Annotated in this window: 48 protein-coding genes (2 of these 48 only partly in view); 21 read left to right on the forward strand and 27 right to left on the reverse strand. The window is 61.0% G+C overall.

Going from position 1 to position 57,671, the window contains the following annotated elements:
- Together ACM6J5_RS00820 and ACM6J5_RS00825 are read left to right on the forward strand one after the other, a co-directional pair.
- Window positions 1–79 carry the 3' portion of an ATP-binding protein gene (locus ACM6J5_RS00820; protein ID WP_414927584.1) on the forward strand. It extends 1,103 nt beyond the left edge of the window, so only the last 79 of its 1,182 coding nucleotides appear in the window; its start codon lies off the left edge, out of view; the stop codon is at window positions 77–79.
- A gap of 77 nt (window positions 80–156) precedes the next feature.
- A complete protein-coding gene (locus ACM6J5_RS00825) occupies window positions 157–534 on the forward strand; it encodes a response regulator (RefSeq protein ID WP_095942212.1) in 378 nt (125 codons plus the stop codon).
- Between the two features lie 28 nt (window positions 535–562).
- On the opposite strand, the gene ACM6J5_RS00830 is transcribed toward ACM6J5_RS00825, so the two are convergent.
- Entirely contained in the window at window positions 563–1,618 is a 1,056-nt protein-coding gene (locus ACM6J5_RS00830; RefSeq protein ID WP_095942211.1) for a tetratricopeptide repeat protein, read from the reverse strand.
- Window positions 1,619–1,834: 216 nt separating this feature from the next.
- Here ACM6J5_RS00830 and ACM6J5_RS00835 point away from each other — a divergent pair, with 216 nt between their 5' ends.
- Genes ACM6J5_RS00835 through ACM6J5_RS00845 form a run of 3 tightly spaced genes read left to right on the forward strand, consistent with a single transcriptional unit; the run spans window position 1,835 to window position 5,112 of the window.
- Window positions 1,835–3,970: an FUSC family protein gene (locus ACM6J5_RS00835; protein WP_414927585.1), complete on the forward strand. Its 2,136-nt coding sequence runs from the start codon at window positions 1,835–1,837 to the stop codon at window positions 3,968–3,970.
- Entirely contained in the window at window positions 3,960–4,160 is a 201-nt protein-coding gene (locus tag ACM6J5_RS00840) for a DUF1656 domain-containing protein (protein WP_008001544.1), read from the forward strand. Before ACM6J5_RS00835 ends, ACM6J5_RS00840 begins: the two co-directional genes overlap by 11 nt.
- Window positions 4,161–4,164: 4 nt before the next feature.
- The gene (locus ACM6J5_RS00845; protein WP_095942209.1) at window positions 4,165–5,112 is read left to right on the forward strand and encodes an HlyD family secretion protein; all 948 of its coding nucleotides are present in this window, start codon (window positions 4,165–4,167) and stop codon (window positions 5,110–5,112) included.
- A gap of 212 nt (window positions 5,113–5,324) precedes the next feature.
- Here the strand turns inward: ACM6J5_RS00845 and ACM6J5_RS00850 are convergent, their stop codons facing one another.
- Genes ACM6J5_RS00850 through mexE form a run of 3 tightly spaced genes read right to left on the reverse strand, consistent with a single transcriptional unit; the run spans window position 5,325 to window position 11,191 of the window.
- On the reverse strand, window positions 5,325–6,746 hold the full coding sequence (locus ACM6J5_RS00850) for an efflux transporter outer membrane subunit (protein WP_095942208.1): 1,422 nt from the start codon (window positions 6,744–6,746) through the stop codon (window positions 5,325–5,327).
- Window positions 6,746–9,925 (reverse strand): efflux RND transporter permease subunit, encoded by a 3,180-nt coding sequence (locus ACM6J5_RS00855; RefSeq protein WP_095942207.1) that lies wholly within the window; start codon window positions 9,923–9,925, stop codon window positions 6,746–6,748. The genes ACM6J5_RS00850 and ACM6J5_RS00855 overlap by 1 nt, the downstream gene beginning before the upstream one ends.
- Window positions 9,926–9,937: 12 nt before the next feature.
- Entirely contained in the window at window positions 9,938–11,191 is a 1,254-nt protein-coding gene (gene mexE / locus ACM6J5_RS00860) for a multidrug efflux RND transporter periplasmic adaptor subunit MexE (RefSeq protein WP_095942206.1), read from the reverse strand.
- A 376-nt stretch (window positions 11,192–11,567) separates the two neighbouring features.
- On the opposite strand from mexE, the gene ACM6J5_RS00865 reads away from it, so the two are divergent.
- Entirely contained in the window at window positions 11,568–12,575 is a 1,008-nt protein-coding gene (locus ACM6J5_RS00865; RefSeq protein WP_414927586.1) for an Ldh family oxidoreductase, read from the forward strand.
- A gap of 258 nt (window positions 12,576–12,833) precedes the next feature.
- Here ACM6J5_RS00865 and ACM6J5_RS00870 read toward each other — a convergent pair whose 3' ends face one another.
- From ACM6J5_RS00870 to ACM6J5_RS00940, 15 genes are all read right to left on the reverse strand, one after another.
- Window positions 12,834–14,414: an aldehyde dehydrogenase (NADP(+)) gene (locus ACM6J5_RS00870; protein ID WP_414927587.1), complete on the reverse strand. Its 1,581-nt coding sequence runs from the start codon at window positions 14,412–14,414 to the stop codon at window positions 12,834–12,836.
- A 153-nt stretch (window positions 14,415–14,567) separates the two neighbouring features.
- Entirely contained in the window at window positions 14,568–15,962 is a 1,395-nt protein-coding gene (gene abaF / locus ACM6J5_RS00875) for a fosfomycin efflux MFS transporter AbaF (protein ID WP_150672475.1), read from the reverse strand.
- A gap of 72 nt (window positions 15,963–16,034) precedes the next feature.
- Window positions 16,035–16,952: a dihydrodipicolinate synthase family protein gene (locus tag ACM6J5_RS00880; RefSeq protein ID WP_095942202.1), complete on the reverse strand. Its 918-nt coding sequence runs from the start codon at window positions 16,950–16,952 to the stop codon at window positions 16,035–16,037.
- Between the two features lie 126 nt (window positions 16,953–17,078).
- Window positions 17,079–18,107: a trans-3-hydroxy-L-proline dehydratase gene (locus ACM6J5_RS00885; RefSeq protein ID WP_414927588.1), complete on the reverse strand. Its 1,029-nt coding sequence runs from the start codon at window positions 18,105–18,107 to the stop codon at window positions 17,079–17,081.
- A 115-nt stretch (window positions 18,108–18,222) separates the two neighbouring features.
- Window positions 18,223–18,945, reverse strand: a complete 723-nt coding sequence (locus tag ACM6J5_RS00890) for an amino acid ABC transporter ATP-binding protein (protein WP_095942200.1) — start codon at window positions 18,943–18,945, stop codon at window positions 18,223–18,225.
- Complete coding sequence (locus ACM6J5_RS00895; protein ID WP_150672477.1) at window positions 18,938–19,588, reverse strand: amino acid ABC transporter permease; 651 nt, start codon at window positions 19,586–19,588, stop codon at window positions 18,938–18,940. The genes ACM6J5_RS00890 and ACM6J5_RS00895 overlap by 8 nt, the downstream gene beginning before the upstream one ends.
- A 10-nt stretch (window positions 19,589–19,598) precedes the next feature.
- Entirely contained in the window at window positions 19,599–20,264 is a 666-nt protein-coding gene (locus tag ACM6J5_RS00900; RefSeq protein ID WP_095942198.1) for an amino acid ABC transporter permease, read from the reverse strand.
- The gene (locus tag ACM6J5_RS00905) at window positions 20,257–22,035 is read right to left on the reverse strand and encodes an aconitase X (RefSeq protein WP_414927589.1); all 1,779 of its coding nucleotides are present in this window, start codon (window positions 22,033–22,035) and stop codon (window positions 20,257–20,259) included. Before ACM6J5_RS00905 ends, ACM6J5_RS00900 begins: the two co-directional genes overlap by 8 nt.
- A 10-nt stretch (window positions 22,036–22,045) precedes the next feature.
- Entirely contained in the window at window positions 22,046–22,864 is an 819-nt protein-coding gene (locus tag ACM6J5_RS00910) for a transporter substrate-binding domain-containing protein (protein ID WP_414927590.1), read from the reverse strand.
- Between the two features lie 318 nt (window positions 22,865–23,182).
- Window positions 23,183–23,932, reverse strand: a complete 750-nt coding sequence (locus ACM6J5_RS00915; protein WP_095942197.1) for an AraC family transcriptional regulator — start codon at window positions 23,930–23,932, stop codon at window positions 23,183–23,185.
- Between the two features lie 74 nt (window positions 23,933–24,006).
- Complete coding sequence (locus tag ACM6J5_RS00920) at window positions 24,007–25,263, reverse strand: FAD-dependent oxidoreductase (RefSeq protein WP_414927591.1); 1,257 nt, start codon at window positions 25,261–25,263, stop codon at window positions 24,007–24,009.
- Complete coding sequence (locus ACM6J5_RS00925) at window positions 25,260–25,496, reverse strand: 2Fe-2S iron-sulfur cluster-binding protein (protein WP_007994312.1); 237 nt, start codon at window positions 25,494–25,496, stop codon at window positions 25,260–25,262. Before ACM6J5_RS00925 ends, ACM6J5_RS00920 begins: the two co-directional genes overlap by 4 nt.
- Window positions 25,489–26,604: an NAD(P)/FAD-dependent oxidoreductase gene (locus tag ACM6J5_RS00930; RefSeq protein ID WP_414927592.1), complete on the reverse strand. Its 1,116-nt coding sequence runs from the start codon at window positions 26,602–26,604 to the stop codon at window positions 25,489–25,491. Before ACM6J5_RS00930 ends, ACM6J5_RS00925 begins: the two co-directional genes overlap by 8 nt.
- Complete coding sequence (locus tag ACM6J5_RS00935) at window positions 26,601–27,533, reverse strand: 4-hydroxyproline epimerase (protein ID WP_414927593.1); 933 nt, start codon at window positions 27,531–27,533, stop codon at window positions 26,601–26,603. Before ACM6J5_RS00935 ends, ACM6J5_RS00930 begins: the two co-directional genes overlap by 4 nt.
- A gap of 114 nt (window positions 27,534–27,647) precedes the next feature.
- Complete coding sequence (locus tag ACM6J5_RS00940; protein ID WP_224789992.1) at window positions 27,648–28,319, reverse strand: GntR family transcriptional regulator; 672 nt, start codon at window positions 28,317–28,319, stop codon at window positions 27,648–27,650.
- A gap of 322 nt (window positions 28,320–28,641) precedes the next feature.
- Between ACM6J5_RS00940 and ACM6J5_RS00945 the strand changes: the two genes are divergently transcribed.
- A complete protein-coding gene (locus tag ACM6J5_RS00945) occupies window positions 28,642–28,959 on the forward strand; it encodes a helix-turn-helix domain-containing protein (protein WP_095942191.1) in 318 nt (105 codons plus the stop codon).
- A complete protein-coding gene (locus tag ACM6J5_RS00950; RefSeq protein WP_414927594.1) occupies window positions 28,952–30,238 on the forward strand; it encodes a type II toxin-antitoxin system HipA family toxin in 1,287 nt (428 codons plus the stop codon). The genes ACM6J5_RS00945 and ACM6J5_RS00950 overlap by 8 nt, the downstream gene beginning before the upstream one ends.
- Before the next feature lie 127 nt (window positions 30,239–30,365).
- On the opposite strand, the gene ACM6J5_RS00955 is transcribed toward ACM6J5_RS00950, so the two are convergent.
- Complete coding sequence (locus ACM6J5_RS00955; protein WP_095942189.1) at window positions 30,366–31,280, reverse strand: LysR family transcriptional regulator; 915 nt, start codon at window positions 31,278–31,280, stop codon at window positions 30,366–30,368.
- Between the two features lie 270 nt (window positions 31,281–31,550).
- Between ACM6J5_RS00955 and ACM6J5_RS00960 the strand changes: the two genes are divergently transcribed.
- The 4 genes from ACM6J5_RS00960 to pgm all read left to right on the forward strand — a co-directional run bounded on the left by ACM6J5_RS00960 (window position 31,551) and on the right by pgm (window position 37,827).
- On the forward strand, window positions 31,551–32,573 hold the full coding sequence (locus ACM6J5_RS00960) for a zinc-dependent alcohol dehydrogenase family protein (RefSeq protein ID WP_095942188.1): 1,023 nt from the start codon (window positions 31,551–31,553) through the stop codon (window positions 32,571–32,573).
- Between the two features lie 565 nt (window positions 32,574–33,138).
- Window positions 33,139–34,629: a hypothetical protein gene (locus ACM6J5_RS00965; protein ID WP_414927595.1), complete on the forward strand. Its 1,491-nt coding sequence runs from the start codon at window positions 33,139–33,141 to the stop codon at window positions 34,627–34,629.
- Window positions 34,630–34,669: 40 nt separating this feature from the next.
- Window positions 34,670–36,070 carry a PLP-dependent aminotransferase family protein gene (locus ACM6J5_RS00970; RefSeq protein ID WP_095942186.1) on the forward strand — a complete coding sequence of 467 codons (1,401 nt, stop codon included), beginning with the start codon at window positions 34,670–34,672 and terminating at the stop codon, window positions 36,068–36,070.
- A gap of 113 nt (window positions 36,071–36,183) precedes the next feature.
- Window positions 36,184–37,827, forward strand: a complete 1,644-nt coding sequence (pgm, locus tag ACM6J5_RS00975) for a phosphoglucomutase (alpha-D-glucose-1,6-bisphosphate-dependent) (protein ID WP_414927596.1) — start codon at window positions 36,184–36,186, stop codon at window positions 37,825–37,827.
- A gap of 201 nt (window positions 37,828–38,028) precedes the next feature.
- Here the strand turns inward: pgm and ACM6J5_RS00980 are convergent, their stop codons facing one another.
- Window positions 38,029–38,724, reverse strand: coding sequence for a pirin family protein (locus ACM6J5_RS00980; protein ID WP_414927597.1), 696 nt, complete (start codon window positions 38,722–38,724; stop codon window positions 38,029–38,031).
- 279 nt (window positions 38,725–39,003) lie between these two features.
- Between ACM6J5_RS00980 and ACM6J5_RS00985 the strand changes: the two genes are divergently transcribed.
- Window positions 39,004–41,478, forward strand: a complete 2,475-nt coding sequence (locus ACM6J5_RS00985; RefSeq protein WP_414927598.1) for a UvrD-helicase domain-containing protein — start codon at window positions 39,004–39,006, stop codon at window positions 41,476–41,478.
- Between the two features lie 167 nt (window positions 41,479–41,645).
- On the opposite strand, the gene ACM6J5_RS00990 is transcribed toward ACM6J5_RS00985, so the two are convergent.
- Window positions 41,646–41,918, reverse strand: a complete 273-nt coding sequence (locus ACM6J5_RS00990) for a DUF1652 domain-containing protein (protein ID WP_095942234.1) — start codon at window positions 41,916–41,918, stop codon at window positions 41,646–41,648.
- 266 nt (window positions 41,919–42,184) lie between these two features.
- Here ACM6J5_RS00990 and ACM6J5_RS00995 point away from each other — a divergent pair, with 266 nt between their 5' ends.
- The 4 genes from ACM6J5_RS00995 to ACM6J5_RS01010 all read left to right on the forward strand — a co-directional run bounded on the left by ACM6J5_RS00995 (window position 42,185) and on the right by ACM6J5_RS01010 (window position 45,988).
- Entirely contained in the window at window positions 42,185–43,000 is an 816-nt protein-coding gene (locus tag ACM6J5_RS00995; protein ID WP_414927599.1) for a helix-turn-helix domain-containing protein, read from the forward strand.
- A gap of 50 nt (window positions 43,001–43,050) precedes the next feature.
- On the forward strand, window positions 43,051–44,457 hold the full coding sequence (locus tag ACM6J5_RS01000) for an NAD(P)/FAD-dependent oxidoreductase (RefSeq protein ID WP_414927600.1): 1,407 nt from the start codon (window positions 43,051–43,053) through the stop codon (window positions 44,455–44,457).
- Between the two features lie 28 nt (window positions 44,458–44,485).
- Complete coding sequence (locus tag ACM6J5_RS01005; RefSeq protein ID WP_095942179.1) at window positions 44,486–44,827, forward strand: cupin domain-containing protein; 342 nt, start codon at window positions 44,486–44,488, stop codon at window positions 44,825–44,827.
- A gap of 75 nt (window positions 44,828–44,902) precedes the next feature.
- Entirely contained in the window at window positions 44,903–45,988 is a 1,086-nt protein-coding gene (locus tag ACM6J5_RS01010) for a polyamine ABC transporter substrate-binding protein (RefSeq protein ID WP_414927601.1), read from the forward strand.
- Window positions 45,989–46,034: 46 nt separating this feature from the next.
- On the opposite strand, the gene ACM6J5_RS01015 is transcribed toward ACM6J5_RS01010, so the two are convergent.
- Both ACM6J5_RS01015 and ACM6J5_RS01020 read right to left on the reverse strand, forming a co-directional pair.
- Window positions 46,035–46,706, reverse strand: a complete 672-nt coding sequence (locus ACM6J5_RS01015; protein ID WP_095942177.1) for an MliC family protein — start codon at window positions 46,704–46,706, stop codon at window positions 46,035–46,037.
- A gap of 137 nt (window positions 46,707–46,843) precedes the next feature.
- A complete protein-coding gene (locus tag ACM6J5_RS01020; protein ID WP_095942176.1) occupies window positions 46,844–47,071 on the reverse strand; it encodes a YgdI/YgdR family lipoprotein in 228 nt (75 codons plus the stop codon).
- 195 nt (window positions 47,072–47,266) lie between these two features.
- Here ACM6J5_RS01020 and ACM6J5_RS01025 point away from each other — a divergent pair, with 195 nt between their 5' ends.
- Both ACM6J5_RS01025 and ACM6J5_RS01030 read left to right on the forward strand, forming a co-directional pair.
- Complete coding sequence (locus tag ACM6J5_RS01025) at window positions 47,267–48,934, forward strand: VRR-NUC domain-containing protein (protein WP_414927602.1); 1,668 nt, start codon at window positions 47,267–47,269, stop codon at window positions 48,932–48,934.
- Window positions 48,931–51,360 carry an ATP-dependent DNA helicase gene (locus ACM6J5_RS01030; RefSeq protein ID WP_414927603.1) on the forward strand — a complete coding sequence of 810 codons (2,430 nt, stop codon included), beginning with the start codon at window positions 48,931–48,933 and terminating at the stop codon, window positions 51,358–51,360. The genes ACM6J5_RS01025 and ACM6J5_RS01030 overlap by 4 nt, the downstream gene beginning before the upstream one ends.
- A 54-nt stretch (window positions 51,361–51,414) precedes the next feature.
- Here ACM6J5_RS01030 and ACM6J5_RS01035 read toward each other — a convergent pair whose 3' ends face one another.
- The 3 genes from ACM6J5_RS01035 to ACM6J5_RS01045 form a co-directional block, all read right to left on the reverse strand.
- Complete coding sequence (locus ACM6J5_RS01035) at window positions 51,415–52,026, reverse strand: Yip1 family protein (RefSeq protein ID WP_414927604.1); 612 nt, start codon at window positions 52,024–52,026, stop codon at window positions 51,415–51,417.
- A 74-nt stretch (window positions 52,027–52,100) separates the two neighbouring features.
- Window positions 52,101–52,958 carry a glucose 1-dehydrogenase gene (locus ACM6J5_RS01040; protein WP_414927605.1) on the reverse strand — a complete coding sequence of 286 codons (858 nt, stop codon included), beginning with the start codon at window positions 52,956–52,958 and terminating at the stop codon, window positions 52,101–52,103.
- A gap of 142 nt (window positions 52,959–53,100) precedes the next feature.
- Window positions 53,101–54,255, reverse strand: a complete 1,155-nt coding sequence (locus tag ACM6J5_RS01045; RefSeq protein ID WP_095942172.1) for a MalY/PatB family protein — start codon at window positions 54,253–54,255, stop codon at window positions 53,101–53,103.
- Window positions 54,256–54,553: 298 nt separating this feature from the next.
- Between ACM6J5_RS01045 and fdnG the strand changes: the two genes are divergently transcribed.
- Together fdnG and fdxH are read left to right on the forward strand one after the other, a co-directional pair.
- Window positions 54,554–57,619: a formate dehydrogenase-N subunit alpha gene (gene fdnG / locus ACM6J5_RS01050; protein WP_414927606.1), complete on the forward strand. Its 3,066-nt coding sequence runs from the start codon at window positions 54,554–54,556 to the stop codon at window positions 57,617–57,619.
- Window positions 57,620–57,671, forward strand: partial view of a formate dehydrogenase subunit beta gene (gene fdxH / locus ACM6J5_RS01055; protein ID WP_414927607.1) — the beginning only. 884 nt of this gene lie beyond the right edge of the window; only the first 52 of its 936 coding nucleotides appear in the window; the start codon lies at window positions 57,620–57,622; its stop codon lies beyond the right edge, outside the window.

A 57,671-nucleotide genomic window follows, 5' to 3' on the forward strand; every position in this document is an offset into this window, starting at 1 on the left:
GGCCGCCCATGGCGGTACTATTACCGTCCAGAGCAGGATTGGCGAAGGCGCCTTGTTTCGCGTTTGTCTGCCGCTGTAGGAAAACAGCCAGGTACACGCAACCTCTGATCGGCCCCACGGTCGTATCAGCAGCAATTGACCGAACAAAGGCTTCCCATGAGCGAAGATGCACAAGATGTAGTACTCGTCGTCGAGGACGATCCCTCGATTCTGATGGTGCTGTCCGCTTATCTGTCGGGCGAGGGTTACCGCGTGTTGCAGGCCGAAAACGGCGAACAGGCTTTCGAAATCCTGGCGAGCAAACCGCACCTGGACATGATGATCACTGACTTCCGCCTACCCGGAGGAATCTCCGGCGTGCAGATCGCCGAGCCCGCCGTGAAGCTGCGACCGGAACTCAAGGTGATTTTCATCAGCGGCTATGCCCAGGAAATCCGTGAGACCGACAGCCCGATCACCCGCACGGCGCCGATCCTGGAAAAACCCTTCGATCTGGATAAATTGCAGGAACTGATGCAGGACATGCTTTCGTAAGCATTCAGACGCGGATTTCAGTCGGGGGTCAAAGCCCTTGTTGCAACGCCGGATCATCGGGGTTCATCTGTTCGAGTTGGGCCAACAGGATCTGCACATTTTGCAGCTGCCCGCTTTCCTTCCAGTAATTGATCAGCAGCACCCGTGCCTTGCGATCGTTCGGATGGCGCTGAACGACTTCCTGCAACTGTTTCTGCGCCGCTTCGAGCTCATGTTCACCGTGCAGCGTGGTGGCCAGGTCGTAGCGGTAATCCCGGTTGTTTGGCTCAAGTTCAACGGCCTTGGACAGGCCGAGCAGGGCGAATTCGCTTTGCTCGTGATGCAGCAGCCAGAGCCCCAGCGCGTGTTGCAGGTAGGCCGAATTGGGTTGTGCCTGCAGTTGCCTGGCCAACAGTTGCCGGGCAGCGTCGTTCTGGCCCTGTTTATCCAGCACCTCGATTTGCAGCACCAGCGCCGGCAGGTTGTCCGGCGCCAGGCGCAGGGTGTTGTCCAGCGCCTGTTGCGCCTCCTTGAGCTCGGCGTTGTGCAGGTGCAGCCGGGCCAGTTGGTATTGGTTTTCAGTGCTCTGCGGCTCGCTCTCGAGCACTTGCTCCCAGGCATCGATGGCTTGCTCCAGCGGCCCGAAATACAGACCCAGGTCATCCGGGGACAACCCCAGCAGCGCGTTGATCGCCGCCAGCCGCACGCTTTGTTCGCTGTCATCGAGCAGTGGCCCCAGCAGCAGGCTGCGCTGGCCGTTCGGTACCAGACTGCTAATGCTCCTGATCGCTGCGATACGCACGTCGGGCGACTCGTTCTGCAAGTCGGCATCCGCCAGCTTCAGGGCCACCGAGCTTGGATAGTTGGGCAGCTCGGCATGCAACCAGATACGACGTTTGGGGGACAGGTCCGGACGGGCCAGCTGCTGATAGAGCACCCGCGCGGCACCCGGTTGACCGGCCCGGGCAGCCGCCAGCGCTTCGCTGTAGCCATGCTGGATGGCTTCGGGAACCACCGGGGTGGTATCGCGCAGGGAGAACCACGCAAGGCCGATGACGAGCAGGGCGAAGGCGCTGATAAACAGAATGCGGCGGGACTTGGGCATGCAGGAATCCGGAAGCTGACAAGCTTTTGCAAAAGCTGCCAGCTTCGGTCAGGCCGGGCCTTGAGTCAAACCTTGACGACGTTCTCGCGCGATTCAAACCGTTGAACAGCCCTTCAGTCGACAATCAATGGACCGGCAAGCTGCGCCGACAGCAAAACCTGTCGAGGCACCGTGGCAGTGACTACGCTTGCTGGAGGTGTTTCGACGAGTGTTCCCATGCAAGGGTTGTTGCAGTACTTCAAGGCCATGCTCAACCCCGGGCCCGGGGTGTTGCTGTTTGCCCTGCGAACCATCACGGCCGGGTTGTTGACCCTGTACCTGGCGTTTTTGTTCGATCTGGACCAGCCCAAGTGGTCGATCATGGCCGTGGTCATCATCAGCCAGCCACTGGGCGGCATGGTGCTGGCCCGTAGCTTTGGTCAAGTCATCGGCACCACCATGGGGGCGGTCGTAGCGGTGGCAATCATGGCGATATTTCCCCAGGCACCGTTGCCGTTCATCACCACCCTGGCCCTGTGGCTGGCGCTGTGCACCGCTGGTGGCACGCTGTTGCGCTACACCAGTTCCGGGGCATTCGTGCTCAGTGGCTACACCGCCGTGGTCATCGCGTTGTTGGCAGTTCCCGATCAGGACGGCACCTTTTTGCTGGCGGTGACCCGCCTCACCGAAACCTTGCTGGCGGTTGCCTGCGTGTGCGTGGTCAGCCTGCTCACCGCCAGGCCGGAGGCCGTGGCCCGGGATTACTTCGCCAGGATCGATCAAATCACCCGGTTGCTGGCCACCCACGCCAGCGCCGTCATCCGCACTGAAGAGAGCGAAGCCGACTTCCAGCAGCGGCAAATGCAACTGTTGGGTCAGATCAGCGGCCTGGAGGGTGTGCGCCGACACATGTACTTCGATGCACCACGGTTACGCAGCGCCAACGGTCTGGTGCAACTGCTGGGCAACCAATTGGTGCTCTTGACCGCGCGGCTGACCGCCTTGCGCCACCAGCGGCTGCTGTTGACCGAGCGCTGGGAAGGTGAATTACCTGAAGAAATTCAACGGCTGCGCGCCGAAGAGCTGGCCTTTCTCGATGAACTGGCGCGGGAGGGGCGTTCGCTGTCCAGTGAAAAGCGCCACCATTTCACGTCGCTGCAACAACGCTTTGATGAGCTGGCCTACAGGGCCGAACAATTGACCGAGCCGCTGCCGGCCACCTTGCGTTCCCTGGCCTGGTCGCTGCGCTGGGAGCAGGCGCGCCTGTTGCAGCAGCTTGAGCAGATTCTGGAATTGAGCGATGCCATCCAGAACGGGCGGCCGGCCAGCAGCGTGTATCGCGGGCGGGAAAACCCGCTGCACCTGGACTTCACCCTGGCGACCATGAACGCTGTCCGGGCCTTTTGCGCGCTGTTGATCGCCGGCCTGATCTGGATCGAAACCGGTTGGGACGGTGCCCGAGGCGGGATGGTGCTGTTGGGCATCCTGTGCTCGCTGATGTCAACGTTTCCCCGGCCACTGATTGCGGTCCAAAGCTATGCCAGGGGATTCGGGCTGGCACTGGTGGCCTCGGCGCTCCTTCAGTTCATGTTTGTGCCGATGATCAGCAATTTCGAGATGCTTGCCTTGCTGCTGGCGCCCTTGCTCTACGCCGTCGCGGTGGGGCTGGCCAGCCCGCCCACCACGGGTACCGGCATTGGCCTGGGGCTCACGACGTTTTTGTTGCTTGGCCCGTTGAACGTGGGGATTGGGCAAAACACTGCCATCCAGTGGTTCGAGTTTGCCGGAGCCTATACCTGCGCGACCGTGCTGGCGTTGAGCGTCTACGCGCTGATCTTTCCGTTCATGCCGGACTTGCGCATGCGCCGGCTCCACAAAGAGAACGGCGAGCAGGTGTACGCCTTGCTGAAAACCTCGGCGACCGATGAACAGCAGTTTGCCTTCGAGAGCCGCATGGTTGATCGCCTGACCATGATGCTGGGGTTGCTGCCTGCGACCCGGGAGCCACAATCGCGTGAGCTGTTTCAAGTCAGCCTGGCCTGCATGGCACTGGGTATTGCCTTGAACCAGCTCAGGCAGCAGGGGCAGAACAACGCACTGCTGAGCCCGGATCTGCAAAGTCGCCTGTTTTCGACGGTCCGGGAAACGGGGAGGCTGGTCGCCGGCCGGCCCGGGGTCGAAGTGGCGCAGGTGCTTGATAGCCTGCACACTCTGGGTGACGATCTGGATGCTCTGCATACCGATGTCCATGAGCACTTGTGGTCGGTGTTCCGCATGCGTGTGGCGCTGTTGATCGTTGTGTCGTTCGTCGAGCGTTATCGCGGCTACTTTCAACCCTCAGGCGATGAAGGAGTCCCCGTCCTTGCCCATTGATCTGGAAGTGGGTGGCGCCTATCTGCCCCCGATTGCCCAGGCGCTGCTGCTGGGCCTGCCGATTTTCCTGCTGCTGGACTGGACGTTGCGGCGCCTCGGCGTGCTGCAGTTCGTCTGGCACGAGGCGTTGTTCGAAGGCGCGCTGTACGTCTGCGTCTGTGCCACGTTGATTCTGGTCATGGGAGCCTGATGTCATGAAGAACATCCTTTCCCGACTCACGACGCTGGCGGTGGTACTGCTGGCCTTCGTCCTGGGCTGGTTCGCGTGGGAGCATTACACCCGCGCGCCCTGGACCCGGGATGCCCGGGTGCGTGCCGATGTGGTGACCTTGTCCGCCGACGTTTCGGGGCGAATCGTCAGCCTGGCCGTGCAGGACAACCAGCATGTGAACAAAGGCCAGGCGCTGCTGGAGATCGATCCGGCGCGTTACACCCTGGCGGTGGAGCATGCCAGGCGCGCGGTGGAGGTGGCGAAAGCCTCGCTCGGTCAGGCCCAGGCGGCCATCATCGCCAGCGAAGCATTACTCAAACAACGTCAGAGCGAGGAGCAACGCCGGCGCACGCTCAAGGATCGTTCGGCGATTTCCGGCGAAGAGTGGGAAAAGGCCGCCACTGATGTGTCGGTGGCCCAGGCCGACTTGCTGCGTAATCAGGCCAATCTGGTGTTGGCCCAGGCCAACGTGCAACTGGCTATTGCGGCCTTGACCCAGTCCGAGCTCGACTTGCAGCGTACCCATGTCGTATCTCCGGTGACTGGCTATGTCACCAATCTGCTGACCCGGGAGGGCGACTATGCCTCGGCCGGCGGCCCTTTGCTGGCGCTGGTGGACAGCGAATCGTTCTATGTCAGCGGTTACTTCGAAGAAACCAAGTTGCCGCGGATCGGGGAGGGCGACCGGGTCCGGATCGAGTTGATGAGTGGCGAGACATTCGGCGGCAAAGTGCAGAGCATTGCCTTCGCCATTGCCGACCGGGAAAACCTGCCGGGCGGCCGTCTGCTGGCCAGTATCAACCCCAGTTACACCTGGATCAAACTGGCGCAACGGGTACCGGTGCGGATCGAGATCGATGGCGACTATGCCGGTAAAAACAATCTGAGGGCGGGGACGACCGCCACTGTGACCGTCGAAGAACACCGCTAACCCTGTAGGAGCGAGCCTGCTCGCGAAAAACTCGATGACGACGAGGCGAATCAGGTTTGTCGCGTCATCGTTGACGTCCATCGCGAGCAGGCTCGCTCCCACATGGGGCAGGCGGTGTTTTTGAGGGCAAAAAAAGCCCCGCGACCGAATGAGACGCAGGGCAAAGGAATTTGGTTGGTTGCGGCCAACCAAAGGAGCGCTTTAAAACCGTATTACTTGCTCGCGACCGTCTCCGGCTGCCAGCCGCCACCAAGGGCCTTGTAGATCGCGACGATGCCGCGATACAGGTCAACTTCAGCCTGGGCCTGGGTGTCTTCGGCCGCCAGGCGTTCACGCTGGGCGTCGAGCAGCACGAGGAAATCGGTGTTGCCTTCGCGGTAGCGAATTTCCGCCAGGTCGGCGGCCGAGCGGCTGGACTCGCTCTGGCGAATCAGCGAAATCAAGCGCTGTTGGCGTTTGCCGTAGTCGCTGAAGGCGTTTTCCGATTCTTCCAGGGCCAGCAACACTTGTTGCTCGTAGGTCGCCAGAGCGCCTTCGGCATCGGCGTCGGCACCGCGCAACCGGGCCTTCACACTGCCCAGGTCAAACGCCGCCCAGGTGATACTCGGACCGAGTGCCCAGGCGTTGGCCGCCGAGGAGCCGATCTGCGAACCGCGCCCGGCGGTAAAACCGAGGAAGCCGCTGAGACTGACCCGCGGGAACAGATCGGCCTTGGCCACGCCGATACGTGCCGTGGCCGACGCCAATTGGCGCTCGGCACTGCGAATGTCCGGACGGCGTTGCAGCAGTTCACCCGGATCACCGATCGGCAATGCCTTGGCGATCGCCGGCAAGTCTTTCGGGCTCAGGTCCACGGTCAACTTGTCCGGACGTTCACCCAGCAGGGTGGCGATGCGGTTTTTCTGCCGGACCTGTTCGGCCTGCAGTTGCGGCACGCTGGCTTCGACCGACGCCAGTCGCGCATCGGCCCGTTCCACGTCAAGCTGATCGCCAACGCCGGCATCACGCAGGCTGATGGTGATCTTGCGCGACTCCTGCTGGTTCTCCAGGTTGGCCAGGGCGATTTTTTCCCGCAGCTGCGCGCCGCGCAGTTGACCGTAGGAATCCACCAGTTCGGCAATCATGGTGACTTGCAGTTGGTACAGGTCGGCCTCGAACGCCTGTTGCTCGGCGTTGGCCGACTCGAGGTTGCGCTGGATGCGACCGAACAAGTCGATTTCCCAAGCCATGTCCAGGCCCAGGTCATAGCGTTCGCTGTTGACCCGGTCGGTGGTCTGCCCCGGAATCTGGCCTTTGCCCAGATCACTGCTGACGCGGCTGGTGATGGTCGGCATGGCGTCGTTGCTGACGTCATCGCGGATCGCCCGTGCGGCTTTCCAGCGGGCGAAGGCGACGCGCAGATCACGGTTGCCTTGCAGGGATTGCGTCACCAGCTGGTTGAGGGTCGGGTCTTCGAACTGTTGCCACCAGATGCCTTCGAAACGCGAACGGTCAAAGTTCTTCTGGCCGGCGGCGCCATCGGTGGCGGTCGTGATGTTGGCCGGTTCAAGGGCTTCGGTCTTGTAGTCCGGACCCACGGCACAGGCGCTCAGCGCCAGTACCAGCAGGCTCGGCAGGAAGGCTTTCAAACTCATCAGTGCGACTCCAGCTTCAGGGTGGCCTTGGCTGCTTTGCGCTTCTCGCCGCGCTCGACAAAGTTACGAATCAGTACGTAGAACACCGGCGTCAGCAACAGACCGAAGAAGGTCACCCCGAGCATCCCGGAGAACACCGCTACACCCATGGCATGGCGCATTTCGGCACCGGCACCGCTGGAGAACACCAGAGGCACGACACCCATGATGAACGCGAAGGAGGTCATCAGAATCGGCCGCAGACGCAGGCGGCAAGCTTCCAGGACCGCCGCCAGCGGGTTCATCCCTTCGAGCTGTTTGTCCTTGGCGAACTCGACGATCAGGATCGCGTTCTTACAGGCAAGCCCCACCAGTACGATCAAACCGATCTGGGTAAAGATGTTGTTGTCGCCACCGGAAGCAATTACCCCGGTAATCGCCGACAGCAGGGTCATCGGTACGATCAGGATCACCGCCAGTGGCAGGCTCCAGCTTTCGTACTGAGCTGCCAGTACCAGGAACGCCAGCAGCACGCAGAGCGGGAACACGAACAGCGCGGTGTTGCCGGACAGGATCTGCTGGTAGGTCAGGTCGGTCCATTCGTAGGTCATGCCGTTGGGCAGTTCTTCCTTGAGCAGTTTCTCGATGGCTTTTTCCGCCTGGCCGGAGCTGTAGCCGGGGGCTGCCGCACCGTTGATTTCAGCGGTGATGAAGCCGTTGTAGTGCATCACGCGATCGGGGCCCGAGGTGTCACTGACCTTGATGAAGGTCGCCAGCGGAATCATCTCACCCTTGCTGTTGCGCACTTTCAGCTGACCGATCTGGTCCGATTCGAGGCGGAACTGTTGCTCGGCCTGGACGTTGACCTGATAGGTGCGACCGAAGCGGTTGAAGTCGTTGGCATACAGCGAACCCAGGTAGATCTGCAGGGTGTCGAAGATGTCGCTGACGGCCACGCCGTGGGTCTTGGCTTTCTCGCGGTCGATGGCGGCATCGACCTGGGGCACGTTCACCGTATAGCTGGTGAACAGGCCGGCCAGTTCCGGCACGTTGTGGCTCTTGTTGATGATGTTCATGGTTTCCTTGTACAGCTCTTCGTAGCCCAGGTTGCCCCGGTCTTCGATCTGCAGGCGGAAACCACCGATGGTGCCCAGGCCTTGTACCGGCGGCGGCGGGAAGATCGCCATGTAGGCTTCCTGAATGTTCGCGTACTGGCCGTTCAAGGCGCCGGCAATGGCCCCTGCGGACATGCTCGGGTCTTTACGCTCGTCGAACGGTTTGAGGGTCACGAACACGATGCCGGCGTTCGGGCTGTTGGTGAAACCGTTGATCGACAGCCCAGGGAAGGCCACGGCACTTTCCACGCCGGGCTGCTTCAGCGCCAGCTCGGACATGCGCTTGATCACGTCTTCGGTACGGTCCAGGCTCGAGGCATCCGGCAGTTGCGCGAAGGCCACCAGGTACTGCTTGTCCTGGCCGGGGACGAAACCGGTCGGGGTGCTGGAGAAGCCGAAGAAAGTCAGGACCATCAGGCCGGCGTACAGCAGCAGGGCAATGCCGCTTGAGCGGATCACGCGGGCAACGGTGCCGACATATCCGTGGCTGGCCTTCTCGAAGAAGCGGTTGAACGGACGGAACAACCAGCCGCCGAAAATCTTGTCCAGCACCTTGGAGAAACGGTCTTTCGGTGCGTCGTGACCCTTGAGCAATACCGCGGCCAGAGCCGGCGACAGGGTCAGGGAGTTGAAGGCCGAAATCACTGTCGAAATCGCAATGGTCAGGGCGAACTGCTTGTAGAACTGGCCGGTCAGCCCGGAGATGAACGCCGCCGGAACGAATACCGCACACAGCACCAGCGCCGTGGCAATGATCGGGCCGGTTACCTCGCCCATGGCTTTTTTGGTCGCTTCGACCGGGGTCAATCCGAGTTCGATGTTCCGCTCGACGTTCTCCACCACCACGATGGCATCGTCCACCACGATACCGATCGCCAATACCAGGCCGAACAGCGACAAGGCGTTGAGCGAGAAGCCGAACAGATGCATCACGGCAAAGGTACCGATCAGCGAAACCGGCACGGCCACCAACGGAATGATCGAGGCGCGCCAGGTTTGCAGGAACAGGATTACCACCAGCACCACGAGGATCAGCGCTTCGAAGAGAGTGTGAACCACCGCCTCGATGGAGCCGCGAACGAAGATCGTCGGGTCATAGACGATGCTGAAGTCCATGCCTTCGGGGAAGGTCTTCTTCAGCTCGGCCATTTTCGCCCGGACTTCGTTGGAAATTTCGATGGCGTTGGAACCCGGACGCTGGAAGATCGGGATCGCCACCGCCGGCTGGTTGTTCAGCAAGGAACGCAGGGCGTACTGGCTGGAACCCAGTTCAACGCGGGCGATGTCCTTGAGGCGAGTGATTTCACCGTTGTCGCCCGAGCGAATGATGATGTTCTCGAACTCTTCCTCGGACACCAGACGGCCCTGAGTGTTGACCGACAACTGGAAGCTTTGGGCATTCGGGGCCGGGGGCGCACCCAAGGCACCGGCCGCCACCTGGCGGTTCTGTTCACGAATCGCGGTGACCACGTCGGTGGCGGTCAGGTTGCGCGAAGCGGTCTTGTTCGGGTCGAGCCAGACACGCAGCGAGTAATCGCCCATACCGAACAGCTGTACGTCACCGACACCGCCCAGCCGCGCCAACTCATCCTTGATGTTCAGGATCGCGTAGTTGGACAGATAGAGCATGTCGTAGCGTTTGTCCGGTGAGGTCAAGTGCACCACCATCGTCAGGTCGGGCGACGCCTTGTCCACGGTGATACCGATGCGCGTCACTTCCTCGGGAAGTTTCGGCTCGGTCCGGGTCACGCGGTTCTGCACCTGCACCTGCGCGTTGTCCAGGTCGGTACCCAGGGCAAAGGTGATGGTCAGGGTGATCTTGCCGTCAGCAGTCGACTGCGAGGACATGTACAACATGTTCTCGACGCCGGTGATGGCCTGCTCCAGCGGAGCGGCCACGGTTTCACCGATGACTTTCGGGTTGGCGCCCGGGAAGTTGGCGCGGACCACCACGGTCGGCGGCACCACTTCCGGGTATTCGCTGATCGGCAACTGGAACAGCGAGATCGCACCGGCGATCAGGATCAGCAGCGACAGCACCGCTGCGAAGATCGGCCGCGAAATGAAGAATTGGGAAAAATTCATCGTAAAAATCCCTTAACCGCGTGGGGTCGTGGCAGCCAGTTTCACAGCCGTGCCCGGCGCAACCCTGGCAGGCGCGACTTGAGGCAGGTTGCTGGCTTCCAGCGCTTGGCGTTGTTGTGCGAGTGCCGCGAGGGTTTGTTCGCTGGCCATCGGAATCACTTCAGGGGTGACCGGTGAACCAGGGCGTACCCGTTGCAGGCCCTTGACGATGATGGTGTCGTCCTTGTTCAGGCCGTTGCGCACGATGCGCAGGCCTTCGATCTTCGGACCGAGCTCCACCGCGCGGTAGGCGGTCTTGTTGTCGGCATCCATCACCAGCACGAACTTCTTGCCCAGGTCGGTGCCGACGGCTTCATCGTTGATCAACATGGCGCTGTAGGTGCCGCTGCCCACCAGTTTCAGGCGTGCATACAGGCCCGGGGTGTAGCTGCCGTCGCTGTTGTCGAACACGGCGCGACCACGGATGGTGCCGGTCTTGGGGTTGACCTGGTTGTCGACGAAGTTCATCACGCCCTGGTGCGGGTTGCCGTCCTCGTTGGACAGGCCCATGTAGACCGGGGTGGTGGCGCCACGCTTGCCCTGACGAGCGAGCTCGGTGTACTTGAGGAACACACGCTCGTCCGCGTCGAAGTAGGCGTACACCTTGTCGGTGGAGACCACGCTGGTCAGCGGGGTGGTGTCGGCGGTGACGAGGTTGCCGGCGGTGATTTCCGCACGGCTGACGCGGCCGCTGATTGGCGCCGTCACGCGGGTGAAGCTCAGGTTCAGCTTGGCCAGGTCCAGTTGCGCTTGCAGGGCACCGACGGCGGCGCGGGCTTCCTGGGCGGCGCTGGTACGCGAATCGGCAAGTTCTGCGGAAATGGCGTTGCTGGTGCGCAGGCGCTCGCCGCGCTGGGCTTCGTTTTCGCTACGGGTCGCATTGGCGCGCGATTGTGCAACCAGGGCTTCGAGGCGGCGGACCTCAGCCTGGAACGGACGCGGGTCGATCTGGAACAGCAGGTCGCCTTTCTTGACCAGGGCGCCTTCAGTGAACGCCACTTCATCGATCTGGCCGGAGACCCGTGGACGAATCTCGACGGTTTCCGGCGCTTCGAGGCGGCCGGTGAATTCGTCCCACTCGTTGACCGGTTGTTCCAGCACCTTGGCCACGCTGACCTTGGCCGCTGGCATGCTGGCGGCGGATTCCGGGGCCTTGCCGCACGCACTGATCACCATTACGGCCAACAGAGCCAACGGGAAGCGCAAATGTTTGAGTGACTGTTCCATGGATGCATCCGCCAATGTGTTGAGATTGGCGAATGATGCGCGGCGGGTTTGGATCTCACGAATCGAATGGGGCGAAGGTAACTATCATTCGGAATGATATAAGACCCAAGCCAGCCCTCTAGCCTGCGCCTTGCGTTCGGTCTTCATCAACTGGATTGATGACAATTGTGTGTTGCATTGGATGCAATAGTCAGACTTGGGACCGTGTTGCGGCTATCGCGAGCAGGCTCGCTCCTACACTGGATCTCATCAGCCATTGATTTAACGGAGTCCGACTGCCTGCGTTGTGCCAATTTCGTCACCGCCAATGCCCAAACCCATCAAGCCATGACGCCTCGGATAGACCACTCTGACCGGTCTGCCCAAGGAGATGACCATGATCCGACTGACCCTGATCGAAGCCCGTGAGTTGGCCGAATCGATCTTGTTGCACAACGGTTTTAATCTGGCCCATGCACAAGCGGTGGCGGCGACGGTGCTTGCTGGCGAACGTGATGGCTGCGCCTCCCACGGTTTGTACCGGATCCTGGGGTGTGTCAATTCCCTGCGGGCCGACAAGGTGTCAGCCGATGCCGAGCCACAGGTGATCGACCAGGCGCCGTCGATTGTGCGGGTGGATGCTGGCGGTGGGTTTTCGCAGTTGGCGTTTCAGGCGGGGTTGCCGTTGCTGGCGCAGAAAACCCGGGCCAATGGCATTGCGGCGTTGGCAATCAACCGCTGTGTACATTTCTCGGCGCTGTGGGTGGAGATCGAGCAGCTGACGGCTGCCGGTCTGGTGGCACTGGCGTGTAATCCGAGCCACGCCTGGGTGGCGCCGGCTGGAGGACGATTGCCGGTGTTCGGCACCAATCCCATTGCCTTCGGTTGGCCGCGTGCGGGGCAAGATCCGTTTGTGTTCGACTTCGCCACCAGCGCGATTGCCCGTGGTGATATCGAACTGCACCGGCGTGCCGGCAAGGCGATTCCCGAAGGTTGGGGCGTCGACGCCCAAGGCCAGCCGAGCACCGACGCCAACGTGGTGCTCGACAGCGGTGCGATGCTGACGTTCGGCGGGCACAAGGGTTCGGCGCTGGCGGCGATGGTGGAGTTGATTGCCGGGCCGCTGATTGGTGACCTGACCAGTGCCGAGTCTTTGGCTTACGACGGGGGCAGCAAGTCGTCGCCGTACCATGGCGAGTTGATCATCGCCCTGGACCCTCGGCGCTTTCTGGGGGACGCCACTGAAGAACATTTGGCCCGGGCCGAAACGTTGTTCCAGGGCATTGAAGGGCAGGGCGCACGCTTACCGTCGCAACGACGTTACGCGGCGCGGGTACGCAGCCTGGTGGAAGGCGTGCAAATTCCCGAGGCGCTGTACAACGACCTGAAAGCACTGCTGGCTTGAATGGAATGGGTGCGCCCACTCCTGTGGGAGCGAGCGTGCTCGCGATGAGGGCATCAGATTCAACATTTTCGTCGACTGACATACCGCTATCGCGAGCAGGCTCGCTCCCACAGTAATTTGAATAGTTCGCAGATTTTGCATACAGCCACTGAACCTGTGGGAGCGGGCTTGCCCGCGAAGGGGCCGGTACATCCAGCATCCACATCGCCTGACACACCGCCATCGCGAACAGGCTCGCTCCCACAGAAGGTCGTGTTGTTAAACCGGGTCGCGTTGGCTGCGGCCATCCACCAGCCGTGCAATCCCCAGCGGGTTGGCGTTTTTCAAGGCGTCGGGCAGCAAGGCGTCCGGGCAGTTCTGGTAGCACACCGGCCGCAGGAATCGCTCGATGGCCAGGCTGCCAACCGACGTGCCACGGGCGTCGGAGGTTGCAGGGTAAGGCCCGCCATGGACCATGGCATCGCAGACTTCGACCCCGGTGGGGTAACCGTTGAACAGTACCCGGCCGACTTTTTGTTCCAGCAGTATCAGCAGGTCCGCATGGGTCTGAAGATCCGATGCTTCGCCAATCAATGTCGCCGTCAGTTGCCCGTGCAAGCTGTTCAAGGCCTGGCGCAGCTCAACCTTGTCCGCCACTTCAACGACAATGGTGGTCGGCCCGAACACCTCTTCCTGTAGCAGCGGATCCCCATTGAGCAGCAGGCTGACGTCGGCCTTGAACAGTTGCGGCCGCGCCTGATTACCCTGCTGGTCGTGGCCCGCCAGGTGTGTCACGCCCGGATGCTCGAGCAAGGCCCGCAGCCCTTTTTCATAGCTGCCGAGGGTACCGGCATTGAGCATGGTTTGCGCCGGTTGTTCGGCCATCAGGTTGCTGAGTCGTGCAGTGAACGCCGTCCATTCAGGGGCGCGAATACCAATGACCAACCCCGGATTGGTGCAGAACTGCCCGCAACCCTGGACCACCGATGCCACCAGTTCACCGGCGATTTTCTCGCCGCGCGCACGCAAGGCTTCGGGCAATACCAACACTGGATTGATGCTGCTCATCTCGGCAAACACCGGGATGGGTTGTTGCCGTGCGGCGGCCATGTCGCAAAGGGCACGGCCACCTTTGAGCGAGCCGGTGAACCCGACGGCCTGAATCGCCGGGTGCTTGACCAGCGCTTCACCGACACCCGCGCCGTAGATCATGTTGAACACACCCTTGGGCATGTCGGTCTGCTCGGCGGCGCGCAGGATCGCATTGGCCACGCATTCGGCGGTTGCCATGTGCCCGCTGTGGGCCTTGAACACCACCGGGCAACCGGCGGCCAGGGCCGCTGCGGTATCGCCGCCAGCAGTCGAAAAGGCCAATGGAAAATTGCTGGCGCCGAACACGGCCACCGGGCCGACGCCAATCCGGTACTGGCGCAGGTCAACCCGTGGCAGCGGCTGACGCTCCGGCAGGGCACGGTCGATGCGCGCGCTGTAGAAATCGCCCCGACGCAGGACCTGAGCGAACAGACGCATCTGGCCGCTGGTGCGCCCGCGCTCGCCCTGAATCCGGGCGCTGGGCAGGGCGGTCTCACGGGTCACCAAGGCAACGAACTCGTCATCCAGGGCATCCAGTTGCGCGGCGATGGCTTCAAGGAACTCCGCCCGGCGCGTCGCCGGCAAATTACGAAAGGCTGGATAGGCGGCTGCAGCGGCCTGGGCGGCCGCGTCGACTTCTTGCGCAGTGGCTTGCACGAAAGAGTAGGGCAGTGCTTCGCCGGTGCTGGCGTCATGGCTGTTCAGGATGATGCCGCCGAGGGCGCTGCGCGCTGCGCCGATGTAGTTGTGGCCAAGGATCTCAGACATCAAAAAAGCTCCTGTCGAAAAGTGGGGTAGCAACACAAAACCTCTGTGGGAGCGAGCTTGCTCGCGAAAAACGCAAGGACAACGTTTCCATTCACACAACACGCGTTATCGTTGACGTCCATCGCGAGCAAGCTCGCTCCTGCAGGGATTTACTCAGGCCAGAGAATCGGCCCGGCGTGGGCCAGTCGGGGCTGGGTCCAGCGCAGCAACCCGCGCCGCCGACTCGGCATCCACCTGGCGCAATGACTTGCCACGGGTCTCGCGGGTCAGGCCGACAGCCACCACGGAAATCAGCGCGGCGCCCACCAGATACCAGGCGATCGGAGTCGAGCTGTGGTACTTGTTGAGCAAGGTGATGGCGATCAGTGGTGCAAGGGAGCCGGCGAAGATCGGCGCCACCTGGTAGCACAGGGACAGAGCGGTGTAGCGTACGTGGGTCGGGAACATTTCAGCCATCAGTGCCGAGTAAGGCGCATAAGTCATCGACTCGATGGCCAGGCCCAGGGTGATGGCGGCCATGATCAGCCAGTTGTTGCCGGTGTCCATCATCGGGAAACCGATGAAACCCCAGAACGCTGTGAGTACCGCGCCGGTCAGGTACACCGGCTTGCGCCCGACGATGTCCGACAGATAGCCCATCAGCGGGACCAGGAAAAAGTGCACCAGGTGCGCGCCGAACATCAGCAGCAGAATTTGCGAAGTGTCCTTGTGCACCACCAGTTTCAGATAGGTAATCGAGAACGTCACCACGGTGTAGTAGAGGATGTTCTCGGCAAAGCGTGCGCCGATTCCCACCAGCACCGAACGCCAGTGATGACGCAGCACCTCCACCACACCGAGCTGTTGCTGTTTGGTCTGTGCCTGACGGGCCTGGGCTTCCTTGAAGATCGGCGCGTCATCGACGCTGGTGCGAATCCAGTAACCGATCAACACCACTACCGCCGAGAACCAGAACGCCACGCGCCAGCCCCAGGCAAGGAACTGTTGCTCCGACAGGTTCGACGACAACAGCAGCAGGGCGACCGTGGCCACCAGGTTGCCGGCCGGCACCCCGGCTTGCGGCCAACTGGCCCAGAAGCCCCGACGATTGTCCGGGCAGTGTTCGGACACCAGCAGAATCGCGCCGCCCCATTCGCCACCGAAAGCGAAGCCCTGGATCAACCGCAACAGCACCAGCAACACCGGCGCGGTGTAACCGATCTGGTCGAAGCCAGGCAGGCAACCCATCAGGAAGGTGGTGATGCCGACCACGACCAGGCTCAGTTGCAGCAGGCGTTTGCGGCCGAATTTGTCACCGTAGTGACCGAATACCAGACCGCCCAACGGCCGGGCGAGAAAGCCGACCGCGTACAAGGCGAAGGCGGCGATGATGCCGTCGATGGGGCTGTCGGTCTGGCGGAAAAACAGCTTGCCGAAAACCAATGCCGAGGCGGTGCCGTAGAGAAAGAATTCATACCATTCGGCGACTGTGCCGGCCATGGCGGCGGCCACTACGCGTTTGAGTCCCGAGGGTGTGGTTGCGCTTTGCGTGTGTTGAGGATTCGACATGCTGACGTACCTTGTTGAGACGCAAAAAACGGGCAGCCGGGTCGGGCCGGTAAAGGCCCGCCCGGCAATCACTCAGAGACCGACGTCCGGCAGTTCCGGGCGGTTGGCCAATGCCTTGGCCATGATCTGCTCGACGAATACTCGGTCGGCTTCCGGCAGGGCCAGGCGTGGCGGACGGGTCAAGGCGCTGCCGCGACCGGCAATGGCTTCACACAGCTTGATGCACTGCACCAGGTCGGCACGGGCATCGAGGTGCAGGATCGGCATCAGCCATTCGTAGATCGGCATGGCTTCGGCGAAACGTCCGGCCTTGGCCAGGCGGAAGATGGTTTCGCCTTCTTTCGGGAACACGTTGGACATGCCCGAGACCCAACCTTCGGCACCCACGGCGATGCTTTCCAGCACCACGTCGTCGAGGCCGGCGAACAGCACGAAACGGTCACCGACTTCGTTGCGCACGTCGATGAAGCGGCGGGTGTCGCCGGAAGAATCCTTGAAGCACACCACGTTGTCGCAGTCGGCCAGGGAAATCAGGATGTCCGGGGTGACGTCGTTCTTATAGATAGGCGGGTTGTTGTAGACCATCAGCGGCACGTCGGCGTTTTTCGCCACGTAGCGGTAATGCTCGGCGGTCTCGAACGGCTTGGAACCGTAGACCAGCGCCGGCATCAGCATCACGCCATCGACGCCGACCCGGCGTACGGCATTGGCGACCTTGGCCGCTTGTAGGCTGGTGAACTCGGCCACGCCGCAGATCACCGGTACGCGACCACGGGCGGCATCGACAGCGACCTCAGTCACGGCGATTTTCTCTTCGGCGGTCAGCGAGGTGTTCTCTCCCACCGAGCCGCAGACCACCAGGCCCGACACGCCGTCGCGGATTACGTTGGAAATCACCTGATGGGTTTTTTCCAGGTTAATTGAGTAGTCATCGTTGAATTGAGTGGTCACTGCAGGGAAGACGCCACTCCAGTTAATGCGCTTGCTCATTGTTGCCTCCGGTTTGTTAATTGTATTTCGTATACGATATTTAAAATGACAAAGCTCGGCTAGTGCTTTTTTGGGTTTTCAGGGGGTTTTACTGGCCGTTGGTCTGGGGGTTCAGGGATTGCGTGATCAGGCGCCGGGCCAAGTGTCGGACAGGCGATAGCCTTGTGGCCACGGATCGCTTGGGTCGAGCAGCAATTGGTGGGTGCCGGTGATCCACGCCCGGCCGGAAATGCACGGGTAAATCGCGGCGCGGCCGGCGACTTCGGTCAGCGAATCAATGCGGCAGTGGAACTCGGAGCCGATAATGGAACGGCCGACAAAGCGCTCGCCAACCTGCATCAAGCCTTTGGCCTGCAACACCGCCATGCGCGCCGAGCAACCAGTGCCGGTGGGGGAGCGGTCGATCTTGCCCGGTTGAATCACCACCGCATTGGCGCCGGTGGCGATGCCGTTCTCATGGACAATGGGCGCGGCGATCTGGCAGAAGGAAATGTGCGACCACTCGGGGTTCAACGGATGCACGAAGCCCAGTTGGTCGTTGGTCGCTCGAGTGATTTTCAGCCCGACCGCCACCAGGTCGGCCGCTTCATCCGGACGGATGGAGAAACCCAGGCCTTTGGCATCGGCAATCACGAAACTGTCGCCACCATAAGCGGTGTCAACCTTCAGCGAGCCAATACCTTCGACTTCAATCCACGCATCCAGGCGGTCAGCGAAGGACGGCACGTTTTTCACTTCCACCCGTTGCACCTTGCCATCCCGGCAGTCGGCCACGGCTTCGATCAGGCCGCCGGGTGCTTCCAGTACCAGGCGGGTTTGCGGCTCGGTCATGGGCAGGATGCCGCTGTCGAGCAACACGGTGGCGACGCACAACGAGTTGGAACCGGACATCGGCGGGGTGTCCGCCGGTTCCATGATGATCCAGGCCATCTGCGCCCGTGGGTCTTTGGCCGGGACCAGCAGGTTGACGTGGCGGAACACGCCGCCGCGGGGTTCGTTGAGGACGAAATTGCGCAGGGTTTCGTCCCGGGCGATCCAGCGCGACTGTTCCCACACGGTGGCGCCGGGCGGCGGGGCGACACCGCCGACGATCACATCGCCGACTTCGCCTTCGGCGTGGCAGCTGACGACGTGGATAACTTTTGATGAGCGCATGGTCTGATCCTTGTTTTGTCTGTGCGGGCCTCATCGCGAGCAGGCTCGCTCCTACACTGTTCGATATGCACCGCTAACCCTGTAGGAGTGAGCCTGTTCGCGATCGGGCCGTTAGTTATTTCACCGATTTGAGAAACGCCGCTGTTTCCGCATGCACCGGATTGCCAATCACCTGATCCGGCGTCCCAATCTCATGCACCAGGCCATTGCGGAAGAACGCCACACGGTCGGACACGTCCCGGGCAAAGCGGATTTCGTGGGTCACCAAGACCATGGTCATGCCGTCTTCGGCGAGCATGCGCATGGTGTCCAGCACTTCACCGACCAACTGCGGGTCGAGGGCCGAGGTGGCTTCGTCAAACAGCATGTAGTCCGGTGACATGGCCAGGGCGCGGGCGATGGCCATGCGTTGTTGCTGTCCACCGGACAGCTTGCCAGGGAAGGTCTTGAGCTTGTCGCCCAGACCGACGTGGGTCAGTTGCTTCACCGCTAGTTCTTCAGCTTCAGCCTTGCTTTTGCCCAGCACCTTGCGCGGCGCGAGCATGACGTTTTCCAGCACCGTCAGGTGCGGGAAGGCATTCCATTGCTGGAACACAATGCCGATTTTCTGCCGCAGGCGATTGAGGTCGGTGGCGCTGTGATGGACCTCGACGCCGTCAACGCGGATGTTGCCTTTCTGGATCGGTTCAAGGCCGTTGATGCACATCAGCAAGGTCGATTTGCCGGAGCCGGAGCCGCCGATGATCGACACCACTTCGCCCTTGTTCACCGTCAGGTTGACGCCCTTGACCACTTCGAGGTTGCCGAAGGATTTATGTACGTTGTCGATCTCAATCATTTTCTTGCCACCTTCTTTCCAGACGAGCGCCCAGGCGTGCGACCACCAGGCTCATGACGTAGTAGATAAGACCCGCGACGCACAGCACCAGCAACGGTTCCTGGATGCGGGTGACGATGGTTTGCGAGGCGCGCAGCAGTTCGACGATGCCGATCCACATCACCAGCGCGGTGTCTTTCATGACACCGAGCACCAGGTTCAGCCAGCCGGGGAACGCCACCCGGGTGGCCATCGGCAGGACGATCCAGCGCAAGTCCTGCAAGAAGCTCAGCCCCAACGAACGGCTGGCCCGGCGCACGGTGAACGGCACCGCCAGCACGCCGGCACGCACGATCTCGGTGAAGTACGCCGCCGCGTAAACCCCCAACACAATGCAGCCGACGCTGAAGGCGCTGATGTTCAAGCCGACGATGCTTTTGAGCGAGTTGAACAGCACGAACTGGATCAGCAACGGCACGCTGCGAAACACGTCCAGCACCCAGGCCAACGGCAGGCTGGCCCGTGGCAACAAGGCCCGCAGCAGGCCGAACAACAACCCGGCCAAGGAGCCGAGAATGATCGACCAGAACGTCAGCTGCATCGTGACCCACGCACCGTTGAGCAGGAACATCAGGTCATTCGAGGAAAAATCGGTGGAAAACATGGACAGCTCCTCAGTAACGGAACAACCGCCAGGCCATCAGCCGGGCTGCCGCGACGATCGCCTTGGCAATCAAGTAATACAGCACCGCTGCGATGGCGAAATACTCGAAGGTGCGGAAGGTTTTGACGTTGTATTCCTGGGTCACACCGGTCAGGTCATTGTTCAGCCCGACGATCACCCCCAGCGACGTCATCAACACCGCCCAGACCATCTGATTGGTCAACGGGTAGAACACGATCCGTAGCAGTTGCGGGACGATGATCATCCTGTAGGCCTGGAAGGCACTCATGCCGAGGGAACGCGCCGCACGCACCTGGGTGTTCGGCACGGCCTTGAGGCCGCCGCGAAAGTTCTCCGCCAGATACCCGGCATTGTTGAAGGTGATCCCGGCCAGCAGGGCGAACCAGGAACTGACGTGCAGGTTCAGCGAGCCGAGGCCGAAGTAGAGGATGTAGATCTGGAACAGCGACGGGGTGTTGCGGGCAATCGATACCCAACCGTTGCCGAACCCGCGCAGTAAGGGGTGTTTGGCCTCGCGCATCACCGTCAGGGCCAAGGCGATCAGCACGCCGAAGATCATCGACAGCGCGGCGGTTTCGAAGGTGACGATGGCACCGGCCAGCATGTCCGGCAGGGCGCGCAGGGCGGAGCGCCATTGGAAGCTGTAGTCAAACATGCGCAGGGCTCTCCAGTAGGGCAGCAGGTTGTAACCAGGCCGGCAAACGTCCGCTGGCCGTTGCGGTGCAGGCGGCGTCGACGCATTCGGCAAGGCTGGCGAAGTGCACCTGGCGGCCGACCAGGCCCGGTGCGTAGTGGGCGTATTTGCCCGAGTTGGTCATCAGGGTTTTAGCCGCCAGGGGGATGACGGGCTCGCCGAGCATGCACCAGCAGGTGTCGGTGATCAGGGTCGCGCCAAACGCTTCGATCACGGCGATGTGCCCGGCCTCGCGGGCCTGCTCCAACACGGCACGGCCGCAGGTGATGGCAAGCACCACATCCGGGTGTCTTTGTCGTCCCCGGCACAGACGCGCCAGGTGAGCGAACTCGCTGAGGGAAAAGTGCGGGTTACCCAGCGACACCACATCCACCCGGTTATCGCGAGCACTGTTGAGTTCGCGCCAACTCGACAGCAGGTCCTCCAGGCGGATTTTTTCCACGGCAATGCAAGTGTCCGCATCCAGCACCTGCGCCGGGTCAATGGCCTCCGGGGTGACCCCGGCGATGTGGAACAGTGGTGCCGCAGAGGTGGTGGCGAAGGCCGCGCCAAAGGCTTTGAGGTCGTCCAGGCTCGGTTTGCGTTTTTCCAGTCCCAGCACCAGCGGCACGCGACTGCCGGCCAGGGCACCCATGTGGTAACCCAGCAGCGGGTAGAAGGCATCGTCCAGTTCACCGAGGGCAGGCAACTCGATCAGCAACCGGGCCTTGCGTTGCGCGTCCAGGTGGCAGCCGATCAGCGGGGCGCGACCGGTGAGGGCGATGCAGATGTCCAGGTAGTCCGGATATTTCAGGGTGCGTGCACCGAGCACGCTGTTGGCGTAGACCACTGCGTTGGATTCGGCCCAGACGATTTGCTCGCCAGCCTTCGGTGCAGTGTCGAGCAGGTACGGCGCGCAGGTGAAACTGAGCTGTGCGCCCATCGCCATATAGGCATCGCCCAAGGCACTGGCCGGTTCACCCAGTGCCGGGTCGATACCCAGTTCGCGCCAACGGCGCTGGTCGACGGAAATTGAATTGAGGGTGGTGGGCACTCGCACTTTTGCTCCCCATTGCACCAGTTGCCCGGCAAAGCGCAGGCTCGCCGGTCCCGTGTAAATGCAGCCATCGATGTGTGCTTGAGTGACATCCACCAAGTGGTCGGCACCCTGCAGTTCGGCCATACGCAGGACGATCTGCATGGCCATTTGCGCGGCCTTGCCATGCCGGCCATCGAGCAGCGCCCGATCGTGCTCGGTGAGCCTGATCGAGACAGTGCTGTCAGTGTTTGGTAATGGGCTGTCAAGCGCCTGCCAGGCGTCGCCCGGCAGGTGATCGAACAGGCTCAGCGTTGTATTTTCGACCCGGGCGAAGGCCTGGCCGCGCAAGGCGGCGAAGGCCTCCTCACCGATGCACAGCACCGGCAGGGAACGGGCAAAAATGGTCTGCGCCACCAGCACGCCCAAGGTCAGGATCTCGTCGGCTTCGGCCAGCACCAATGCCGCCGGTGCATGGCCGTTGCTGATCAGTTCCATCAACACACTGCTGCCGGTGCACGAGCCGCGACCACTGGGAATCGCCAGCACGCGGCCGGCCAGGTGTTGGCCGCTGAGCGGGTGATGGCGGTCGATGACTTCACCCGTGCAGGGATCGACGCCGCCCCAGAAGCTCAAGCCGACATCGGCGAACAGCAGGGCGCCTTGCGCGGCACCCGCCACCAGGCTGCGCCCGGTCAGAGAAATTGGCCCAGGCATGCCGGACATCTCAGTAGTAGACCTGAGGCACGGTCAGGTTGGTCGGCGGGATCTCGGTGCCGACCCATTTAACGAACAACTCCTTGTAGCGACCGGTGCGCACCTGTTGGTTGACGAACAGGTTGAGGTAGTTGAGCAGGCCGAACTCGCTGCGTTTGGCACCCAGGGACACGTAGTCGATGACGTACGGGGCGTTACCGGCGACTTTCAGGTTTTTGTATTTGCCCGACTTGAGGGTGGCGGCGGCCACGGTGTTGGTGACCACAGTGGCATCGATGTGGCCTTGGGCGACAGCTAGCAGGGTATCGCTCTGCGACTGGTAGGCTCGGAAACTGCCCGAACCCCAGTTCTTCACGTCTTTCTCCAGGGCGATGGCCTCATAGGTGCCGCTGGTGTTGCCCACTGCTTTGCCCTTGAGGTCGTCGAAGCCGTTGATGCCGGTGTCGTCGCGGGTCAGCACCACCATCTGGAAGGCAAAGTAGGGCACGGTGAGGCCAACGGTCTTGGCGCGTTCGAGGGTGTCGGAGGTGGATGCGACGATCACGTCAGCCCGCCCGGAGACCAGTGCCGGAATGCGATCCGGGAACGGCGTTTCCACCACTTCGGCCTCGACCCCGAGAATCTTCGCCAGGTCGCGGCAATAGTCCACATCGAAGCCGGCCGGCGAGTTGCTGGCATCGCGAAAACCCATGGGCGGGAAGTCCAGGGTCACGGCGCAGCGCAGCTTGCCCGAACCGATGATGTCGTCGAGCTTGTCGGCCTGGGCAGTGGCGATGAAAGAAGTACTGAGAACAGCGCTGAGGGCTACGGCAAATGCGGGGGTTTTCATAGAGGCCTCGTTGATGTGAAGTGTTGTTGATTATCGTATTGAGGATTTCGTATACGATATTAACAATAGCAATCAACGTGCCCGATTCCAGTTTTAGCAGTGAATAAATCGTCAGGCCTTGCAGTAGAGGTCTTGCGGGGGAGCAACGGGCGGGAGAGTGGAAGCCTGGGCAAACGATGGCAGTGTTACAGATGGGAGCAATGGGTGTGTGGGCGCACCTTTAGGGAACACTGGCAGGCCAGAGGTGCGTGCCGGTTTATCGGATCATTGCGGGTTTTATGGTGGATGAGGCCCGAAAGATCACTCTTCATCTCCCGCCTAACGCTGATTATCGCGATACTGACTCGGCGACAAACTGGTCAGCGCCCGAAACTGCCGGCTGAAGGCACTGTGGTCGGTGTAACCACAGCGCAAGGCAATCTCGGTGATCGGCAACTCGGTGTGCAGTAACAACCGCGAACCTTCTTCCAGGCGCGCCTTGTGAATCATTTGCCGTGGGGTGAGCTGGAACACCCGTTTGCAGTGCCGCTCCAATTGCGCCACGGAATAGCCAGCGATGGCGGTCAGTTCGGCGAGGCTGATGGCGCGGGCGAAGTGGCGGCGGATATGGGCATCCACGGCGGCGAGTTTCTGGAACGCCGGATGGTTCGACTGCGGCGATTGCAGATCGCGGGAGATACCGGCCAGACCCACGATTCGACCCTGTTCATCCTTCAAGGCGAGTTTGTGGGTCAGGCACCAGATCGGCTGATTGCCATAATACAAATGCAGCTCCAGCTGATCGGCCAGTTCGCGACCGCTGGACAGCACTCGCCGATCCTGCTCGGTGTACAGCGGACCGAAGCGTTCCGGAAAGACCATTTCGGCGGTGCGCCCCAGCAGCTCGTCCCTGTGTTTGAAACCACAACGCCGGGCCAGGGTCTGGTTGACGAAGGCGTAGCGGGCCTCGCCGTCCTTGATGAAAAACACCACGTCCGACAGGGTATCGAGCAACGGCGCGATGGGCTGAAGGCTGTTCAGCAGCGTCGGCAGATCGCAAGGTTTAAAGGTGGTGAGCGAGGGATACATGGCGCCGGGGGTCTGAGGGTGACCCCCGGGATCATAGAGACTCGGCAGCGTGGCCGAAACCCCCGGCGTGGTCATCACGCTGGCGGGGTATCGTCCAGGGACATCAAGGTTTCGATCCGCGCCGGGCTGAAGGGTGGACGCGGTGCCGAAGGTTGCCAGCCAAACAGGTGATGCACCGCACCGCCACACACCCGGCCCTGGCAGGCGCCCATGCCGCAGCGACTGGCGAGTTTGGCTTCGCGCCAGTCAGAGTGACCGGTCAATGCCGCGTAGGGCACGTCTTCGCAACGGCAAACCAGGGTGTCGGGGCGGGCCAGGGACTTGAGTCGCGGGTCGAGGGCGAACGCGCTGTTCAGCGCCTTGGCGAAACCCTGCCAGTGCGCCCGGCGCGGCCACAATTGCCTGGCGGCTTGCAGATTGCCGACTGCAGCGTGGCCGGCAATCGCACCTTCCACCAAGGCCAGCTCACTGCCACCGAACCCTGTGCATTCGCCCGCCGCATAATGATCGGCGCGGTTGCTGGCCTGCCAGGCATCCACCGCGATGGCTTGATCTTCGATGGCGCAGCCCAGTGCCTGAGCCAACTGGATATTCGGAATCAACCCGAAACCACAGGCCAGCCGATCACATTCCAGTTCGACGATGTTGCCTTGTTGTTGCAGGCGCACGCCTTCCACTCGGTCGGTGCCGAGCGCGGCCAATACGTGGGTGGCGGTGCGGTAATGGTGGTCGAACAGACTGAACGATTGCAGCCATTTGCCGGGCCAGCGCGGCAGTTGCGCGGCGAAACCGGCGACGGCGCTACGGCTGGCTTGTTCGGCGATGCGTTGCACTTGCGCGCCATGCCGTTTGGCGGTGGCGGCACTGGCCAGTAACAGCGGGCCGCTGCCGGCGATCACCACGCGCTCGTTCTGCACCGGCAAACCGGCCTTGATCAGCGCCTGCAAACCACCCGCACCGGTGACACCCGGCAGGGTCCAGCCGGGGAAGGGCAGCAGCAATTCACGGGCGCCGGTGCACAGAATCAGCTTGTCGTAACTGATCAACCAGCCATGGTCGTCATCTTCCACCAGCAGTTGTTTCGCGCCGGGGGCGGCGATCACCCGAGTACCGGCGTGATGGCGGATGTTGTTGCACGACGCCAGACGCTCGCGCAGGCGCCGGGCCTGACCGGGCACGTTGGCTTGAGGGCCGTCGCGCCAGATTTGCCCGCCCGGCAACGGGTTGTCGTCGAGCATGACAATGCGGGCGCCGCTGGGGGCGGCGGCAAGGGCGGCGCTCATCCCGGCAGGGCCAGCGCCAATGATCAACAGATCAGCGTATTCATTCATGGGCGAGTCTCCACCTGCATGCCGTCACGGCACAGGGTCTGGCAAGCCAGGCGACGCCGGCCATCGATGGTCACCCGGCATTCCTGACAAATGCCCATGCCACACAGCGGCGCACGGCGCTGACCGCTGACCGAGGTGCGCGTGCAGCCGTCACTGGCCAACGCCAGGGCCGCGGCGACGCTGGTGCCTTCGGCGACTTTCAGGGCGTGGCCGTCCAGCAACAATTCAGGCATAGACCGGTTCTCCGAGAAAACGCTGGGGCAGATAGGGTTGTGCGGCCAGTGGCGGGGTTTCGTTGAACAGTTGCGCCACCAGTAAATCGGCGGTGCCGGGGGCGGTGGTTACGCCCAGTCCTTCGTGACCGACTGCCAGCCACAAGCCTTGACGTTGTGGATGTTGGCCCACCAGCGGCAAGCCGTCGGGGCTGGCGGCGCGAAAACCGGTCCAGGCACGGATGCCATTGAGCCGGGCCAGCCCCGGCATGTACTCGGCGGCACGCTTGAGCATTTTCGCGAGCATCCAGCCTTCGACCTGCGGGTCGGTGGTGCCGAATTGCCGCGAGGCGCCGATGAACAGTTGCCCGGTGGGGCGCGGCTGGATATTGCAGGCGGTCGACGGCCCCGTGGCGTTGTGGGCACTGGTGACGTAACCCAGTTCCACCAGCGTATGAGTGACGCTGCCGGGGTAGCGGTCAGTGATCAGCAAGTGGCCTTTTTTCGGCTCGATGGGCAATTCCGGGCACAGCTCGCTGGCTTGAATACCGTTGGCCAACACCACGGCATCGGCACTCAACCAGTGACCGTCATCGAGGCAGACGCGGTTGCCGTCGACCGCACTGACCCGTGCCCGGCGCTGGCGGATGTTCGGTGTTTCGAGCATCCATCCGGCCGTCGCCGGGGCGTATAGAATGCCGTCGCCATTGATCAACAAGCCGCCTTCCAGTCCTTCGCTCAGTTCCGGTTCGCGCTGGCGCAGGGCACTGGCGCCGATCAGTTCGCAAGCCACGCCCTGGGCTTGCAGATTCAGGAACTTGCTGTGGGCCACTGCCATTTCTTCTGCATTCGCCGCCAGCCAGAGCGTGCCGTTGCAGCGGTAGGCACAGCTGTCGGGCAGGTCCGCGCCCAGTTCGCGCCAGCGCTGCAACGAATATTGGCTCAGGGCCAGTTCGGCGGGGTTGTCGTCGAGTACCAGCAAGTGGCCCATGCCGGCGGCCGTGGCGCCGTGCAGGCCGGCGTCCAGCACCAGTACCTGCAAGCCGCGACGGGCCAGCGCCTGGGCACAGGCGGCGCCGATAATGCCGGCGCCGATCACGATCACATCGGCCACCTGGCCCTCGTTCATGGACGAATGCCCCAGGCGAACGGGTCGTCCTGTTCGATGATCAGGCTCGCCTCGGCACTGATGAACGCGCGACCACGAATGGTCGGCACGATGCGCTCACCCTGCAGTTCGTAGGAACCCTCGAACTCGCTGCCGATGACGCTGGCCTGGCGCCAGATCTGCCCCGGTTGCAACTTGTCGTCGGCCGCCAGGCAGGCCAGTTTGGCACTGGTGCCGGTGCCGCAGGGCGAACGGTCATAGGCTTTGCCCGGGCAGAGCACAAAGTTGCGGCTGTCGGCGTGATCGTCATCGGCGAACAACTCGACGTGATCGATCAAGCCGCCGTCTTCACCGCGAATGCCTTGGGCTTGCAGTGCTTGCTGCACGGCGAAGGTGTAGGCGGTCAGCGCTTCGAGGTTGTCGCCGGCCACCCGCTGGCCATGCTCGGCGATCAGGAAAAACCAGTTGCCGCCCCAAGCGATATCACCGACCACTTGGCCGATACCCGGCACCTGCACCGCCAGCGCCTTGCGATAACGGTAGGCCGGCACGTTGCGCACGCTCACCGAATGGTCTTCGTGCAGGGTTGCTTGCACCGTGCCCACCGGCGTTTCGATGCTGTGCACACCGGGGCCGATCTTGCCCAGGTGCGCCAACGACGCCACCAGGCCGATGGTGCCGTGGCCGCACATGCCCAGATAACCGGTGTTGTTGAAGAAAATCACCCCGGCACAGGCGCCAGGGTCCACCGGCGTGCAGAGCAGGGCACCCACCAGCACGTCACTGCCCCGTGGTTCCAGCACACAGGCGGCGCGCCATTGATCATGCTGTTCGGCTAATACCCTGCGCCGTTCGGCCATGCTGCCAGTGCCCAGGTCAGGAAAGCCGGCGGTCACCAGGCGGGTCGGTTCGCCGCCGGTGTGGGAGTCGATCACACAGATGCGTTTCATGGGAGGGCCACGTCCATTCGGTTGAGTGAACGCAAGAGTGGCCCGTGCGGCGGGGTGTCGGCTTGATGGATTTAGTCTGTGTCGATGACGAAATCGGCACAGCGTCCACAGCGGTCAGTGGGTGTGGGGCAGGTGCTCGAACAGGGTCGTGCAGACGCCGGCAATGTGCTCGTCCAGAAGCTTCACCGCCAGGTCCACATCCCCGGCGCGGCAGGCCGCCAGGATCTCGCGGTGTTCGTGATCGGCCCGTTCCTTACCGGCCGACAAGCTCATCTGCATGCGTAGATAACGCTCCAGCTTGTCGTTGACCGAACGGATCAGACTCACCAGAAACGGTCGCTGCGCCGGCTCGTACAGGCAGGAATGCAGCTCCCAGTTGAGCTCGGCCCAGCGCCCCACGTCGTCCTCGCCGATGAACTCCTGACAGATGCGCTCGGCACGGGCGAAGGTTTCTTCGGTCATGTTCGGAATGGCCAGGCGCAGAATCTTGTCCTCCAGCAACATCCGCACTTCGAACATCTGCGCCAGTTCCGCATCGGAAACCCGCGTGACCATCGCCCCGCGATTGCGCTGGAACATCACCAACCCTTCAGCCTCCAGCCGCTTGAGGGCTTCGCGCACCGGGATCTTGCTGACATTGAACTGGCGGGCGATGTCGTCCTGGCGGATCGGCTCATCCTCGGCAAAATGCCCGGCGACAATCGCATCCCGCAGATGGCGGGTGATGATTTCCGAAGTCGAAGGCGTGTTACCAAGGTCGGGTGCGTTGAGTTTGGTCAGGTTCACGGCGGCGGTCATGTGGAGTGAGATAGCGCTAGGGTATACGAAATTCTTTTGCTGATCTTCTCCGGTTCGACGTCGGTGTCGGTCCTGCAACCCGCTACAACAAAACGGGAACACTACGATTCTGAACGGCCGCCAAAAGTTAGCTCCATCCGGGGGCGTCCTTCCCCTTGGGCTTGATGATAGGTAAGTCCAGTAAACCGTGGCTAAATCTATAAAATAAGCGATAAGACACAAAATAAGGGATTTACGCAACTTGATGGGACTTGGCGTTAATTCTATAATTTTGGGAGCTAACTCGCACAGAATGGGCTGGGTACACACTATGTTGGATTTAAGCTTCAGCAAGCCGAGTGAGGTCGTCAAGCGCCTCTGCGCTCGCTTGCGCACAGAGCGCTTGGCGCTGGACATGACACAAGCCGACTTGGCCGGGCGTGCCGGCATCGGCACCAACACCGTGTCCAACCTTGAAGCCGGGCGCAATGTCGGGTTCGAGAACGTTGTCCGGGTGGCGATGGCCCTTGGCCGAGCCAAGGAGCTCGAAGGCCTGTTCCTGCCAAAGCTGGAAAGCATCGAGGATATTCGGCGCTACGAAAACAGCGCCAATCGTCTCCGTACAAAGAGGAAGTCCGGTAATGCTTGAGCAGGTGAACGTCTTCTACGAGGGCTGGGGGGAGCGATGGCAATGGGGCACGTTGGTCTCCACCACCGCCCTGACCGGTCGCCCGCTGATCGTGTTCGAGTACAGCAATGAAGCCAGGCAAAGGGGCTTGGAACTGTCCTCCTACATGTTGCCGTTGGAGGGGACTCAGTTGCGCCGAGATTTTCCAGACCACCAACTGTACTTGCCAGGGCCTGTTTACGACTCGTTGCCGGATGGCTGGGGCATGTTGCTGATGGACCGTATGTTCAGGCGCCGCGGGCTCACCACGGCGCGCATCGGCTCACTGGAACGGCTGGCCTACATCGGTAGCAATGCGATGGGCGCCATGACGTTTGAGCCCGTGGCACCCGAAGGTCAGGAAGCTGAAGTCCACATCCCGCTGGAACAGCTTGCCGCCCAAGTGCAGGAAGTGCTCCATGGAGACGGTGGCGAGTTCCTGCAGAGGTTGCTGCTGGTGGGCGGCTCGCCTCAAGGTGCAAGGCCTAAGGCCCTGGTCTATCGCGATCCCGAAACTGGCGGGTTTACCACTGCCGTCACGCCGGACTTTGAAGCATGGTTGATCAAGTTCCCGGCCAAAGAAGAACATGCCGAGGTGTGTGCTATTGAGATGGTCTACGCCGAGTGCCTGCGCATGTGCGGTATCGAGACCCCTGACACACACTACTTCAGTCTGCCTAATGGGTTGGCAGCGTTTGCCAGTAAGCGATTTGACCGCCGGGATGGTCTGCGCATACCCATGCAAAGCCTCGCGGCCTTTACGGGGGCAAATTACCGGTCTCCGGGGGTGTTGGACTATGTCAACTTCTTGCGGGCAACACAGATGTGTACCAACGACGTGCGAGGGATGGCGGTGGCCTTCGAACGTGCCGTCTTCAATGTTGCGTTCAACAACAGAGACGATCATCCCAAGAACTTTGCCTACATCATGTCGCAAAACGGTCAGTGGAGACTGTCGCCGGCTTACGACGTGACCTTCTGCGAGGGGCCAGGTGGCTATCACCAGATGGATGTGATGGGGGAGGCCCTGTCGATTTCCCGCACGCAAATGCTTCGGCTTGCCGAGGAAGCCGAGGTGCCCCCGGACGCTGCAGGCAGAGTGATTGACGGCATTTGTGATGTAGCGAGCCGGTTTGCAACCATCGCCGAGAGCCTATACCCCCAGGTTATTACTCAAGACACTTTGCGTACGATCCAGGGCCGCATCGATCAGAACGTCGCTCGGTTACACCACGCTCACGCGGGCAGCGGTCGCCGTTGAAGGTCGGAGCAACGGCGACTCTCATGATTGAAGCTGCCGCGTGCTTCGAGCACATAGGGTCCTGTGCTGTCGGTGTTTGTTCTATCAAAAGGCAGAAATGATCAGCTGAACAGCCTACCAGACGACCCTATAGACTATCCGGATCCCCAAAAAACATTTGAATCCGAGACCGCAACCAGCGCTCCCCCGGGTCGTTGTCCTGTGATCCGCGCCAAGCCATGTGCAATTCGAAACTGCGTACCGGCAACGGCGGATCTTCGGCCCGCACACCGCCCGCGGCGGTCAGCGCATCGGCGGTGTAGTCCGGCACCGTAGCCACGATGTCAGTGCCCGCGAGCAGGGTACTCAACCCGTTGAACTGCGGAACGGCGAGCACCACATGCCGCTTGCGCCCGAGTTTTTCCAGTTCTTCGTCAATAAAGCCGCTGAGGTCGCCAGCGAACGACACCAGGGCATGGGGGCGGGCGCAGTAATCATCCAGGCTCAACGGCCCCGGCACGGTGTCGGCGCGCAACAGCTTCGGCTGGCTGCGGCGCAGCACTTTGCGCTTGGCGTTGGCCGGCAGGTCGGTGGTGTAACTGACACCGATGGATATCTCACCGGATGCCAGCAACCCCGGCATCAGGATGTAGTTGACCCGACGCACCACCAGCACAATCCCCGGCGATTCGGCACGCAGGCGCTTGAGCAGCATGGGCAGCAAGGCGAACTCGACGTCGTCCGAAAGGCCGATGCGGAACACGGCGGTACTTGTGGCAGGATCGAACTCGGCCGCACGGCTGACGGCGGTGGAAATCGAATCCAGTGCCGGCGAGAGCAGGGCGAAGATCTCGACCGCCCTGGCGGACGGCTCCATGCTGCGGCCGGTACGCACAAACAAAGGGTCATCGAACAACCCGCGCAGGCGCGAGAGCGCCGCACTGATGGCTGGCTGGCCGAGGAACAGTTTTTCCGCAGCGCGGGTCACGCTGCGTTCGTGCATCAATGTTTCGAAAACGATTAACAGGTTCAGGTCGACACGACGCAGGTCATTACGATTCATCTGGAGTCCTGGCAGAGTCAGCAAACTTGACGTGGGCGGCCATATGAGAACAATGGCCAGCAGGAATATTACGGGGAAAGGCTGGTACTCTGCACCGGGTAATTCAGTTTTTCCTACATAGGCTGCTTCGGTTTCTTACGACATTTGACGATGTTGCCACCGCTGCGGAATCAATGACAGGCATGTCGACTATTAATAGCCACTGATAGTGTTGGGTTGAAAGCCCAGCTAGAGTTCAAGGCATTAGAGGTTCATTTGGCGAGGTTTGCGATGTCCCGCACGATCCGTTTTCACAAGTTTGGTCCAGCCGAGGTGCTCAAATGCGAAGAGCATGCGACGGCTCTGCCTGCACCGGGCGAAGTGCAGGTGCGCGTCGAGGCGATCGGCATCAGTTGGTATGACACTCTCTGGCGCCAGAACCTGGCCTCGTCCCATGCCCGTCTGCCTTCAGGCCTTGGCCAGGAGATGGCCGGTATCATCACTGCTGTCGGTGATGGCGTCGATGACCTGGAAGTCGGTGACAAGGTCGCCAGCTTTCCGGCCCAAAGCCCGAACGACTACCCGGTCTACGGTGAGCTGATCGTTCTGCCACGCTCGGCGGTCACCCGTTATCCGGATGTGCTCAGCCCGATTGAAGCCAGCGTGCACTACACGCCGTTGTTGATCGCCTATTTCGCCTATGCCGATCTGGCACGAGTCAAACCCGGGCAATTCGCCCTGGTGACCGACGCCAGTCATTGCGCCGGACCTTCGTTCGTACAACTGGGCAAGGCCTTGGGTGTTCGAGTGATCGCCGCGACCAAGACGGCGGAAGAACGTGAATACCTGCTGTCGCTGGGTGCCGAGAAAGTGATCGTCACCGAGGAAGAAGATCTGCTGATGCGGATCAACAAAATCACCGATAACCGCGGCGTGGACGTGGTGTTCGATGGTTTGGGCGGTCCGCAGATGTCGTTGCTGGGCGATGTGCTGGCACCTCGCGGCAGCCTGGTGCTGTACGGCCTGCAAGGTGGCAACCAGACGCCTTTCCCGGCCTGCGCAGCGTTCCAGAAGAACATTCAATTCTTCGTACACTGCATCGGCAACTTCACGGGCAAGCCGGAACTGGGCATCACCCAGGACGAGGCCGCACTGCAACGTGCCTTGCGCGACATCAATCAGTTGACCGCCGACCGTGTTGTGCTGCCGCTCAAGACCCGGGTCTTCCCGTTTGCCGAGTTTGTCGAAGCGCACCGTTACATGGACGAATGCCCGTGTCGCGAACGGGTCGCGCTGCAGGTCGAGCCGGCCTGATACTTACCCAACAGTTCTCTCAACTACCCTCTCAAGAGTCCGTGCCCACACGGACTCTTTCGTTTGCGCCCCCCGAAACCCATCGATCCGCAGGCCGGTCCGGCAACTGAACTGGTTTTTGCCCGCAATCTGTAGCTTCTAATCAGCCACTAAGCCCTGATAATTGAATGATTACTTTCATCTCAAGGAATGAGTCATGGCTGGGTGTCAGGCTGAAACTTTTCACTGTGCGCCATCGGTGCAAATCTCCAAATTAGTTGGTTGTTGTTTAGTTGCCAAAAAAACAGCGACAACCTCCTTCCTTATTTCTTGTGTTAAGTGTCTGTGGGACCGTGTCGGATATTTCCTAAGACTTCCATTTAAAACGAGCAAACCCTTGCCGGCCGGGCGCTTCAGCCTTGGCTTTGTCGTTAGGAAGAGGGGGTATTGCGATCATTTCAAATGATTTCAAGAAAATTCAAGTGTTAGCATTTGGCAATAAAGTCGATGACTCCATTCGTGCAGACAGTCCAACGGGATTGGCTGCCTGCACGATATTGAACTTACGAGTATCAGGTAAATAAAGATGACCAGCATCCATGACCAAGCGATGAACTATGTCTATCAACAAGTGCTGCAGCGATTGCTGGGTTTTTTCTCCCGTGCCGAACGCACAGCATTGCAATTGTTGATTCAGCGCCTGGCAGTGGCCGCCGGGGGCATGGAGCACATTGGCGATTACAAGGTGTTGGCGATCCAGTCCGGGGGGCGTGACAACTGCTACACGTTGGCACTGTTGCGTGCTGCGCAGTTGACCATCGCTACTCGCGCGCCAGCGACATTCCAGTTGCGCATCGCCTCGTTACGGTTGAGCGGAACAAACTGCGCGGCCGTGGAAAACATGCACCGGACCAACAGCGCGTTGTTTGTCTATGACGATCCCCGGGTCGAGGTGTTGATGGTCGATGATCGGGAAGTCTTGCCGTTCAACCACCTGACGCCGATTTCCGACGCCGGTCGCGAGTCCAGCCGCCTGAACCTGTTGATGATCGGCCATCGGCGGAAATGGTGCGACGGATTCGACCTGTGGGATGACGGTTATCTGGCCACGGGAGAGTTCTACGGGCAAATCGCCCGCTGGGACGGTGGTGTCGATGCTTTGCTCATCAGTGACACGCCGCGCCGGCAGAAGCAGTTCATCGAGGGTTTGAAACGTGCCGCCGCCAAGGCAGGGCTCCAGCCTTCCCACACGGGTGAAGCCGGTTGTGCGGGGTTGTTTGCATTGCTCGATGAACTGGGCAGCGACTGTTATCACAGGTTCTACGCCGATTACGGCCAGGCCCGGTGGCGCCCGCAAGAGCGCTTCGAAACCTGTCGTCGCGCGGCCTGCATCGACATTCACGACCTGCTGGTCAGCAATCTGGAAGACCGCTGGCCATTGCTGACTGAATTTCTCGGATTCCAGCCAGACGAGCTGTCCGCGCAGATCAGCGATAACGAATTCGTCAGCCCGTCGATCTCGGCGCACATCCGGGGGTTGCATGCGTGTTTCGTGCAGAATCGCAATTACGAATCCGGTGTTGCGCAATACCTGCAACGTGCGCTGGTGATGATGCGTCGCAAGCACTTGCCCGAGCGAATGTGCGAGCAGGCCATCGAGGTCTTCGGCAATCCGGCGACACTGGTCGAGCTGCGCGCCCGAGCGGCGGTCGAGGCACAAAAGAACCTGGGGCTGAGCGAAGCACAATTGGTGTGCCTGCTGTTCGCACCCTTTATCGAAAAAGGAGCGGGGCTCGAGCGTTTTCTGCGTCAATGCCATCCGGGCATGCTGGTGGCCATGCCCGAGCTGCACAAGGCCATGCAGGGGCATCCGGTGGCCGAGCAGATCATGCAATGGATGACGGATGTCAGCGGATTGCCCGTCAGCCTGATTGGCCAGCTTTACCGCATGGAGTGGACGCCCGTTGATGCTGACGGGGCGGCTGAAGCGCACATTCAAAAGGGCGCGTCGCAAATGACGGCGGGCGATTCTGACGCCGGCATCACGCGGGAGGATGAATGGTCAGCGGGTCACTGAGCGTGGGCGGATTTTCAGTCAATGCAAATGGCCTTCGCCCATGAAAGGTCCACGAGAAACGGATTTCGCCTATCAGGCGGTTTATCGATACCTGGTCAGCCTGATCAACGAGTCTGAAGGGGATTCGCGCATCCGCCTGCCGTCGCTGCGGCATCTGGCGGAGCGCCTCAATGTGTCGATCTCGACCATTCAGTACGCTTATTCGCTGCTGGAGAAAGAAGGGCGCGTCTATTCGGTGGCCAAGTCCGGCTACTACGCGTTGCCGGTGTCCTCGATCAACCTGCAAGACAGCGGCAGCGACTTGCTGGAGGCGGTCTATGTCAATGCCAGGCGCCCGGGAATGCTGGTCTTGAGCGCCGATGAGCCGGCGCTGCTGCAGCCGCTAGACAGCCCGTTGTTGCTGCTGGAACGGGAGTTGCTGCGCCAGTATCCCCGCCAGCCGCAGTCGCCTTCGCAACCCTGCGGCGAACTCGAGTTGCGCGCCGCCCTGGCAGCACGCTACACCACGTCGCCCATGCGTTACTGGCACGCCGATGATGTCTACATCGGCGCCGACCTGCGCGGCGTACTGGAAATCCTGATCGCCGTGCTGGGCTTGAAAGACGCCACGGTGGTGGTCGAATCACCGTGCGACTGGACGATCCTGCGTTTGTTTCAAGCCGCTTGCGTACGGGTGATCGAATTGCCTGTGCAAGCCGATGGTGGCCTGGATCCGCAACGTCTGACATTACTGCTCGATACCGAGCCGGTAAGGCTGGTGCTGTTGTCATCGGCCCTGAACATGCCCCGTGGCAGCCTGGCACCTGACGAAAACAGGCAGGCCATTGCCCGGCTGTTGGCCGCGCATGACAGTTGGGTGCTGGAAAACGACTGTTATGGCGAACTCGGATTCGATCTCGGTTGCGTGCGCTTTCGAGACTTGCTGGACCCTGAGCGGCTGATGGTGTTTTCCACATTCGAGAAAATCATCGGTCCGGAAGCGCCCTACGGTTATCTGCTTTCGAGGCATTTGAGCGCTGAACTGCAACGGCACTTTCTACTGCGTTCCTTCCGACTCTCGCCGATTCGCCAGAAGGCCATCGCCCGCTTGTACAGCAGCGGGCGCATCGATCAACACCTGCTGGTACTGCGACGGCTGCTCAAGGAGCGCAAGAGTCAAATGACCCTGCTGTTGCAAGAGCGATTGGGTGATGCCTTGCATTTCGTCGAGCCAGAAGGTGGTGCAACGGTCTGGGCGCGTTCGTTGCGTCGGGTCAATGTCCGTCGTGTCTTCCAGCGTCTGCTGGCGCATCAGGTGGTGATCGCGCCGGGCGAGCTGTTCAGCCTCCACGGCCTGCACGGACAGCACTTGCGCCTGAGCCATACCTTCGGCGGCGAACACAATCTGGCGGCCGCACTGGGACTGCTGGGCGATGCACTGCGCCTGGAATCAATCGAGTGAGTAAGACAAAAAATAACAACCTCCACTGTGTTGGATCGATCCCATCGCGTTGCGGTCAAACTGCCAGTAAACTGCGACCCAATTCCTGAACCACTCTATTCCAGAGGTTTTGCATGACACTCAGTCCTTTTGCGGGTAAACCGGCACCGGCAGAATTGTTGGTCGACATCCCGCGACTGGTAACGGCCTATTACACCGGCCAGCCTGATGCCTCTATTTCCACCCAGCGCGTTGCCTTCGGCACGTCCGGGCACCGCGGCAGCTCGTTCGACTTGAGTTTCAATGAATGGCACGTACTGGCGATCAGCCAGGCGATCTGCCTGTACCGCGAAGCTCAAGGCATCGATGGCCCGCTGTTTGTCGGTATCGACACCCATGCGCTGTCAACGCCGGCAGGCGCCAGCGCCCTCGAAGTGCTGGCGGCCAACGGCGTGACCGTGATGATCGCCGAAGGTGACGAGTACACGCCGACACCGGCCATTTCCCATGCAATTCTCTGCTACAACCGTGGTCGCACCACCGGCCTGGCGGACGGCATTGTCATCACGCCGTCCCACAACCCGCCGCAAAGCGGTGGCTACAAGTACAACCCAACCAACGGCGGTCCGGCCGATACCCACATCACCAAGTGGATCGAAGCCAAGGCCAACGAACTGCTGGCCAACAAGCTCGCCGGCGTCAAGCGCATCAGCTACGAGCAGGCACTGAAGGCCGGCACTACCCATCGTCACGATTACCTCAACACCTATGTCGCCGACCTGATCAACGTGATCGACTTCGACGCCATCCGCGATGCCAAGCTGCGCCTGGGTGTCGATCCACTGGGTGGAGCAGGGGTGCGCTACTGGTCGGCGATTGCCGAGCATTACCGCCTGGACCTGGATGTGGTGAACAAAGAGGTCGACCCGACCTTCCGCTTCATGACTGTCGACTGGGACGGCCAGATCCGCATGGACCCATCGTCCGGCCACGCCATGCAAGGCCTGATCGGCCTGAAAGAACGTTTCGACGTGGCGTTTGCCTGCGATCCGGACCACGACCGCCATGGCATCGTTACGCCCTCCGGTGGTTTGTTGGCGCCGAACAACTACCTGGCCGTTGCCATTGACTATCTGTTCCAGAATCGTCCGCAATGGCGCGCCGATGCCGCCGTGGGTAAAACCGTGGTCAGCAGCGGCCTGATCGATCGCGTGGCCAAGCGCCTGGGTCGTCGCCTGTACGAAGTGCCGGTCGGTTTCAAATGGTTTGCCGACGGCCTGTTCGACGGCTCCCTGGGTTTTGGCGGCGAAGAAAGCGCCGGTGCCTCGTTCCTGCGCAAGGACGGCGGCGTCTGGAGCACCGACAAGGACGGTTTGATTCCGGCGCTGCTGGCCGCCGAGATGACGGCCCGCACCGGCCGCGATCCGAGCCAGGCCTACCGTGCCTTGACCGACGAACTGGGCGAGCCGTTCTCGGTGCGGGTCGACGCCAAGGCCAATCCGGAGCAGAAAGCGCTGTTGAGCAAGCTGTCGCCGCAACAGGTCACCTCGACCCAACTGGCCGGCGAGCCGATCCAGAGCATCCTCAGCCACGCACCGGGCAATGACCAGGCCATTGGCGGCCTCAAGGTCATGACCGAAAACGGCTGGTTCGCGGCGCGTCCGTCGGGCACCGAAGACATCTACAAGATCTACGCCGAAAGCTTTGTCAGCGACGACCACCTCAAGCAACTGGTGGCCGAGGCGCAAACGCTGGTGGATGGCGCGATTTCCTTGTAAGAGCGAGCCTGCTCGCGATGGTCGTCAACGATAACGCTGGCAGCCTGACACCCCGCGGTATTCTCGGGTTTTTCGCGAGCAGGCTCGCTCCTACATTGGACCGCATTCCCCATGTAGGCGCTGGCTTGCCAGCGAAGGCATTTGCACTAAAAAAGGGGCGACCAATACGGTCGCCCCTTTTTTTGCGATTTGCTCAGCGAGTCAAGCCAGATCCACCAGAACAATCTCGCTGTCCTCGATGGCCGTCACCCGCAGCACTTGCTCATCGGCAACCGCGACACCATCTCGAGCTTGTGCACGCAAGCCATTGACTTCAATGACCCCGGTGGCCGGCACCAGGTACGCACGGCGCCCGGTGTCCAAATGGTATTCGGCGGACTCGCCGGCCTTCAGGTTGGCCGCTACCAGCCGGGCATCGGCGCGGATGCGCAGGCTCTGGTCGTCGCCTTCCTTGCCGCTGGCCAGGGTGACAAAACCTTCGCGGTCGCCTTTCGGGAACGGTTTGGCGCCCCAGGACGGGGCCAGGCCGGACTCGTTCGGGATGATCCAGATCTGGAAAATCCTCGTCGGCGTCGCTTCCAGGTTGTACTCGCTGTGGGCGATCCCGGTGCCGGCGCTCATGACCTGGACGTCACCGGCTTCGGTGCGGCCCTTGTTGCCAAGGTTGTCCTGGTGGGTAATGGCGCCTTCACGGACATAGGTGATGATTTCCATGTCCCGGTGCGGGTGTTGCGGGAAACCGGTGCCGGGAGCGATCACGTCGTCGTTCCAGACCCGCAGGTTGCCCCAGTTCATACGCTTGGGATCGTAGTATTCGGCGAACGAAAAATGGTGGTGAGCATCCAGCCAGCCGTGGTGAGCGCCGCCGAGCGAGTTGAAAGGTCTGAGTTCAAGCATGATCGTCTCCAGAAAAGGTTCGTCATGGGGCCAGGTGCCTGAGCCACGAAGCGAGACCGGTGAGTGATGACGGCCATCATCCAACAGGCAACAATCGATAAAAAGCGTAAAAAATGCCGCATTCCAATCGAATTAATTGATGTTAAATTACCTCGAAAGGCTCTCATTCAGCCTTCACTTCATCGTATAAGCCAATGAGCGATAAGCAATTGACTAGAACTCGACGGCAAATGCAGACACCATAGCGCTCAACAGCCTCACACCCTGGAGTCAGTCCGCGTGCCGCAACACACCCCCGATCTTCCGCCTGAACTTCGCCCCCTGGCCGAGATGCCGCTGATCAAGCGATGGCTCGCCCGATTCTTCGGCTACAGCCTGACCCGCCTGCACGCACAGCATCGTGCGTCGTGGTTGCATGGCCAGGCCGACGGTTTTCGCAGCGGTCACAGCGCCGGGGTCGATTACGGCTACAAGGAAGGCAAGCTCGAAGGGCTGGAGGAGGGTCGACAGGTTTTGCTGATCCGTGACTCGCGCAGCACCGAACACCGGCCGCCGAATGTCGATGACCTGCTGTTCGACGATTGGCGCCTGCCGTTGAGCGCCGAGTTGAAGAAACGCATGAAGGCCGATGTCGCCCGGTTGTTGCCCACCCATGCCCAACCCAGCGCCGCACAGTGGAAGATGATCTTCAGCGATACGCCGTCCACCTCGGTGATCGCGGGCGCTGGAGCCGGCAAATCGACCACGCTGGTGCTGCGTATTTTGCTGTTGACTCATTACCTGGGCTTTGAACTGAGTTCGATGACGGTGGTGACCTTCACCCGCGAGTCGCGCAAGGACTTCATCAACAAGCTGATCGAACTGTTTGCGCTCTGGGGCCGTGCGATCAGCTTCAAGGAGGCACGGGATCTGGTGCGCACCTTCCACTCGCGGATCCTGCCGATGGTGCGCAGTCTTCCGGGTTTCGAGCGTTTGCAGGCTTTCGAGAACCTCAGCCTGCGGGCCGCACAGGGTGATGAGGAGGTCGACAGCAATCCATTCGATCTGCGCATCAACGACGCTCAACGCCAACAGCTCAACGCCTGCTATCACCGTCTGCACAGTGACAATGAGCGTTTTCGCGAGCTGATCAAGCCATTGTCCCGGCATGCCCTGCAACTCAAGGAGTTGGAGCGCGATCACCCGGATGTGCAGAAACGCATGGGCGTTACCGAACTGGCGGCCAAGCGCGATGAAGAACTGTGCGACGCCATCGAGGACCTGTGGTTTCGCGCCGGTGCCTGGCCGATCAAGGGCATCGAACCCAATCGTCAGTCGTTCGATATCAACGGTTCGACCTTCCATTGTCACGGCTACATCCCGTCCCTGGATGCCTGGGTGGTGCTGGGGTTCGATCCTCGGGAAAACCCGCAGGTCACGCGACCCAACGCCAAGCTGTCGGTACGCGCAGAGTGGGCAGTCAAACGCACTCTGTTTCAAGCATTCTGCCGTAAACCATTGATATGGCTGGATAGTTACGAGTCATCCAAGCGTATCCTGGCCTCACTGGCTGGCGATGCCAGTGCCGGGCCGGGCTTCGATTACAAGGTCAAGGGCGAGCTTGCTTCTGCGCCGCTGCTCGATTGCTTTGTCGCCGCCGCCGGGTTCATCGAAAACCTCGGGCTGGATGTGCCGAGCGCCGTCGGCCAGATGAGTTTCGCCAAGGACGATCCCGACCGGTTCTTCTTCGAGGCCTTGAGCCTTTACTGGCGGGCGCTGGAAGATCACTTGCTGGATCAGAAACCGCCGATCATGACCTACAACCGGATGTTCGCTCTGTTCAGCGAGCATTCGCCGCAGAACCTCAAGCTACTCGGCGATGAGCTGCTGCGGCCGCTGTCACACCTGATGATCGACGAATTCCAGGATGTCTCGCCGCAGATCGTCTCCTGGATCAGGGCCAGCCTGGCAGAGATCCGCAGTCGCGGGCCGGCCATGCATGTCGGGCGCGGCGCCCAGCGTTCCTCGCTGCTCTGTGTGGGCGATGACTGGCAGTCCATCTATGGTTGGCGCGGCAGTTCGCCGAGCTACTTCATGGAGTTCAACAAGGAGTTCCCGTCCCCGAGCACCACCAAGGTCATGCTCAGCGACAACTACCGCAGCCACCAGCACATCATCGATGCCGCCGAGCACATCGTGCGCGCAGCACCGGCGATTGCCGGGAAGAAAGCCAAGGCCAGCGGTGAACCCAAGGCATTGCTGCCGGTGAACGTCCTCGATCGTGATAACCAGGGCATGGCCCAGCGCCTGATGGAGCATTACCGAAAGGGCGATTCGATCTTGATGCTTTATCGAAAAAGTAGCGATAAGTTATTGATAGAAGAGCATATTCAGTCTGTACTTAATGTTGATTCTAGCTTGCCGCATGAGGCTCGCAGGCTCAAGCAACTGACCTATCACAGCGCCAAGGGCCTCCAGGCCGATGCGGTGTTTTTGTTGGGCGACTGCCAGCATCTGACCAGCTCGCCTTACAAGAATCAGGTTTACCGGATGGCGGGCCTGGGCAAGGCAGGTGACAGCGAACCCTACGACAACGCCCAGAAGGACGAGATCCTGCGGCTGGCCTACGTGGGTATTACCCGCGCTGTCAGCCATTGCTACTGGTACGTCGATGCACAGGACACCCAGGCCGCGAACATGCCCAAGGCCTCTGACCGGATCGGCAAGGGCAAGGCGTTCTTTGTCGATCATCGTAAAAGCCAAACCACTGCCTGACTTCTGTAGGAGCGAACTCGCTCGCGATGGTCGTTAACGATAACGCGGGTGGTCTGATTGAACGCGGCGCCCTCAAATTCATCGCGAGCAAGCTCGCTCCTACAGGTACAGGGAACAGCGCTCAACAAAAAGCCCACTTGAAGTGGGCTTTTTTAACATCTGAGCCTTCAGGCATAACTCCGGAGGGCTTGAGGGGGTACGAAGGCTTCAAGTTCATCCTCCACCGCTTCAATTATCAGTTCTACATCCGCGGCATTCATGACGGTGGCGCACGGAATGCCGGCAATGGCGATCATGGTCTCGCCAGTGGCACGATCAAAAAGACGGGCAATCATGCTGCCCGGCGCGTCCATGCTCGCCTCGAAACCCATGGGATGAAAATGCCAGCGCATCAGCTGGCAGGCGTTTGGAAACGTGACCTTACTGAACCCTTTATTCATGTGTTGCCCGCCTTCATTATCGAGCGCGTCCGTTAGCTCATGGTAGGAGGGAAGAACCTTCATTGGTTCAACCAGTGACAGTTTTTAAAAGTAGCACCCGGATGTGAAAATAATGTGGAGTTTTCAGGTTGTTTGGCGATTGCCAACGTTTTTTTTGATCCAGCTCACGCTTATCGACCATTTGCCGGCACCCGTCACCCTCGGTTTAGTCGTTGAAGACAACGCGCAAGTTGGGCAAGCTCGGTCTTTTGCCGTCGAGATGTTCAATGCACGCCGATGATGATGGCCCGCTGCAAACCCAGGTCACGGGCGGGACGGTCATGCGCTATCACTTGCGCTGGAAGCACCGGGATCTGGACGGCGTCATGGCGCTCTATCACCCTGAAGTCCAGTACAACGATTTCTTCCAGAACAAAATCATGGGCCTGGCCGAATTGCGCGAGTACGTACGCAACAGCATGCCCCGGGATCCGGATGAGGCGCTGGAGCATTCCGACCGCATTCGACTGGACGGCAACACAGCGTTCATTCAGTACCGCATCACCCTGCGCGGCGGTGAAGGACTGGTGTCGTTCCGCGCCAGCGAAGCGATCACCGTCAAGGACGGGCTGATCTGGCGGGTCAATGAATATGCGTCATTGGTGCACGAGCAACCCGGCAGCAAAACGTCCGGCAACCAGCGCCCGGCGGTCAGCCGACTCGGCCTGTCGCCGCGCCAGTTGAGCTTCATGGCCGATGACCTGCAGCAGTATTTCCAGGGTCAACAGCCTTATCTGGACCCGGAGCTCGATCTGCAACGGGTGGCGAAAGAGTGTGGCTACAGCCGCAACCAGATTTCCTACCTGTTGAACCAGGTGCTGGGCCAGAGCTTCTACCGCTACGTCAACCAGGCGCGCCTGCAACATTTGCTTGCAGCGCTGGATGCCGCGACACCACCCGTGCGTATCGACGAACTGGCCTTCGCCGCCGGATTCAATTCGCTGTCGGCGTTCTACAGCTGTTTCCGCCAGCACACCGGCCAGTCCCCCAAGGCCTACGTCAAACAAATTTCTTTGCGTGCACGCGCGCAAGACAGCGCCTGAGCCCACGCACTAGGATCGACGCCATCGAAGTTTGAGTGGCGGAGTCTTGCATGCCGGCGTGGCGCACTATCAGTTTGTGGATGGACCAGCTCGACGAGCCGCTATTGGCGCGTCCGGCGCTGGAGCGGGACCTGGATGTCGACGTGGTGATCATCGGCGCGGGCTACACCGGGCTCTGGACCGCGTACTACCTCAAACAGCACAAACCTGATTTGAGCATCGCCATCGTCGAAGCGCAAACCGCTGGTTTCGGCGCGTCGGGGCGCAATGGTGGCTGGCTGATGGGCAATTTGCTGGGTGAAGATCGCCTGCTGGCCAATCTGCCGGCCGAAGATCGCCGCACCTCTTATGATCTGTTGCACAGCATTCCGGATGAAGTGGAGATCGTCCTCGAACGCGAGGGGATCGACTGTGATTACCGTAAAGGCGGCGTGCTGTATTGCGCAGCACGCTATCCGGAACAGGAGGCCAGCCTGCGTCACTATCTGGACGATCTTCATCGCCAGGGGCTCAACGACAGCCACTATCGCTGGCTGAACCCGGAACAACTGGCGCAACAGATTCGTGTCGCCAAACCTTACGGCGGCATCTACGCGCCGCACGTAGCGACCATTCACCCGGCCAGGCTGGTACGGGGGCTGGCCCGGGCGGTGGAGCGCCTGGGCGTCAGAATCTACGAAAACAGCGCGGTCACCCATTGGCAGTCCGGCAGTCTGCGCACGGCCAAAGCTTCGGTGCGCTGTCGCTGGGTGGTGCCGGCGGTAGAAGGCTACTCCGTGACGCTGCCGCCATTGGGGTGTTACCAGATGCCGGTGCAAAGCCTCATCGTCGCGACCGAGCCCTTGTCGGCGGCCACCTGGGACGAGATCGGCCTGAGTCGTGGCCAGGCGTTCAGCGAGGCCAGTCGCCAGGTCACCTACGGTCAGCGCACCGCCGACAACCGATTGATCTTTGGCGCCCGAGGCGGCTATCAGTTCGCCGGAAAGCTGCGGCACGACTTCGACCTGACCTCTGACGAAATACAGCTGCGGCGCTACCTGTTCGGCGAATTGTTCCCGCAGTTGAAGAACGTGCAGATCACCCATTCCTGGGGCGGCAACCTGGGCATGTCCCGGCATTTCCAGCCGCACATGCTTTGCGATCGGGCCAACGGCATTGCCCTGTCTGGCGGCTATGGCGGGGAGGGCGTCGGCGTTAGCAACCTGGGAGGTCGCACGCTGGCCGACCTGATCCTGGGGCGCGACACCGATCTGGTGCGCCAACCGTGGGTCATCCCCCAGCGCGGCCTCGATGCACTTCGGGCCTGGGAGCCGGAGCCGATCCGCTGGCTCGGCTACAACGCGATCATCCGCAGCTTTGTCCATGAGGACCAGACCCTGGCCAACCCGGCCACTGCGCCCTGGCGGCGCAAGCTGGCCAGCGGGGTGGCTGGTTTCATGGAAGGTTTCATGCACTAAACGCGCTTCTACATCGACAGGTATTCCCATGAGCATCACGCACTTCAAGAACACCGCAACCCTGAAACTGGACGAATCCAATCCGGTCGCCGTGCCCCTGGGTACCCCGGTGGCCGTGGCTTCGACCACCAGCGTCGAACGCGATGACGGTGTCGAGACCGGCGTCTGGGAATGCACCCCGGGACGCTGGCGGCGGCAGATCGTCGCCCAGGAATTCTGTCACTTCATCCAGGGCCGCTGCACCTTCACCCCGGACGGTGGCGAGCCCCTGCACATAGACGCCGGCGACGCACTGATGTTGCCGGCCAACAGCCTCGGCATCTGGGACATCCAGGAAACCGTGCGCAAGACCTACGTTCTGATTTTCTGAATGTTCAATTCTTTGAAATTTGAAAGCTGATCCTTTGATTGCCTGCCAACAAAAAAAACCTACAGGAATCGACTCATGATCCGAAAGACACTGACCCTGGCCCCGCTGTTGCTCGTGGCATCGATCAGCCAGGCCGCCGAAACCGTCAAGATCTACAACTGGTCGGATTACATCGCGCCAGACACCACGAAAAATTTCCAGAAAGAAACCGGCATCGGCTTCACCTACGACGTCTATGACAGCAATGAGACCCTCGATGGCAAGTTGATGACCGGCAAATCCGGCTACGACGTGGTGTTCCCGTCCAACCACTTCATGGCCCGACAGATTGAAGGCGGCGCTTTGAAGAAGCTCGACAAGAGTCAGTTGTCGAACTGGAAAAACCTCAACCCTGTATTGCTCAAGGCATTGCAGACGAACGACCCGGGCAACGAACACGGCTTCCCGTACCTGTGGGGCAGCACCGGCATCGGCTACAACATTGCCAAGGTCAAGGCCGTGCTGGGGGACAACGCCCCGGTGGACTCCTGGGACCTGATCTTCAAGCCCGAGAACATGCAGAAACTGCAGAAGTGCGGCGTGGCCATCCTCGACAACGGCCCCGAGCTGCTACCGGCGGCGTTGAACTACCTCGGATTGCCGCCTCACAGCAAGAACCCGGAAGACTACAAGAAGGCCGAAGCCCTGCTGATGAAAGTGCGGCCGTATGTCAGCTATTTCCACTCGTCCAAGTACACCAGCGACCTGGCCAACGGCGATATCTGCGTCGCAGTCGGTTTCTCCGGCGACATCCTGCAAGCGGAAAACCGCGCCAGGGAAGCCAACAACGGCATCGACATCGGCTACTCGATTCCCAAGGAAGGCGCCGCGATCTGGTTCGATATGGTCGCGATGCCGGCCGACGCTCCGGACGAAAAGGCCGGTTACGCCTTCATGAACTACCTGCTGCGCCCGGACGTCATGGCCAGCGTCAGCAACTACGTGCATTACGCCAATGGCAACGAGACGGCCGACAGTCTGATCGACCCGGCGATCAAAAACGACACCAAGGTTTACCCAAGCCCGGAAATGATGGGCAAGCTGTTTGCCCTGGAAGCCATGCCGCTGAACATCGACCGGGTGCGTACCCGGGTCTGGAACAAGATTCGCACCGGCAGCTAAAGCGGGGGAGCGGCCATCGGGACAGGACGTCCCGATGCCATCGTCTTCAGCCGACCGGCTCGGCTGCACAACTCATCTGGCCTGAGCCGGGTATCTGGAAAAACACGTCATCGTCGATTTGCCAGAAGCTGTAGCTGCCTTTGTAATCCTTGCCCGTGTACCGGGTTCCGGAATTGTCGGGCACCTGATCCAGCGTCACCGAGGTGTTGGCCCATTTCAGGAACACCACGCCCGGTTCGACGGTAAAGAAGGTCGCGGCGACCAATGCGTTAAACCCTGCGCAACGATAAGCCAATGGGCCTTCCGTGAGCCTGCTGGGGTCCTTGGTTCTGGCAATGGCCGAACCCTGGCGCAGTTGGAACGCACGCTCGGCATAACTTCGCACGACGCACGCCCTGGCTTGAGCCCCGCCACCACACTGGTTACGGGACTCAATCCAGAACCGCTGATCGATCTCGACTTTATTCGGGCGCGGCACTGAATGGTCGTCGCTGAGCGCCAGGAGATAAAGGCGATCGAGTTCCAGGTCCATGCGCGCCAGTTGAGGGTCGTGACAGATAAGCTTTTCGGCGGATGCCTGGGGCGTGGCGCAATCGAAACTGGTTTTGTACGTTGGCAAAGGCTTTGGTTTTGCCTTTGTGGCGGCGTCACACAGGCTCGCCGTCACGCACGTGCTGACGGCGAGCACAGAGGCCAGAAGTGGCATGACCATTTTCATTTCGGCGTCACCTGAGTCTTTGCGTGATGCCCGTATTGCAACGCCTGTGTCGAAGCGTTGCACAGTCATTCGGTCGCACGGGGTCTATCGAGTGTAAAGCAGTGCTCGAAACCTGCCACATCGTGCCAGGAGAAACGTCAGTCTTCTTCTTCGCGAATCGTCGCCACTTCATCGGCCCTGACTTTCACCATCGCCCCCGAAATGTCCTCAAACTCAAAGAATCCGTCCTTGGTTTTGGTCTTCGGCATGTCTTTGGTCAGGTATTGAGTGCCGTTCTGCAGCGTCACCACCGTTTGCGTAGAGCAACCGCTCAGCGCCAGCAGGGCCGCTACAGCCAGGGGCAAGCCCAATGTCTTGATGTCCATGATCAACCTCCCGTTCGTTTAAAGCAGCGCCACCAGCCCGAGGCTGTCACTGCACCTCTATGGCGGTTGGTGCCGCCAGGGGGAAGAAAGTTCTACTGCCTTGGGAAAAATCCGTATTGCGCCGCCATTTATCCTTTTCCGATTGCGCCACGCGGCGTGGAACTGGTATCTGTATGCATAACCAGTACCCTCGCCATGGCCCATTTCCCAGTGACCGCAAATCCCCTCGACGATCCGTTCTATTACTTGAACAACTTCATGCAAGTGCTTGATTGGCTTGAGCAGCGTTTTGCCGATGTGCTGAGCGTCGACGAACTGCGTTTCATTAATGAGTTTAAGCGGTTGCCCCGTGAATCGCAGGCACTGCTGGTCAGAATGGTCATGCGCAAGGGCGTTCACTTCAGGGCGAGCAAACTGCATTACGAGGAAATCGGCGATACCGGCAGCGCCGTCGGGCCGCTGTTAGCGCTTGGTTGGGTCGATGAGCAAATGCCATTGGCGGTCGAAGCGCTGTTTGAGGTGCTGCTCAAGGGGGAAGTCCTCCAGGCCTTTGGCCCGGCGATCGATCAACCCAGAGGCAAGAAAGCCGATTGGTTGCCGGCGCTGTGCGAACAGTTTCCCCAAGTGCAAAGCTTCAATGATTGGTGCCCGACCCTGGACGAGCGTCTGTTCAGTCTGACCATCATGCAATTGTGCGATCGCCTGCGCCTGATGTTTTTCGGCAACCTGTATCAGGACTGGTCGGAGTTCGTGTTGGCCGACCTCGGTATCTACACCTACGAAAAAGTCGAATTCTGCACCGAATCCCGTGGCTTGCGCAGCCGCGAAGACGTGGATGCCTGCATCCTCCTGCACGGGTACCAGCAACAATTCGAGGCCGGTGAAGCGCTGGTAGAGGTGGCCGAACGGATCAAGGAGCTGACGCTGGACAATCCGTGGTTGCAACGCCGGCGCGGCAAGCTGCTGTTCCAGATGGCCCAGTACTGCGAACGCATCGCGGATTTCTCCATGGCCCTGAGCCTGTACCGCGAATGCGCTTATCCCGGCGCGCGGGCGCGGCTCATCCGCGTGCTGGAACGCAGCGGCCAGTTCGAGCAGGCCATGGACCTGGCCGAGCAGGCCGAACAGGCACCGGAAAGCGCCGCCGAACGCCAGCAATTACTCCGCGTGCTGCCACGCCTGCGGCGCAAGCTTGGCGGGCCGCCCATCAAGCGGGCAGCGCCTCGGGAAATGCAGCGTCTGGACCTGCAATTACCCCGGACAGACCCTGCGTTATCGGTGGAGTTCTACGTTCAGGCACACCTTGCGCAAGAGTCGGCGCCGGTGCACTACGTCGAAAACAGCCTGGTCAATTCACTGTTTGGCCTGCTGTGCTGGCCGGCGATTTTCGCGCCTTTGCCGGGTGCGTTTTTTCACCCGTTCCAGCGCGGGCCGGTGGATCTGCTCAGCGAAGACTTCCAGGTCCGCCGGGCCGAACTGTTTCAGGCTTGCCTGGCCGAACTCGACGACGGGCGCTACCGGCAGACCATCCGCGAACGTTATGCCGCCAAGTGGGGCGTGCAGTCGCCGTTCGTGTTCTGGAGCGTGCTCAGCGAAGCGTTGCTGGAGCAAGCCCTCGATTGCCTCCCGGCCGAGCACCTCAAGCACTGGTTCAATCGCCTCTTGCTGGACATCAAGGCCAATCGCGCCGGCATGCCGGACCTGATCCAGTTCTGGCCGCAGCAAAAGACCTACCGCATGATCGAAGTCAAAGGCCCGGGCGATCGCCTGCAGGACAACCAGCTGCGCTGGTTGGAGTTCTGCCATGAACACCAGATGCCCATCGCCGTCTGTTACGTGCAATGGGCGGAGCAGGGCGATTGAGCTATAGCATTGCGGTGCGGGCGCTGTGCGAGTTCACCGCCAAGGTCGGCGATCTCGACCTGCGCTTCACACCGTCACCGACCGCGCTGGAAGGTATCGTCGGTCACCGCACCGTGGCCTCGCGACGCAGCGAGGGTTACCAAAGCGAAGTCGCCCTCGAGGGCCAGTATCAGACCTTGACGGTCAAGGGCAGGGCGGATGGTTATGACCCCGGGCAAAACTGCCTGGAGGAGGTCAAGACCTACCGCGGCGACCTGAGCAAACAACCGGCCAACCACCGTCAATTGCATTGGGCCCAGGTGAAAATCTACGGCTGGTTGATGTGCCGCAAACTGGATCTGGCACGGATCAATCTGGCACTGGTGTATTTCGATATCGTCAGCGAAAAGGAGACCTGCCTGGTCGAGCTTTTCGAAGCCACCGAGCTGCAACCATTCTTCGAACGGCATTGCGCGCGGTTCCTGCAATGGGCCGAGCAGGAAGTCGCCCATCGAGAAGGGCGCAATCGGGCCGCGCAGGGCCTGGCCTTTCCCCATGCCGGTTTTCGACCGGGGCAGCGCCATCTGGCCGAGTCGGTGTTCAAGGCCGTCAGCACGGGGCGCTGCCTGATGGCCCAGGCGCCCACGGGCATCGGCAAGACCCTGGGCACCTTGTTTCCCATGCTCAAGGCGCTGGCGCCGCAGCAACTGGACAAGGTGTTCTTCCTCACGGCGAAAACCCCGGGGCGGCAACTGGCCCTGGACGCCGCGCAAGTGATTCTTTCCAGCGTCGATGCGCCACCGTTGCGGGTGCTGGAGATGATCGCCCGGGACAAGGTCTGCGAACACCCGGACAAAGCCTGCCACGGCGAGTCCTGCCCACTGGCCCGGGGCTTCTACGATCGCCTGCCCGCCGCTCGGCAGGCGGCCAGCCAGATGAGCCTGTTGAACCAGAGCATCTTGCGCGAGATTGCCCTGGCGCACGATGTCTGCCCGTATTACCTGAGCCAGGAAATGGCGCGTTGGGCCGACGTGGTGGTTGCCGACTACAACTATTACTTCGATTTCAGCGCGCTGCTGTTCGGTCTGGCCCAGGCCAACAACTGGAAGGTCGCGGTGCTGGTGGACGAAGCCCACAACCTGGTGGAGCGCGGCCGGCAGATGTACAGCGCCAGCCTCGATCAGGCGACCTTCAACGGCGTGCGCAAAACCGCGCCTGAAGTGCTGAAAAAACCGATGCAGCGGGTCAACCGCGAGTGGAATGCCCTGCATAACGGGCAAACCGGCGCCTATCAGGCCTATGACAAGGCGCCGGAAAAGCTGCTTCAGGCTCTGTCATCGTGCAGCGCCAGCATCGGTGACTACCTCAACGATCACCCTCAAGGCCTGGACAGCACGCTCCAGGGGTTTTACTTCGACATGCTGCACTTTTGCCGGATCGCCGAACTGTTCGATGAGCAGTTCCTGTTCGACATCAGCAAGCGCGACCTGGAGCGCCAGCGCAACCTCTCGCAACTGTGCCTGCGCAATGTGGTCCCCGCCGGGTTCATCCGCCCACGCCTGACCGCCGCGCGTAGCACGGTGCTGTTTTCCGCGACCCTCAGCCCGCGGCACTATTACGCCGATTTACTGGGAACACCGGCGGACACCGTGTGCATCGACGTCGAGTCGCCGTTTCACGCCGATCAACTGCAAGTGCACATCGTCGACCAGATCTCCACGCGGTTCGTGCATCGCCAGTCGTCTCTTGAGCCGATCGTGGACTTGATCGCCAGACAGTTCTGCGAACGCCCCGGCAATTACCTGGCGTTTTTCAGCAGTTTCGATTATTTGCAGCAGGTGGCGCAGTTGCTGGCCGAGAAACATCCGCACATCAGTCTGTGGTCACAGTCCCGAGGGATGGGCGAAGCGCAGCGCCAGCAGTTTCTCGACCGGTTCCACGCCGACGGCCAGGGCATCGGTTTTGCGGTGCTGGGTGGGGCCTTCGGTGAAGGCATCGATTTGCCCGGCGCCAGATTGATCGGCGCGTTTATCGCCACGCTGGGGCTGGCGCAGCTCAATCCGGTGAACGAGCAACTGAAACGGCGCATGGCCGCGATTTTCGGTGCCGGTTATGACTACACCTATCTTTATCCCGGTGTGCAGAAAGTGGTACAGGCCGCTGGACGGGTGATCCGTACGCAACAGGATCAAGGGGTGGTGATGTTGATCGACGACCGTTTTGGCGAGAGCAAGGTCAGGCAGTTGCTGCCGCGTTGGTGGGCGTTTCAAAATCCCGGCATGACGCATACTCCAAACCAGCGCTGCGGGCCATTGAGCAGCACCCCCCCAAGGCCTCAGCCAGACACTCAACGGGCGAATCACGGCGAACAGCACCAACGCGACCCGCAGCGCCCGCCAATCCCCGTGTGCGATCAGCACAATACCGACGCAGGTAAGACGATGTGAGCGCCAGGGTCAGCAACACGGTCCCCTGCACCGCCACCCAGGCAGTAAAGTTCATCAACCGATGGTGGCGCGCAAGTACTCGGGGGTTAGCACGTTGAACCACATCAGGATCATCGTTACCAGAATGGTTACCAGCACCAATAACCCGACAGCCCAGACGCACGCGGCATTGAGCAAGCCCTGTTCCTTGCGCTCATGCATGAAAGTCGGCAGCCCGATGAACAGCAGGAACGTCGAATAAACCGAAGCCGTCGCCAGTACGATGATCGCAAGCCAGCGACTGGGGTACAGACCTGCAATACCTGCGATGAAGAAAGGCGTTGCGGTGTAAGCCGCGAAACCGATGCACTGGTTGATTGTCGGCCTGGCTTCGAAAGCGCGGGACATCCAGCGGATGAACGCGCCCATCACGGCGATACCGCCAATGATGGTCAGGTACAGCAACGCACTCAGTTGCAGTGCGCTGTGGGTGCTGAGCCGTACCGTTTCGTTTTCCGCCAGGCTCCAGCCGACGTAAGTCGTACCGATGAACAGGCACGTGGCGGGAATCAGGGCCAATAGCAGCAAATGAGCCAGGTAGTGGCGCGGATGGGCTTCCTCTTCCTTGCGAATATCCGTCCAGGCGAAGTTCGGTTGAGTGAACAGTTTGACGATAGGTGCGGACATGACGACCTCCAGGTATCAGGATCTATACGTTGTGGAGCACTGGAGGTCGTCGCGGGTTCAACTTTTCAACGGCGTCACAGTATCGGTTTGCCACCGGTAACGCCGTAACGCTGGCCCGTGATGTAGCTGGCTTCATCCGAGGCCAGCAGCACGTAGATCGGTGCGACTTCCACGGGTTGACCAGGGCGGCCGAGTGCGGTGTTGGCACCGAAGTTTTCTACCTTTTCATCGGTCATCGTCGAGACGATCAGGGGTGTCCAGATCGGCCCCGGCGCGACGCTGTTGACCCGGATATTCCTGGGCCCCAGCAACTGACCGAGGCCGGCGCTGAAGTTGGCGATTGCGCCCTTGGTGGTGGCATAAGCCAACAGGGACGGATTGGGCAAGTCGGAATTGACGGAGCTGGTGTTGATGATCGAGCCGCCAGGTCTCATGTGTTTCAGGGCCGCCTGGCAAATCCTGAAGATGGCGGTGATGTTGACGTCGAAGGTCATCACCCATTCATCATCCGAAATGTCTTCGAGGCTGTCGTGAGTCATCTGGAATGCGGCGTTGTTGACCAGCACATCGATGCGACCGAAGCGCTCGGCGGTTTTTTCCACCAGGGCCCGGCAGTGCGCCTTCTGCGCCACGTCCCCCGGCAGCAGCAGGCATTGGCGACCTGCCAGCTCGATCCAGCGAGCGGTTTGCCTGGCGTCCTCATGTTCATTGAGGTAGGCGAGCGCCACATCGGCGCCTTCACGGGCGAAGGCAATGGCGACCGCACGGCCGATGCCGCTGTCGCCGCCGGTGATCAGGGCGATTTTGCCGACCAGACGATCGGAACCCTTATAGGAGTGCTCGCCACAATCAGGCACGGGATCCATTGGGTGCTGAACGCCGGGGACCGCTTGATGCTGCTTGGGGAAGGGTGGTTTGGGATAGTCGTTCATCATCGATCTCCGATCTCAAGGCTAAGGCGTCAGAGGGTTGACCCTGAGGTTTTAGCTGGAGTTCGGTTGGATTTTTGATGCCCCGGTCGCTGTAGGAGCGAGCCTGCTCCCACAGGGATCTTCGTTGTTGTTGAGGCGCGGGTCAGGCCTTGAGACGGTGCAAGCTGCGCTCCATCCGCGCAATGCCTTCTTCCAGCAACGACCGTGGGCAGCCGAAGTTCAGGCGTACGAACTGCTGGCAGTCATCGCCGAAGTCCAGGCCGGCGCTCAAACCCACCTTGGCCTGTTCGAGGAAGAACCGTTGCGGGTCGTCCAGCCCCAGCGCTGTGCAATCAAGCCACGCCAGGTAGGTGCTTTGCGGCAGGTTCATGGTGATGCCCGGCAGTCGGGTGCGCACGGCCTCGGCGAGGAAGTCGCGGTTGCCTTGCAGGTAGACTTTCAGCTCGGCCAGCCATGGCGCCGCTTCGCTGTAGGCAACACGGGTGGCTTCCATGCCCAGCGGATTGACGCTGTCGACCATGCCGCAACGGGCGTGGTTGACCTTTTCGCGCAGGTGGCGGTCCTGGATGATCATGAACGAGGTCTTGAGACCTGCGATGTTGTAGGCCTTGCTCGCCGACATCAGCGTGATGGTGCGCTGGGCGACTTGCGGGCTCAGGGTCGCCATCGGAATGTGCTGGCGACCGTCGAAGCACAGCTCGGCGTGAATCTCGTCGGAAATGATCCAGGCATCATGCTCAAGGCAAATGTCGGCAATGGCTTGCAGCTCTGCGCGGGGGAAGGCCTTGCCCAGAGGGTTGTGCGGGTTGCTCAGCAGCAGCGCGCCACCACCTTGCAGCGACTGGCTCAGGGTATCGAGCGGTGTGGTGTAGGTGCCGTCGGCTTGCGCATCGAAATTCAGTTCGACCTTGTTCAGGCCCCAATGGCCTGGTGCATGACGCAGCGGCGGGTAGTTCGGCACCTGCACAACGACATTCTGTGGTGCCTGTACCAGTGCCTTCAGCGCCATGTTGAAGCCGGACTCGACGCCCGGCAGGAAAATCAGCTCCTGGGGCTCGACGCGCCAGGCGTACTTGTTCCAGAGGTCGGCAACGATTGCCTCGCGCAAGTCATCCTGGGCCACGCTGTAGCCGACCATCGGGTGTTCCAGTCGCTTTTGCAGGGCCTGGATGATCACCGGCGGCGCGGCGAAATCCATGTCGGCGACCCACATCGGCAACACGTCGGCCGGGTAGCGGCTCCACTTGGTACTGCCGGTGTGGTGGCGGTCGAACACCTGATCAAAATCGAAAGTCATGCGGGATCTCGTAGAAGCGGGGTTGAACATGCGCCAATGATAAACGCCAACCCCCTGTAGGAGCGAGCCTGCTCGCGAAGGAGTGTCAGATACGGTGATGTCGACTGACACACCATCGCGAGCAGGCTCGCTCCTACAAGGATTTTCACGGCCCGCTGGATTTGCCCGACGGTCGGTTTTCACACAAAGCACTAGTGCATTGACTACAGTTTGTAGTGTCGGCAGCCAGACTGCCCCGACCGTGGTTGTTCAAAAAAGCCCGGCCATGTACCGGGTTCCACCTGATCAGGAGTGCACGATGGATCTCAGCCGTCGTCAGTTCTTCAAGGTCGCCGGTATCGGCCTTGCAGGCTCTAGCCTGGGCGCGTTGGGCATGGCCCCGACGGTTGCCGTTGCCGAACAGGTGCGTCATTTCAAGCTCGCCCATACCCATGAAACCCGCAACACCTGCCCGTATTGCTCGGTCGGTTGCGGCTTGATCATGTACAGCCAGGGCGATGACGCGAAGAATGTCGCGCAAAACATCATCCACATCGAAGGTGACGCCGACCACCCGGTCAACCGCGGTACCCTTTGCCCCAAAGGCGCGGGCCTGCTGGACTTCATTCACAGTCCCAGTCGTCTCCAGTACCCGCAGGTGCGCAATCCTGGCACCAAGGAGTGGGTACGAGTCTCCTGGGATGAAGCCCTCGATCGCATCGCCGACCTGATGAAGGCCGACCGCGACGCCAACTTCATCGAGAAGAACGCCAAGGGGCAAACGGTGAACCGCTGGTTGACCACCGGTTTTCTCGCGGCATCGGCGTCGTCGAACGAAGCCGGCTATATCACCCATAAGGTGATTCGCAGTCTCGGCATGCTGGGGCTCGATAACCAGGCGCGTGTCTGACACGGCCCGACGGTGGCAAGTCTTGCCCCGACGTACGGCCGTGGTGCCATGACCAACCACTGGACCGATATCGCCAACGCGAATCTGGTTCTGGTGATGGGCGGCAACGCAGCAGAAGCGCACCCGTGCGGCTTCAAATGGGTGACCGAAGCCAAGGCGCACAACAAGGCGCGACTGATCGTGGTCGATCCGCGTTTTACCCGGACCGCCTCGGTGGCCGACTATTACGCGCCGATCCGCACCGGTACCGACATTGCCTTTATGGGCGGGCTGATCAATTACCTGCTGACCGAAGACAAGATCCAGCACGAGTACGTGCGGGCCTATACGGACGTGTCGTTCATCGTCAAGGCCAGCTACGGTTTCGAGGACGGGTTGTTCAGCGGTTACGACGCGAGCAAGCGCATCTACACCGACAAGTCTGGCTGGGGCTACGAAATAGGCGAGGACGGCTTCGCCAAAGTCGACCCGACCTTGCAAGACCCTCGTTGCGTCTACCAATTGATGAAGCAGCACTACAGCCGCTACACCCTGGAGCTGGCCAGTCAGGTCTGCGGCATGCCCGTGGACGCCATGCAGAAAATCTGGGAAGAGATCGCCACCTGCTCGCAACCGGGCAAAACCATGACGATTCTCTACGCGCTGGGCTGGACCCAGCATTCGACCGGCTCGCAGATGATCCGCAGCGCGGCCATGGTGCAATTGCTGCTGGGCAACGTCGGCATGCCGGGCGGGGGTGTCAATGCCCTGCGCGGGCACTCCAACATCCAGGGCCTGACCGACCTCGGCTTGCTGTCCAACCTGTTGCCCGGTTACCTGACCTTGCCGGCCGAGGCCGAACAGGATTACAACGCCTACATTGCCAAACGTGCACTCAAGCCGCTGCGTCCCGGGCAGATGTCCTACTGGCAGAACTACGGCAAGTTCCACGTCAGCCTGATGAAGGCCTGGTACGGCGCCAATGCCACCGCCGAGAATCAATGGGGTTACGACTGGCTGCCCAAGCTGGACATTCCCGGCTACGACATCCTGAAAATGTTCGACATGATGGGCAAGGGCGAGGTCAATGGCTACCTGTGCCAGGGCTTCAACCCGATCGCCGCCTTGCCGGACAAAAACCGGGTGATGAAGGCGTTGGCCAAACTCAAGTGGCTGGTGGTGATGGACCCGTTGGCTACCGAAACCTCGGAGTTCTGGCGCAACGTCGGGCCTTACAACGACGTGGAAACGGCCAGCATCCAGACCGAGGTCATCCGCCTGCCCACCACCTGCTTCGCCGAAGAAAACGGTTCGCTGGTCAACAGCGGTCGCTGGCTGCAATGGCACTGGAAGGGGGCCGATGGCCCGGGGCTGGCGCGCACCGACGTGAAAATCATGGCCGAGCTGTTCTTGCGCCTGCGCAAGCGTTATCAGGCCGACGGCGGTGCCTGGGCCGAGCCGATCCTCAAGCTCGACTGGCCCTACAAAATACCGGATGACCCGACGCCGGAAGAGCTGGCCCGGGAATTCAACGGCTACGCCGTCGCCGATGTCACCGACGCCTCGGGCGCGGTGGTCAAGGCCGGACAGCAGTTGTCCGGCTTCGGCCAGCTCAAGGACGATGGCAGTACGGCGTCCGGTTGCTGGATCTTCTGCGGCAGCTGGACCGAGCAGGGCAACAACATGGCCCGGCGTGACAACAGCGACCCTTTCGGCATGAAGCAGAACCTGGGTTGGGCCTGGGCCTGGCCGATGAACCGACGGATTCTCTACAACCGCGCCTCTTGCGACCCTCAAGGCAAACCATGGGACGCGAACAAACGGCTGGTGTGGTGGAACGGCAAGGTCTGGACCGGCACCGACGTGCCCGACTACAAAGTCGACGCCCCACCGGAAGCGGGCATCAACCCGTTCATCATGAACCCCGAAGGCGTGGCGCGTTTCTTCGCCCTCGACAAGATGAACGAAGGGCCGTTTCCGGAACACTATGAGCCGTTCGAGACGCCCATCGGCATCAACCCGATGCACCCCAACAACAAGCAGGCGACCAGCAACCCGGCCGGGCGGATCTTCGATTCAGTCTGGGAAACCCTCGGGCAGGCCAAGGACTTCCCGTATGCGGCGACCAGCTACCGGCTGACCGAACACTTCCACTTCTGGACCAAGCATTGCCCGATCAATGCCATTACCCAACCTGAGCAGTTCGTCGAAATCGGCGAGGTGCTGGCCAAGGAGAAGGGCATTGCTGCCGGTGACCGAGTAAGGGTCAGCTCCAAGCGCGGGCATATCGAAGCGGTGGCGGTGGTGACCAAGCGGATTCGCCCATTGCAGGTCAATAACCAAGTGGTGCATCAGATCGGTATCCCGTTGCACTGGGGTTTCACCGGCGCAACCCGCCACGGTTATCTGACCAACACCCTGGTGCCGTTCCTCGGCGATGGCAATACACAGACCCCGGAATCCAAGTCATTCCTGGTCAACGTGGAGAAAGTCTAAATGGCCAGCCAAGACATCATTGCCCGCTCGGCCACCACCACCCCCGCGCCGT

Origin of the sequence: Pseudomonas sp. IT-P74, assembly GCF_949768175.1 — a bacterium.
In the GTDB taxonomy this organism is placed as follows: Bacteria; Pseudomonadota; Gammaproteobacteria; order Pseudomonadales; family Pseudomonadaceae; genus Aquipseudomonas.

What these genes read in the sequence shown, in the direction of transcription:
- ACM6J5_RS00825 (WP_095942212.1), top strand. Translation starts at nt 157, where the DNA reads ATGAGCGAAGATGCACAAGATGTAGTACTCGTCGTCGAGGACGATCCC.
- ACM6J5_RS00830 (WP_095942211.1), bottom strand. Translation starts at nt 1,618, where the DNA reads ATGCCCAAGTCCCGCCGCATTCTGTTTATCAGCGCCTTCGCCCTGCTC.
- ACM6J5_RS00835 (WP_414927585.1), top strand. Translation starts at nt 1,835, where the DNA reads ATGCAAGGGTTGTTGCAGTACTTCAAGGCCATGCTCAACCCCGGGCCC.
- ACM6J5_RS00845 (WP_095942209.1), top strand. Translation starts at nt 4,165, where the DNA reads ATGAAGAACATCCTTTCCCGACTCACGACGCTGGCGGTGGTACTGCTG.
- ACM6J5_RS00850 (WP_095942208.1), bottom strand. Translation starts at nt 6,746, where the DNA reads ATGAGTTTGAAAGCCTTCCTGCCGAGCCTGCTGGTACTGGCGCTGAGC.
- ACM6J5_RS00855 (WP_095942207.1), bottom strand. Translation starts at nt 9,925, where the DNA reads ATGAATTTTTCCCAATTCTTCATTTCGCGGCCGATCTTCGCAGCGGTG.
- mexE (WP_095942206.1), bottom strand. Translation starts at nt 11,191, where the DNA reads ATGGAACAGTCACTCAAACATTTGCGCTTCCCGTTGGCTCTGTTGGCC.
- ACM6J5_RS00865 (WP_414927586.1), top strand. Translation starts at nt 11,568, where the DNA reads ATGATCCGACTGACCCTGATCGAAGCCCGTGAGTTGGCCGAATCGATC.
- ACM6J5_RS00870 (WP_414927587.1), bottom strand. Translation starts at nt 14,414, where the DNA reads ATGTCTGAGATCCTTGGCCACAACTACATCGGCGCAGCGCGCAGCGCC.
- abaF (WP_150672475.1), bottom strand. Translation starts at nt 15,962, where the DNA reads ATGTCGAATCCTCAACACACGCAAAGCGCAACCACACCCTCGGGACTC.
- ACM6J5_RS00880 (WP_095942202.1), bottom strand. Translation starts at nt 16,952, where the DNA reads ATGAGCAAGCGCATTAACTGGAGTGGCGTCTTCCCTGCAGTGACCACT.
- ACM6J5_RS00885 (WP_414927588.1), bottom strand. Translation starts at nt 18,107, where the DNA reads ATGCGCTCATCAAAAGTTATCCACGTCGTCAGCTGCCACGCCGAAGGC.
- ACM6J5_RS00890 (WP_095942200.1), bottom strand. Translation starts at nt 18,945, where the DNA reads ATGATTGAGATCGACAACGTACATAAATCCTTCGGCAACCTCGAAGTG.
- ACM6J5_RS00895 (WP_150672477.1), bottom strand. Translation starts at nt 19,588, where the DNA reads ATGTTTTCCACCGATTTTTCCTCGAATGACCTGATGTTCCTGCTCAAC.
- ACM6J5_RS00900 (WP_095942198.1), bottom strand. Translation starts at nt 20,264, where the DNA reads ATGTTTGACTACAGCTTCCAATGGCGCTCCGCCCTGCGCGCCCTGCCG.
- ACM6J5_RS00905 (WP_414927589.1), bottom strand. Translation starts at nt 22,035, where the DNA reads ATGCCTGGGCCAATTTCTCTGACCGGGCGCAGCCTGGTGGCGGGTGCC.
- ACM6J5_RS00910 (WP_414927590.1), bottom strand. Translation starts at nt 22,864, where the DNA reads ATGAAAACCCCCGCATTTGCCGTAGCCCTCAGCGCTGTTCTCAGTACT.
- ACM6J5_RS00915 (WP_095942197.1), bottom strand. Translation starts at nt 23,932, where the DNA reads ATGTATCCCTCGCTCACCACCTTTAAACCTTGCGATCTGCCGACGCTG.
- ACM6J5_RS00920 (WP_414927591.1), bottom strand. Translation starts at nt 25,263, where the DNA reads ATGAATGAATACGCTGATCTGTTGATCATTGGCGCTGGCCCTGCCGGG.
- ACM6J5_RS00925 (WP_007994312.1), bottom strand. Translation starts at nt 25,496, where the DNA reads ATGCCTGAATTGTTGCTGGACGGCCACGCCCTGAAAGTCGCCGAAGGC.
- ACM6J5_RS00930 (WP_414927592.1), bottom strand. Translation starts at nt 26,604, where the DNA reads ATGAACGAGGGCCAGGTGGCCGATGTGATCGTGATCGGCGCCGGCATT.
- ACM6J5_RS00935 (WP_414927593.1), bottom strand. Translation starts at nt 27,533, where the DNA reads ATGAAACGCATCTGTGTGATCGACTCCCACACCGGCGGCGAACCGACC.
- ACM6J5_RS00945 (WP_095942191.1), top strand. Translation starts at nt 28,642, where the DNA reads ATGTTGGATTTAAGCTTCAGCAAGCCGAGTGAGGTCGTCAAGCGCCTC.
- ACM6J5_RS00950 (WP_414927594.1), top strand. Translation starts at nt 28,952, where the DNA reads ATGCTTGAGCAGGTGAACGTCTTCTACGAGGGCTGGGGGGAGCGATGG.
- ACM6J5_RS00955 (WP_095942189.1), bottom strand. Translation starts at nt 31,280, where the DNA reads ATGAATCGTAATGACCTGCGTCGTGTCGACCTGAACCTGTTAATCGTT.
- ACM6J5_RS00960 (WP_095942188.1), top strand. Translation starts at nt 31,551, where the DNA reads ATGTCCCGCACGATCCGTTTTCACAAGTTTGGTCCAGCCGAGGTGCTC.
- ACM6J5_RS00965 (WP_414927595.1), top strand. Translation starts at nt 33,139, where the DNA reads ATGACCAGCATCCATGACCAAGCGATGAACTATGTCTATCAACAAGTG.
- ACM6J5_RS00970 (WP_095942186.1), top strand. Translation starts at nt 34,670, where the DNA reads ATGAAAGGTCCACGAGAAACGGATTTCGCCTATCAGGCGGTTTATCGA.
- pgm (WP_414927596.1), top strand. Translation starts at nt 36,184, where the DNA reads ATGACACTCAGTCCTTTTGCGGGTAAACCGGCACCGGCAGAATTGTTG.
- ACM6J5_RS00980 (WP_414927597.1), bottom strand. Translation starts at nt 38,724, where the DNA reads ATGCTTGAACTCAGACCTTTCAACTCGCTCGGCGGCGCTCACCACGGC.
- ACM6J5_RS00990 (WP_095942234.1), bottom strand. Translation starts at nt 41,918, where the DNA reads ATGAATAAAGGGTTCAGTAAGGTCACGTTTCCAAACGCCTGCCAGCTG.
- ACM6J5_RS00995 (WP_414927599.1), top strand. Translation starts at nt 42,185, where the DNA reads ATGCACGCCGATGATGATGGCCCGCTGCAAACCCAGGTCACGGGCGGG.
- ACM6J5_RS01000 (WP_414927600.1), top strand. Translation starts at nt 43,051, where the DNA reads ATGCCGGCGTGGCGCACTATCAGTTTGTGGATGGACCAGCTCGACGAG.
- ACM6J5_RS01005 (WP_095942179.1), top strand. Translation starts at nt 44,486, where the DNA reads ATGAGCATCACGCACTTCAAGAACACCGCAACCCTGAAACTGGACGAA.
- ACM6J5_RS01010 (WP_414927601.1), top strand. Translation starts at nt 44,903, where the DNA reads ATGATCCGAAAGACACTGACCCTGGCCCCGCTGTTGCTCGTGGCATCG.
- ACM6J5_RS01015 (WP_095942177.1), bottom strand. Translation starts at nt 46,706, where the DNA reads ATGAAAATGGTCATGCCACTTCTGGCCTCTGTGCTCGCCGTCAGCACG.
- ACM6J5_RS01020 (WP_095942176.1), bottom strand. Translation starts at nt 47,071, where the DNA reads ATGGACATCAAGACATTGGGCTTGCCCCTGGCTGTAGCGGCCCTGCTG.
- ACM6J5_RS01025 (WP_414927602.1), top strand. Translation starts at nt 47,267, where the DNA reads ATGGCCCATTTCCCAGTGACCGCAAATCCCCTCGACGATCCGTTCTAT.
- ACM6J5_RS01035 (WP_414927604.1), bottom strand. Translation starts at nt 52,026, where the DNA reads ATGTCCGCACCTATCGTCAAACTGTTCACTCAACCGAACTTCGCCTGG.
- ACM6J5_RS01040 (WP_414927605.1), bottom strand. Translation starts at nt 52,958, where the DNA reads ATGAACGACTATCCCAAACCACCCTTCCCCAAGCAGCATCAAGCGGTC.
- ACM6J5_RS01045 (WP_095942172.1), bottom strand. Translation starts at nt 54,255, where the DNA reads ATGACTTTCGATTTTGATCAGGTGTTCGACCGCCACCACACCGGCAGT.